Origin of the sequence: Sphingomonas sp. OTU376, assembly GCF_038440415.1 — a bacterium.
Lineage (GTDB): Bacteria > Pseudomonadota > Alphaproteobacteria > Sphingomonadales > Sphingomonadaceae > Sphingomonas > Sphingomonas kyeonggiensis_A.
This window is the reverse complement of sequence record NZ_JASATQ010000028.1, coordinates 1-54,412: the sequence shown is the minus strand read 5'-3', so window position 1 is coordinate 54,412 and position 54,412 is coordinate 1. Positions and strand designations below refer to the sequence as shown.

The window sequence follows — 54,412 nt, the reverse complement described above, 5'->3', positions numbered from 1 at the left end:
CGCCCACTTCGAACGTCCAGTCGCCCGATCTGTGCGTGTACATCCGCCCGCCGGTGCGGTTGCGCCCCTCATAGAGGAACGCATCGACGCCCGCCTCGCGCAGGTGATGCAGCGCGGTCAGGCCCGCGATGCCGCCGCCGATGATCGCCACCCGGCCGGCAGGGCGCGCCATGGCCGGGCGGGGCAGGGCAGTGGCGACGCCGCCAGCGGCCATTGCCTGCAGCACCGCGCGCCGTGTCGCGCCGCTCGCGCCCTTGATCGGCATGGCCTCGCCCGCCGCTTCCAGATTCCGTCGTCGCGCCGCTTCCAGTGCGCGCCAGACGATGCCGTTCCCCCGCATTGCCCCTCCTCGGCTCCTGCTTAACCATGAAGCCCTAGCGCCGGACCCTTGCCATCCGGTAACCATTCCGCCAAGCCGCGCGACCATGACCGCACCCGTTCCCAAGCCCTGGATCATGGAAATCGCCCCCTATGTGCCGGGGCGCTCCACCACCGATGACGGCCGCAAGGTGACCAAGCTCTCGTCCAACGAGAATCCGCTCGGCACTTCGCAAAAGGCGCGGGAGGCTTTCCTCACCGCCGCGACCAGCCTCGAGCGCTATCCCGACGCCAGCGCCGTCGAGCTGCGCGAGACGATCGCGGCCAAATATGGCCTCGATCCCGCGCGGATCATCTACGGCAACGGCTCGGACGAAGTGCTCCACCTCGCCGCCGGTGCGTTCGCCGGTCCGGGCGACGAGATCATCTACGTCCATTACGGCTTCACCGTGTACCCGATCGCGACTCGCCGCGTCGGTGCGATCCCGGTGGTGGCACCCGACAAGGATTACGCGACCGATGTCGACGCGATCCTCGCCTCGGTGACCGACAAGACCAAGGTCGTCTTCGTCGCCAATCCCAACAACCCGACCGGCACCTATGCGCCGCGCTCGGAGATCCTGCGCCTGCACGCCGGCCTGCCGAGCACCGTGCTGCTCGTGCTCGACCATGCCTATGCCGAATATATCGAAGGCGACGACGATGATGGCGGCATGGAGCTGGCCCGCAGCGCGCCGAACGTGCTGGTGACGCGCACCTTCTCCAAGATGTACGGCCTTGCCGCCGAGCGGATCGGCTGGGGCTATGCCTCGGCGCCGATCATCGAGGCGATGCACCGCATCCGCCTGCCCTTCTCGATCACCATCGCGGGCACCGCGGCGGCGGTCGCGGCGCTGGGCGATACCGATTTCGTCGATCACACCAAGGCGCATAATGCGCAGTGGCGCCGCTGGTTCTCCGCCGAGATCGCCAAGCTGGGCAACAAGGGCCTGCGCGCCGTGCCGAGCCAGGCGAATTTCGTGCTGGTGCTGTTCGAAGGCCAGCTCACCGCCGAGGCGGCGTACAAGGGCCTGATGGAAGACGGCTATATCGTCCGCTGGCTGCCCGGCCAGGGCCTGCCGCATGGCCTGCGCATCACCATCGGCACCGAGGATGAGACGCGCGGCGTGATGGCCTCGCTCCGCAAGATGGCTGGCGAGGACTGATGCTGCCCTTCGCGCGCATCACCATCATCGGGCTGGGCCTGATCGGCTCGTCGATCGCGCGCGGCATCCGCCAGCACATGCCAAGCGTGCGCGTGACCGGCTATGATGCCGATCCGGCGGTGCGCGAGACGGCGGTGCGCATCGACCTGTGCGACGATATCGCGGACACCGCCGGCACCTCGGTGATCGACGCGGACCTCGTCATCCTCTGCGTCCCGGTCGGCGCGATGGGCGCGGCGGCGGCGGAGATCGCGGTGGACCTGCCCGCGGACGCGATCGTCAGCGATGTCGGCTCGTGCAAGGAAAGCGTGGTCGAGGCGGTGCATGCCGCATTGCCCGGCGCAGTGTTCGTGCCGGCGCACCCGGTGGCGGGCACCGAGAATAGCGGGCCCGAAGCCGGCTTCGCCTCGCTGTTCCAGGGCCGCTGGTGCATCATCACGCCGGTCGAGGGCACCGCGCCCTTCGCCGTCGAGCGCGTGCTGGAGTTCTGGCGCCGCCTGGGGGCCCAGGTCGAGACGATGGCGCCCGATCATCACGACCGCGTTCTCGCCGTCACCAGCCACCTGCCCCACCTGATCGCCTATACGATCGTCGGCACCGCATCGGACATGGAGGAAGTCACCCAGTCCGAGGTGATCAAATATTCGGCCGGCGGCTTTCGCGACTTCACTCGCATCGCCGCCTCGGACCCGACCATGTGGCGCGACGTGTTCCTGGCCAACAAGGAAGCGGTGCTCGACATGCTCCAGCGCTTCTCCGAGGACCTGACCGCGCTCCAGCGCGCGATCCGCTGGGGCAAGGGCGACGAGCTGTTCGAGTTGTTCAGCCGCACCCGCACGATCCGCCGCTCGATCATCGAGCAGGGCCAGGACGATGCCGCCCCGGACTTCGGCCGCGCGCACAAATAGCGCGTCGCCCTCCCGCGATATCTGCACCCCGGCTTTCGCCGGGGAACAGTTCACGACTGAGACCTCCAACGGGCTTGCAATGTAGGATTTCGCCTGCTTGCCTCGGGCGGTCGGCTTTGCGGCCGGTCGCGCCTTGAATCCGTTGGGAAAATAGGATCACGCCCGAGCAAGATCGTTGCGGGATGCGGCGCGTTGCCGGAGAAGATGGGGAAAATAGCGCCGACAAAAACCCGTTCTTGGCCTGTACTTCGTGTACTTTGGCGAGTCGCCGCGCAGGCCCTGCTGGAGCGCGCTCAGCCGTTCAGCGCATTGATCCCGGCATGGACCTTCGCCTCGGCCTCCGCGCGGGGCAGGCCCGGCGCGATCGGGTCGAGGAAGCGGAAGGTGATGACGCCCGGCTTCTTGATGCCGTGCTTGGGCCAGACATGGCCGCTCTTCACCGCGATCGGCACCACCGGCAGCTCGAGCATCCGGTAGAGCCCGGCAAAGCCCGATCGCAGCTCGGGCGCCTCGCCCGGCTTCACGCGCGTGCCTTCGGGGAAGATGAGCACCGAGCGGCCCTGCGCCAGCGCGGCCTTGGCGTCCTTCATCATCGAACGCAGCGCCGCGGCATTGGCGGTGCGGTTGACGATGATCACGCCGTAGCGCCGCGCCGCCCAGCCCCAGAGCGGGATCTGGGCCAGCTCGCGCTTCATCACCGTGGCAGGGGAGCCGAGCAGCCGGCTCAGCTCCAGCGCCTCGAACAGCGATTCATGCTTGCCGGCGAACAGCACCGGGCCTTTCGGGATCTCGCCCTCGATCTTCACCCTTATGCCCAGGATCCAGCGGGCGGACCAGGTCATCAGCGCCACCCAGGCCATCGCATAGGTGCGCAGCGCATCGCCGCCGAGCAGCGCGACCAGCGGCACCAGCAGCACCAGGAGGATCGACAGGCCGTAGAAGAAGATCGAGAAGATCAGCGTGCGCAGCAGGTTCATCAATTGGCGCCCATCAGCAGCGCGATCCGCCGCACCAGATATTTGTGATATTCGCGGAACAGCATGGCGAAGCCGGGCTGGCTGCGCACCGGATCGCCGACCAGCTCGACGCCCTTCAGCGCATGCGAAAGCTCGAGCCGCGCCCGCGGCATGTGCCAGTCGGAAGTGACGAGGCGCACGGTCTTGTAGCCATGCTCCTTCACCCATTCCGCCGTCTCTTCGGCGTTCGAGCGGGTATCGACCGCCTGCCAGCCCAGGTCGACGCAGCAGCGCATCAGCTTGCGATCGATCTTGTACTCCGCCGCGAACTCGCCCGGACGCACATCGGGGTCGACCCCGCTGACCAGCAGCCGTTCCGCATCGCCGGCGCGCAGCACGGCAAGCGCGCGGTCGATCCGCTTCGGCCCGCCGGTCAGCACCACGATCGCATCGGTCTTGCGGCCCTCGAGCGGATGGCCGAGCGAGAGCATGAACGCGGCGAAGCCGAGCAGCCAGGCGATCACGACCAGGGCAATCAGCCGCAGGATCACAGCGTGCGGCCCAGCGCGCGCAGCACGGTCTTGCGTGCGGCGAAGGTGGCGAGCAGCGCGAAGCCGAGCGGCAGCAGCAGGAGCAGGAACCAGTCGCGCTGCTGCAACGCCACACCGCTCAGCATCTCCGAGCCGACCAGCGCCATGCGCGACTGGAGGAACCAGACGAGCCCCAGCGCCGCCAGCGTGCCGATCAGGCCGCCAAGCAGCGTGTCGAACGCGATCCGCCGCTGGAACAGGCGGGCGATCTGGACATCGGTGGAGCCGAGCATGTGGAGCACATCGATGGTGTCACGGTGCGTGTCCAGCCCCGAACGCGCGGCAAGCAGCACCACCGCGGCGGTGGCGGTGGCGATCAGCAGCATCAGCCCGACGGCGAGCCAGCTCATCGTGGTCATGAAGCTGCGCACGGGCGAGAGCCACTGGGCGTGCCGGTCGATCCGGGCGTTCGGCGCGATCGCCCTGGCGGTCTGCTCGACGGCGGCGCTGTTGCCGCCGCGCGTCTCCACATCGATCATCGCCGGCATCGGCAGGTCGGGATCGAGCCCGGTATCGCCCAGCCAGGGCTTGAGCAGTTCGGCCAGCCGCTGCCGATCGACTTCGGCGACACGGGTTACGCCGGCCACGCGGGGCAGGGCGGCGCGCAGTGCCTTCACTTCGCTGTCACGGGTGGCGGCATTGGGCTCGACGACCTGGATCGTCATCCGGCCGGCCAGCTGGCGATCGAGCTGCGCCGTCGCGGCGAACATGCCCAGCCCCAACGCGCCGGCCAGCACGGTGAGGAACAGCATGATCGCCATGATCCAGGTCATGGCGCGCGTCCGCCGGCTCTCGTCGAGCAGGCGGCGGTCGGGCGCATTGGGATTGAGGCTCAGCTTCATGCGCGCCCCGGCGGCGGGTTGCGCAGCGCGCCGGTGGGGTCGTTCAGCCGGCCTTTTTCCAGCCGCATCATATGCGCGTTGGGGATGCGGTTGAGCAGGTGGAAGTCGTGCGTCGCCACCACCACGGTGGTGCCGAGGCGGTTGAGGCTGTCGAACAGGTGCAGCAGCCGCTCGGCCATGTCGGGGTCGACATTGCCGGTCGGCTCGTCGGCGACGAGCAGCTCGGGGCGGCCGATCACGGCGCGGGCAATGGCGATGCGCTGCTGCTCGCCGCCCGAAAGTGTCGGCGGCTTGGCACGGCCGCGGTCGGTGAGGCCGACCCAGGCGAGCATCTCGCGTACCGGCGCCTCGATATCGCTCTCGGACACGCCGGCGACGCGCAGGGGGAGCGCGATATTGTCATAGGCCGAGAGGTGCGGGACCAGCCGGAAGTCCTGGAACACCACGCCGATCCGCCGGCGGAAGCCGGGAAGCCGGGTGCGGGGCAGCGCGCCGGCATCCTCGCCGAACAGCCGCACCGTGCCGCGGCTCGGCCGCTGGGCGAGGTAGAGCAATTTGAGCAGCGAGGTCTTGCCCGCACCGGACGGGCCGGTGAGGAAATAGAAACTGCCGGTGTTCAGCGAAAAGCTGACATCCGAGAGAGTCTCGTCGCCCGAACCATAGCGCAGGCCGACATTCTCGAATTGAACGATGCTGGCCATCAGGCTCCCGGCGCTTCCCTTGCACCTGCCATCGCACAGAGACCCGCCCCGCTCAAGAAGCTGGGGATACTCGGGACGGGGACTCTTGTGGCCGCGAATCGATGGGTCTAGAATCATGACAATCGGGCGACAGGCCCCCGTGTCGTGAGCCGCGCGCAATGATCCTCGAATGCAGCCAGTGCCGAACCCGCTATCTGGTGCCCGACAGCGCCATTGGCGCCGACGGCCGCACCGTGCGCTGCGCGAGCTGCAAGCATAGCTGGTTCCAGGCCCCGGTCGCGCTCGACCTGACCACCCGTGCCACGGCGTCGGACGGTCCGGTCACCCAGGCGCCCAAGCGCGAGGCCGAGGTACCGAAGCGGGAAGCGCCCGCCGCGCCGCGCGTGTTCGACGATGCCTCGATCATGGCCGCTGCCGGCGCCACGCCCGATTATGATCCCTTCGCGCCGCAGCCGCCGTTCAAGCCCCGCCGGAATCCGGCCCGGCGCTGGACTGCCGCGGCGTTCGTCGCGGGCTTCTCGATGCTGCTCGGCACCGGTGCGATCCTCTATTCGGGCGCGCCCGGCCTTGCCGCCCAGCTCGGGATCGGTCTTGGCCTGGGCGGCGAAGTCGAGACGCCGCTGGTGTTCACCGAGAAGAATGTCGAGCTGCGCACCCAGACCAACGGGAGCGAGCTGTTCATCATCTCGGGCAAGGTGGCCAATCCCACGGCCGACAAGCAGCATGTGCCCGATATCCGCATCGAGCTGAAGGACGAGCAGAACCGGCTGGTCTATAGCTGGAGGGTCACCCCGCAGGTGCGCGAGCTTGGCCCCAAGCAGGTGATCGATTTCAACTCGGCCCAGGTCGATCCGCCGCGCAGCGCGCGCTCGGCCCGGCTGACCTTCGCTACCGAAATCGGCGGCTGACCCACCAGAGCCGGGTGCCGTGCAAGGTCGCGGCGACCACCATGCCCATGCCCGATGCCAGCGCCAATCCGGTCGCGCCCAGATCCAGCGTGCGGACGAGCAGCAGGCCTGCGCCGCCCGTGACGAGGAAGAAGGCGATCACCGAGTTGATCCCGGCCACCACCTGGTCGCCGAGCGAGCGCAGCGCATAGACGAATACCACTTGCACCCCGTCGAACAGGATGAAGGGGGCCCAGACCGGCAGCATCATTAGTGCGAGCGTCCGCACCTCGGCCACCGCCGGGAACAGCGCGACAAAGGGGTGGGGCGCCAGTACCAGCAGCACGGCGAGCAGCCCCGTCGCCAGCGCGGCCAGCGCAGCGGCGATCGCCGCACGCCGAGCCGCGGCCTGGGGGGCGCCTTCGCCCACCGCATTGCCTACGCGTACCCCCGCCGCCGATCCCAGCCCCAGCGCGACCGAGAAAGTGACGTTGTGGATCGAGAAGACGATCTGGAAGGCGTGGGTGGTCACGTCGCCCAGTTCGGTCGAAAGCGCGATCAGGATCGAGAAGCCTACCAGCTCGAGGCCCGAGGCGATGGCGGGCACCAGCCCGAACTTGGCGAGGCCAAGCGCGCCGGTCAGCGAATCGCGGCTGAACAGATGCGCCAGGTCCTGTACGCCGCGCTGGCGGGCGCGGGGCAGCGTCCAGGCCGCGCCGACCATTCCGGCCGCGCCGAGGGCAGAGGCAATCGCAGTAGCCAGCGCCGCACCGGTCGCGCCCATCGCGGGCAGGCCGAGATGCCCGGCAGACAATGCCCAGGCGAGCAGCGCGTTGATCGGCAGGATCGCCAGGTTGACCACCGTGACGCGTTGCGGACGGCTCACGCCTTCGAGGAAGAAGCTCGCGGCGATGATCAGCAGCTGGAAGGGATAGGCGAGCGCCATCACCCGCACGACATCGGCGGCAAGCGGCGCGACTTCCCTCGCCACACCGATGCCGAGCAGCATCGGCTCGGCAAAGGCGAAGAGCAGCAAGGCGCTGAGCAGGCCAAGGACGATCGCGAGCAGCAGCCCCTGGTGCAGCGCGCGGCCGGTGCCGGGCAGGTCCCTGGCGCCGTCGGCGCGCGAGACATGGACGAGCACGCCGGTCAGCGCCCCGAGCCCCATCACGATGCCCGGGAAGGTCAGCGCGCGGCTCGCGCCCAGCGCCGCGACCTGCTCGGTGCCGGTGAAGCCGACCACGACGACATCGGTGACGTGGAGGATCGTCCAGTTGAGGCTGGTCAGCGCCACCGGCCATGCCAGCGACAGGATTCGGCGCATCTCGGCGGAAAGATCGGGGGAGAGGCGCATGGGAGGGCGCGCTTAGCGGATTTCGCTTCGTTTGGAAAAGCGTGGCGGAACCGCTTGCAATGTCCGAAACGCATTGCTAGGGGCCGCTGCCTTACCAGCCGTTGGTATCCCAACCAGCGGATTTCACGTGCGGTCGTGGCGGAACTGGTAGACGCGCAACGTTGAGGTCGTTGTGGCCGAAAGGCCGTGGAAGTTCGAGTCTTCTCGACCGCACCAGTGAAAAATGCAGGCACCCGGCGACATCGCCGCGGTGCCGCAATTTTTTCGAGAACCGGGCAAACTTCTGCGACAAGTCGCGCTTAGCCACGCCTTGTTCATGCGAGCGGTGTCACTGCACTGCCGGGGTTTTCGAAAAGGGTGGGGAATTCATGCGTTCTACGTTGATGCTTGGGTCTGCTATTGCGGGGTTGCTTGTCGGCGCCATGCCGGGAGCCGCACTGGCCCAGGCGCAGCAGCAGCCCACACCCACGCCCGCGCAGGACCGTCCGCAGCAGCCGGCCCGGCCGGCGGCGTCGCAGGACAGCGGCAGCGACGAGATGGGGGATGAAGGCGCGATCGTCGTCAACGGCGTGCTTCCGGGTGCGGTGAAGACCGATGTGAAGCCGGAGGTGCAGCTCAACCCCGCCGATATCCGTGCCTATGGCGCCTCGAACGTGTCGGAGCTGATCACGGCGCTCCAGGCGCAGCTCGGCAGCGGTTCGGGCCGCGGCGACGAGCAGCCGGTGATCCTGATCAGCGGTCGCCGCTCGAGCATGAATGAAGTCCGCGACCTGCCGACCGAGGCGATCGAGCGGATCGACATCCTGCCCGAGGAAGTCGCGCTGCAATATGGCTATGCGGCCACGCAGAAGGTGATCAACTTCGTGCTGCGCCGGCGCTTTCAGGCGCTCACCACCGTGCTGGAAGGGCAGATGCCCACCGCCGGCGGCAACTTCACCGGCAGCGGCAACGTCAACATCCTCAAGCTCAACCGCGACGGGCGGGTGACGCTGGATGTGAAGTACAACCAGAATTCCGCGCTCCTCGAGAGCGAGCGCGGGGTAACCCGCGCGGGCAATTCGCTGTTCGACACCACCGGCAACATCACCGGCATCGGCGGTGCGCAGATCGATCCGGCGCTGAGCGCGCTGGTCGGGTCGTCCGTCACCGTCGCCGGCGTGCCGGCGAACGCAGCCAATGGCCTGCTGCCGCTTTCGGCCTATGCGGCCAATGCCAACGATCCCAACGTCACCGATCTCACGCCCTATCGCACCCTGATCGGCCCGGCGAAGACGCTGAACGTCAGCGGCATCTACAATCGTGCGCTTTCGCCCAAGGTGAGCGCGACCGCGACGATCAATCTCGACGTTACCGAGAATGAATCCTGGCTCGGCCTGCCCAGCGCGACGCTGACCCTGCCGGCGGGCAATCGCTGGTCGCCATTCAGCCAGAACGTCCAGCTGCTGCGCTATTACGACAATCTCAACCCGCTCACCCGCTCGGGCGGCAGCCAGGCGCTGCGCGGCGAAGTGACGATCAACGGCGATTCGGCACCCTGGATCAAGAGCTGGCGCTGGTCACTCAACGCCAATTACCAGCAGACGGGCAGCGATTCGACCACGACCCGCGGCATCGATCCCTCGCAGATGCAGGCGCTGCTCAACGCCAATGACGCGAGCTTCAACCCGTTCGGCGAACTGCCCTACAGCGCGCTCGTCATCCGGCCGAACGACTGGACCGAATCGACCACGAAGGTCGGCAATGTCGAGTTCCTCACCAACGGCGCGCTGTTCAAGCTGCCGGCGGGCGACGTCACCACCAGCATCCGCGTGGCCGGGCGCACCAACGATCTTTCGGGCCGCTCCTTCCGCTCGGGGGTGTTCAGCAACAGCGACATCTCGCGCGACACCGGCAGCATCCGCGGCAACATCAGCGTGCCGATCGCCAGCCGCCGCCGCGCGGTGCTCGATGCGATCGGCGACTTCTCGATCAACGCCAATATCGAAGTCGAGCAGCTCTCGGACTTCGGCCGGCTGACCACCACCGGCTATGGCTTCAACTGGTCGCCGATCACCCAGGTCCAGGCGATCGTCAGCGTCATCGACGACAGCAACGCGCCGACGCCGGGCCAGCTCGGCAATCCGGTGATCACCACGCCCAATGTGACCGTCTATGACTTCGTGCGCGGCGAAAGCGTCAACATCAGCCAGATCACCGGCGGCAACGCGCTGCTGAGCGCCGACAGCCGGCACGTGTTCCGCGCCGGGCTCAACATCCGGCCGCTCACCGAGACCAATCTCGGCATCGTGGTGAACTACACCAATTCGCGCTTCCGCAACGCGATCCAGAGCTTCCCCGGCGCTTCGGCCGAAGTCGAGGCGGCGTTCCCCGATCGCTTTGTCCGCGACGGCGCCGGCCGGCTGCTCAGCATCGATTCGCGCCCGGTGAACTATGACCGGACCGAGCATTCGGAACTGCGCTGGGGCTTCAACCTGTTCCTGCCGATCGCCTCGCCGCAGCAGAAGCGGATGCAGGCGCGGCGCGAGGCCTTCCAGAAGGCCCGCGAGGAATCGCGCCGCACCGGCCAGCCCATGCCGGCCGAGATGACCGCGATGTTCGAGCAGTTCCGCCGCTTCGGCCAGCAATCGAGCCTGTTCGGCGGCACGATGAGCCAGCAGTTCCGCGGCCCGCGCCCTGAAGGGCAGCAGGGCCAGAACCAGCCGCAGCCCCAGGGGCAGGAGCAGGGCCAGGGCCGGGTTCAGACCGATGCGCCGGGCCAGGGGCCGGGTGCCGGTGGCGGCGGTCAGGGCGGCGGTCCGCGCTTTGGTGGCGGTCCGGGCGGCGGCCGTGGCGGCTTTGGCGGCGGGGGTGGCGGCAACCGCCTGATCTTCAGCGCCTATCACACCTGGGTGCTCAAGGATGAGATCCAGATCCGTCCAGGCCTGCCCGTGATCGACCGGCTGAGCGGTGACAGCGCCCAATCGATTGCCGCGCACCGCATCGACATCACCGCGGGCGTGAAGCGCGACGCGATGCTCGTCCAGCTCAACGGCAACTGGACCAGCGGCACGCATACCAGCACCGGCAGCGCGGCGATCCCGGGCAGCATCAGCGAGCTCAACTTCGGCAGCCTCGCCAAGCTGAACCTGCTCGCCGAGTACAACCCGGGCCAGGACATCGATTTCCTGCTCAAGCATCCCTGGTTCCGGGGCTCGCGGATCCAGCTGCGCGTCGATAACATCTTCAATGCCCGCCAGCGGGTGACCGACCAGAATGGCCTGACGCCGGCGGCCTATGCGCCGAACCTGCGCGATCCTCTCGGCCGCACGGTCAAGCTGACCTTCCGCAAGCAGTTCTTCTGAGGAAACGCGCCGGCGCGTTTCGGCGCGCTGGTTTAATGCTCCAGCGGCGCGCCGGCTTCGCGGCTGGCGCGCAGGCCGGGACGGAAGCGGCCCTGCTGATCCTGGTCCATGATCCGGCGATAGAGCAGGGTGATCGAGACGCGGCGGTTGCGCGGGTCGGCGGGATTCTCGACGATCAGCGGCTCACGGTCGGCCACGCCCTCGATCCGCTCGAAGCGCGTTTCGGTAACGCTGCCTGACAGCAGGCGCCGGCGCGTGGCTTCGGCGCGGCCGCTGGAGAGCATCCAGTTGTTCATCGCCAGCGGATCGCCATAGCCGAGACTGTCGGTATGGCCGCGGATCATGATCGGGTTTTCCATGCCCTTGATCGATTCGGCGATCGTGCTGATCAGCGCGCTCGCCTCCGGCACCAGCGCAGTCGTGCCCAGGTTGAACATCGAATAGTTCGCATCGTCGAGCAGGTCGATCCGCATGCCGTCGCGCGTCGGCACGAAGCGGACATGGTTGGCGAGCTTCGAAAGCGCCGGAGTCATCCGCATGCGCTGGCGGATGCGCTTGGCGGTTTCCTCGAAATTCTTCTGGTCCTGCTGAGTCAGCGCGCGCTGGTCCTTGAGCGTACCCTTGCTGCCGGTGCCGACATCCTTGCCGCCGGCGCCGCCCACCGGCACGGTCAGCGACTTGGTGCCGGTCTGCGATGCCTTGCCGGGATAATTGTCGCGCTGGTTGATCGCCTCGCCGCCGAACAGGCCGTTCGAGCCGGCGCTGTTCTGCTTGAGCTCGACAAGGGTCGGCGCGAAATAGTCGGCAAGCGCCTTGCGCTGCTTCTCGGTGGTGGCGCCGAGGATCCACAGCAGCAGGAAGAACGCCATCATCGCGGTCACGAAGTCGGCATAGGCCACCTTCCAGGCACCGCCGTGATGGCCGCCATGCCCCTCGACGATGATCTTCTTGACGATGATCTTCGGCTGGAGCTGGTTTCCATGGGGTGCGCGCTGCGCGGCCACTTACCGGCCCCTCAGCCCGTCGAACACTTCGCCGAAGCCCGGCTGGTTGGCGTGCGCGATGCTGGAACGCGCCGCTTCGATCACCAGCGGCTGCGGATGGCCGTGGAGCGAAGCGATGATGATCTGCTTCACGACGTGATAGATCGCCGCATCGGCATCGATCACCTGCTGCAGGCGGCCGGCCAGCGGCGCGACGATGCCGTACGCCAGCAGCACGCCCATGAAGGTGCCGACCAGCGCCGAACCGATCATCGCGCCGAGGATGCTCGGCGGCTTGTCGATCGAGCCCATCGTCTTCACCACGCCGAGCACGGCGGCGACGATGCCGAGTGCCGGCAGTGCGTCGCCGAGCGACTGGAGCGTGGTCTGCGGGCCCTGCACTTCGTGATGATGGGTCTTGATCGAGTTATCCATCACTTCCTCGACCGCATGCACGTCGAGCGTGCCGGACGAGACGACGACGAGGCGCAGCGTGTCCGTGATCAGGTTGATCAGCGTGTGATCGGCGAGCAGGCGCGGATATTCGGCGAAGATCGCACTGGACTTGGGATCCTCGACATGTGGCTCGAGCGCGATCGGGCCTTCGGTCCGCAGCATCTTCATCAGCTTCGAGACCAGGAAGATCGTGTCGAGATAGTCCTGCTTCTTGTATTTCGGGCCCTTGAGCACCTTGGCCAGGCCGCCGCCGAGCGCCTTCAGCTCCTTGGTGGAGTTGCCGATGACGAGCGCGCCGGCGGCGGCGCCGCCGATGATCAGCATCTCGTGCGGGATGGCTTCGAGCACGGGGCCGAGCGCGCCGCCGGTGATCGCGAAACCACCGAAGACCATTGCCAGCAGGATGACGAGGCCGATTGCCGGAAACATGTGCGCGAAACCCCCGATTTGTCGTCTCGGTTAACGACCGTTTCGCCGTGATATTCAGCGGAAAAACATGGTTAATTCGTTACCGGCGCCAATTATTTCGCGCTTTCGCTTTGGATTTGCGCGCGGGCCGTCTAGCGGCCGGAAAATCGCGTCTTCCCGGTAGTTTACTTGAGGTAGTCGAACAGCGAGACGCTGGTCAGCTTGGTAAAGCTAGCCTGGGTCGCCTGCAGCACGGTCAGCGTCTTCTGCAGATTGGCGACCGCGGTCGGGATATCGGTGTCCTCGATTCCCGATCGGGTGCTCTCGCGCGTCTCGGCGACGGCGGTCAGCCGGTCAGCCTCGAGATCGAGCCGCGCCGCCCGTGCGCCCACCGAAGCGCGCGCCAGCGTCACCTGGTCGAGCGAAGCGTTGATGCCGGCCAGCGCGGTGTCGCCGGCGGCATGGACATTGGTGCCTGATTTGAGCGCATCGGCCAGGTCGCCGATCGTCTTGAACATATCGACATCGCCGGTGGTGAACACACGCGCGCCGCTGATCGTCGGCTGGATGCTCTCGCCATCGGCCACCGGGATGCCCGAAGGATCGCCGGTGCCGGCGAAGCTGATCGAGCCGTCGGCGTTCTTCACATAGGCGGTATCGCCGGCCGCGCCGCCGAACAGCGGCTGGCCGCGGATGTCGTCCTTGGTGTTGGCCAGGCCGTAGAGCGTGTCGCGGATCGCGCTCAGCTCTTCGCCGATCGCGGCACGGTCCGAATCCGACAGCGTGTCGTTGGCGGCGCGGGTGGCAAGCTCGAGCGCGCGCTGGAGCTGCGTCTCGACGCTGTCGAGCGTCTGGTCGGTCTGGGCGATCACGCCCTGTGCGACGTTGATGTTGGCCTTGTAGGTCGAATCGCCCGTGGTGGCGCGCTGGATCTGCTGCAGCTTCACATAGGCGGCCGCGTCCGAGACCGCTGTCACGCCCAGCTTGGTCGTGGCGATCTGGGTCTGGGTCTTGTCGGCCTCGGCGGTGAGCTGGGTCATCAGCGACACCGGGCGGCTGTACATCTGCGAAGTGGAGATGCGCATGATCGTTTACCTGATATCGAGGATCGACTGGAGCGTTTCGCGCGCGACCTGGATCACGCGGGTAGACGCCTGATAGGCCTGCTGGAAGCGCATCAGATCGACGGCCTCCTCGTCGATGTTCACCCCGCTGATCGAATCGCGCGCCGAAACGGCGGCGTCCCGGATCGACGACTGGGCATCGGCGACGCTGTTGCGGCCCGCGAGCGCCGCGCCGTTGGCGGCGGTGAGATCGGTGACGCCCTGCTCGAAATTGCGGCTGGTGCGCAGCGCTTCGAGCCCGGCGAGATTGCTGTTGTCGCGGGTGCCGCCACCGGCCGCAGCGGCCGCGATACCGCGCGGATCGCTCATCACCGCGGTCAGCTGATAGGCGGGATCGCCGACCGCGAAGATCGGCTGGCCGGCATTGCCCTGCAGGTCGCTGCCCGCCGCCTGGACGGCGTTGACGCCCTCGGCGAAATCCTGCGCCATCTGGCTGATCTGGTCGCGCGCCGTCGCGATGCGGCTGCCGCTCTCGGCAATGCCGGCCATCGCGCCGCCGTTCGGGGACATGATCTGCACTTCGCCGGTCGGCTGGCGTACCGAAAAGGCAAAGGCGCCTTCGTCGTTGCTGGTCTGCGAAACGATCGCTGCCTGCGCGCCGTCGACGAGCGCCGGGCCCGAGCTGCCACCGGCGCGCACCGAAGCGCGGCCATAGGCATCGAAGCTGACGTTCACATCGGTGAGCGCGCTCATCTGCTCGAGCATCTGGTCGCGCTGGTCGAGCAGCGCGGCCTGGCCGGCAGTGCCGTCGGTCGCGCGGGCAAGCCCGGCATTCACCTTGGCGAGGCTCGCGGAAAGATTGTTGAGCTGGGTCACCGCCGTGTCGGCCGAGGCCTTGAGGTCGGTCATCGCGCCGTCGAGCGCCTTGCCGGTCGCGCCGAAGGCGGCGGCGACGCTGGCCGCGTTCTCGAGCAGGGTCGCGCGCGCCGGCAGCGCGGTCGGATCCGCGGCCACAGCCTTTGCCGAAGTGAAGAAGGCAGTCAGCTGGCCGCCGAGATTGTTCTGCGTCAGGCCCGTATCGATGCGGCCCAGCCAGGTCGCGCCGGCGAGCGTACGGGCAAGGTCGGAACTGGCGCTGCGCACTTCGGTCGCCTTGAAGGCATCCGCCGCGCGAATAACGCCGCCGACATTGGCGCCCAGGCCCGAATTGATCGCGCTGGTGTTGCCGCCGGTGGCGACGACTTCGCGCACCGTGGCGACGCGGCGCGAATAGCCGGTGGTCGCCGCATTGGCGATATTGTCCGACGTGGTGGCGAGTGCCGACTGGTAGGCGCGTGCGCCGCTGGCGCCGATCGAAAGCAGGTCGGTCATTTGACGGTGCCTCCTTCTGTCGCGGTGGGCGCGGCGCCGGGTTCGGCTGCCGTCTCGGTCTTCATGCTCTTGGCAAGGAAGGCGGTCATCGCCTTGCCGATGCCGATCGGAGCGTGCACGGCCATGCTCTGGGCGAGCTGCTGGTCCTGCATGTCGCGGAACTGGTCCTCGCCCTTGCTGTCGAACAGCCCGTCGCCGAGCTTGGCCTGGCGCATCGACTTCAGCATCATGCCCGTGAAGACGGCCTCGAAGCGCTGGCCGGCGGCTTCGAGATTCTCCTTGTTCGCCAGGCGCGACGTGTCGGTCGACACGCCGCCCGACGGGCTGCCGATGGGGCCAAGCACGTTGCTCACAGGATGATCAGCTCCGCCTTGAGCGCGCCGGCTTCCTTGAGTGCCTCGAGGATGGCGACCAGGTCCGCCGGCGACGCGCCGATCGCGTTCACCGCCTTGACGACGTCCGAGAGCTTGGGGCCCGGGTCCATCAGGAACATGGGGTGCTTCTCCTCTTCGACGCCGACCGTGCTGTGCTGCTCGGTGCGCGTCTCGCCCTTGCTGAACGGCGCGGGCTGGCTGGTGCGCTGGTTCTCATCAATACGAACGGTCAGTTTACCATGTGTTACCGCAGCGGGGCTGACCCGGACGGCGGAGTTGATCACGACGGTGCCGGTGCGCGCGTTGACGATCACCCGGGCAGCGGCCTCGGCCGCCTCGACCTTGAGGTTCTCGACTTCGCTCATCAGCTCGGCGCGCACGTCGCGGCCCTCGGGGGCCTGGATGGCGATCGACACGCCGTCGATCGCGCGGGCGCGGCCGGGGCCGAAGCGAAGGTTGATCGCGTCCTGCACCCGCTGCGCCGTGGTGAAGTCGGCACGGGCGAGGTTGAAGGTGATGAAGGGCGACTTGTCGAAGCCGGTATCGACGCTGCGCTCGACGGTGGCACCTTCCGGGATGCGGCCGGAGCTCGGCGTGTTGACCACGATCTTCGAGCCGTCGGCACCCTCGGCGCCGAGCCCGCCCACGGCAAGGTTGCCCTGCGCCATCGCATAGATCTGGCCGTCGGCGCCCTGGAGCGGCGTGAGGATCAGCGTACCGCCGCGCAGCGACTTGGCCTTGCCCATCGACGAGACGGTGATGTCGAGCTTCTGGCCCGGCTTGGCGAAGGCGGGCAGCTCGGCGGTTATCATCACTACCGCCGCGTTCTTCAGGCCCGGCGCCACGCCCTGGGGCAGCTGCAGGCCGAAGCGCGAGGTGACGCCCTTCATCGACTGGACGGTATATTCCAGATTGTCGTCGCCCGTGCCGGGAAGGCCCACGACCACGCCATAGCCGGTCAGCTGGTTGGTACGGATGCCCTGGAACCCACCCAGGTCCTTCACGCGCTGGGCGTGTGCCGGGGCAGTTGCGAGAAGGGCGAGGGCGGCGAGCGCGAGGAAGCGGCGGATCATCGGTCTGCTCCGGCTTAGAAGGGGCTGATCACGGAGAAGAACCGGCTCAGCCAGCCCTGGCGGCTGGCGCGGGCGACATCGCCCTTGCCGGTATAGGCGATGCGGGCATCGGCGACGCGCGTGGAAAGCACGCGGTTGTTCGCGTCGATGTCCGCCACGCGCACGATACCCTTGATCTGGACGAACTCGTCGCCGCGGTTGAGCGTCACGCGCTTCTGGCCCTGCACCAGCATCGTGCCGTTCGGATAGACCGCGGCAACCGTGACGCTGATCTCGCCCGACAGCGCATTGGCCTGGTCGGCGGTGCCGGTGCCGTTGAAGTTGCGCTTGCCGCTCACGCTGGCGTCGCTTTCCTTGAACAGCGACAGCGCACCGGTGCTCGGCGGGGTCAGGCCGAAGCCGCCCGAGCTGTCGAGCTTGGTGCCGGCCGACTTGGACGCTGCGGTCTTCTCGACCAGCAGAATCGACAGCGGGTCACCCACGCGGCGCGCGCGCTGGCCTTCGTAGAGCGCGGCATAGCCGTCGTTCACCTGGAAGATGCCGCCATTGGCCGGCGCCGGCGTCGCGGGTGCGGCGCTGGGAAGCGTCACGGAGAAATCCTCCTTTGGCTTCTTCTTGCCGATCCCGAGGAACTGGGCCTGGGCCGGCGTCGCGGCGAAGGCGAGCCCGGCGGCGGTCAGTGCGGCGGCGGCGATGCGGGTGAGATGCGTCATGATCCGTCGCCTCAGATGTTCTGGTTGACGTATTTGAGCATCTCGTCGGTCGCCGAGATCATCTTCGAGTTCACCTCATAGGCGCGCTGGGTCTCGATCATATCGACCAGCTCCTCGACGACGTTGACGTTCGAGCCTTCGAGCATGCCCTGCCGGATCGTGCCGCGGCCATCGACGCCGGCATTGCCGAGCGCGACCGTGCCGCTTGCCGGCGTCTCGATCAGATAGTTGTCGCCCACCGCCTGCAGGCCCGCCGGATTGGGGAAGCTGGCGATCTGGATCTGGCCGATCTGGGTGAGGTCGGTCTGGTTCGGCATCTGCGCCGAGACGGTGCCGTCGGTGCCGACGGTGACCGAGATCGCGCCCTCGGGAATGGTGACGCCCGGCATCACCTGATAGCCCTCGGAGGTGACCAGCTGGCCTTCCGCCGAGCGCGAGAAATTGCCCGCGCGGGTATAGCCCAGGCCGCCGCCGGGCAGCTGGATCTGGAAATAGCCATTGCCGTCGATCGCCATGTCGAGGCCGTTGCCGGTCGTCTGCAGCGATCCCTGGGTCTCCAGCCGCTGCGTGCCCTGCACGCGCACGCCGGTGCCGAGGTTGAGGCCGGTCGCGTACTTGGTCTCAGCCGTCGAGGCGGCGCCAGGCGCCGTGACCACCTGATAGGCGAGCGTCTGGAAGCTGGCGCGGTCCTTCTTGAACGCGGTCGTGTTCACGTTCGCGAGGTTGTTCGAGATGACCCGCATGCGCGTATCCTGGGCGTCGAGACCCGTGCGCGCGATGTGCAATGCTGCCGAACCCATCGGTCTTACTCCCTATCAGGACGGCATCCGCATCAGCGATGCGGTGCTCTCGTCCATGTTCTTCGCTTCCTTGAGCAGGTTGGCCTGCACTTCGTAGGCGCGCTGGTTCTCGATCATGTCGACCAGCGCCTGTGTCAGATTGACGTTCGACTGCTCGAGCGAACCCGAGGTCACCTTGGCGTCCATGTCCTCGGGCAGCACGCCGCCGCCCTTCACATGGAGGAGATTGTCCAGCCCCTTGACGGTCTGCGAACCGTCGGTGCTGACCAGCTTGATCTTGTCGACCACCTGCGGCTGCGTCGGATCGCCGCCACGCGGCACGATCGAGACGGTGCCGTCCTCGGAGATCGAAACCTTGTCGGCGGGCGGCACGGTGATGGGGCCCCCCGACCCCATCACCGGGAAACCGTCGCCGGTTTCCAGCACGCCCGAGGGCGCGATCTTCAGATCGCCGCGCCTCGTATAGGCTTCGCTGCCGTCGGTCGCCTGGACGGTCATCCAGGCATCGCCGTTCACGGCAACATCGAGCGGGTTGCCGGTCTGGACGATCGTGCCCTTGGTGCGGTCGATGTCGTTGACTTCTTCCGCCGCCAGCTGGCGCGAATCCATGCCCGTACCCTGGAGGACCAGCCGGTCGAAGCTGACGCGCTCGGCGCGGAAGCCGATGGTCGAGGCGTTCGCGATGTTGTTCGCGATCGTCGCCTGCGACTGCATCTGGCTCCTGAGCCCAGACATCGCGGTATAGACAAGCCGGTCCATGGGTTGCTCCTCCTCAGCCGATCAGATCAGCTGCGGATGTTGAAGATGGTCTGGGACATCTGGCTGGCGGTATCGAGCGCCTTGGCATTCGCCTGGAAGTTGCGCTGCGCCGCGATCAGATTGACCAGCTCCTCGGTGATGTCGACGTTCGAGCGCTCGATCGCGCCCGACATCAGCCCGCCGAACCCGTTGGTGCCCGGCTCGCCAAGGCGCGCATCGCCCGAGAAGCCGGTGGCGGCCCAGGTCGAGTTGCCGAGCTGGCGCAGGCCCGCATTGTTGGTGAAGCTGGCCAGCACGACCTTGCCCAGTGCCTGGGTGTCGCCGTTCGAGAAGCTCGCGGTCACGGTGCCGTCGTCGCCGATGGTCACGCCTTCGATCTGGCCGACGGGCGAACCGTCCTGCTTGGTCGAGTTGAGGCTGAACGGCGAACTGACCTGGGTGGTGCCCTGGGTCAGGTCGAGCTTGAGTACCTGCTCCGAAGTCGCGCCCGGCGCCAGGAAGCCCATGAAGGTCACGGGGGTGGTGGGCTCGGAGAGCTTGCCGGTGCTGTCGAACTTCAGCTCGAACTGCGAGATCGTGTTGGGATCATCGCCGGCGTTCAGCTGCTGGTCGCCGACGAACGAATAGACCTTCCAGCTGCTGGTCGCGTCGGTGTCGCTCGGCTTGGTCTCGCGGACGAAATAGTTGGTCAGCGTCAGCGCGTTGCCGTTCGCGTCATAGACCGTGGTCTGGACCGACTGGTTGTAGGTCGTCGGGTCGAAGCGGTCGAACTTGTATTCGGTGCTGTCGAACTTGACGTTGTCAGCCGGGAGCGCCGAGCCGGCGTTGAGGTTGAGGCCGAGCTTGACGTTCTCGGTGGCCTGCGGCGTGCCGCTGGTCTGCGGCAGGCGCAGGCTGACGGTCGAGGAAAGACCGGTCGCGACCACCGCGCCCGAGCCGTCCACCGGATAGACCTGCAGCTTGTTGCCCTGGGCGTCGACCACATAGCGGTCGGCATCGACCTGGAAGCTGCCGTTGCGGGTGTACGCAACGCCGTTGCCGCTCTTCTCGTCGCCCTTGACGATGAAGAAGCCGTCACCCGAGATCGCGACGTCGAGCGCCGAGGACGACTGGGTGAAGCCACCCTGGCCGAACTGCTGGCGCACTGCCTTCACGACCACGCCCGAACCGACCATCTGGGTCGGGTTCATGTTGGCGGTCGACGCGATGACGTCGGCGAACTGGGTGGTGCTCTTCTTGAAGCCGTTGGTCTGCACGTTCGCGAGATTGTGCGAGATCGTCGACATGTCGGTCTGCGCTGCCTGCAGGCCGGAGAGCGAAGTGAAGAAGGACATTTTCCGTTACTCCTTGGAAAAACTGGTTCAGCCGACCTGCCAGACGGCGTCGGTGGAAACGTTGCCGATGCCCGGAAGCGTCAGGAGCGGCTTGCCGTCGGATCCCATCGAGACGGCGGTGACGGGCGCCCAGACCAGCGGATAGGCCTTGACGTTGCCGGTGCCGTCGGTGGCGGTGACGCTGACGGTGAACGGGCCGTTGCCGGCATCTTCGCCGGCATCGGTCTTGCCGTCCCAGTCCCAGGCGACCGCGCCCTTGGTCTCCTTGCCCATCTCGATCGTCTTGACCGCGTTGCCGTTGGCATCCTTGATCGACACCGTGACGTTGGTCGCGTCCTTCTCCAGCGCGACGGCGCCGGCGAGGCCGCCGGTGGTGCGCGGATAGGCGGTCGAGCCCTGGACCAGCACGGTCTTGCCGACATAGCCGATCGCGTCGTTGAGCGTGGAGGTGCTCAGCTGGCTGGAGATCGACTTCAGCGTCGAGCTCATCTCGGTGATGCCGGAGAGCGACGAGAACTGCGCCATCTGGGCGACCATCTGGCTGTTATCGACCGGCTCGAACGGATCCTGGTTCTTCAGCTGGGCCGTCATCAGCGCCAGGAAGTCGGATACGTCCATGTCGGTCTTGCCGAGGTTGGAGGTGTCCTTGGTGTCGAGCGTGGTGCCGCTCGTGGTGCTCGTGGTGTTGTACCGCGAGATGCCCAGTCCGGCGAGGGTAGTATCGAAATCACTCATGATCAGCGGCCCAGCTTGAGGGTGTCGATGATCAGCGACTTGGCGGTCTGCATCACCTCGACGTTGTTCTGGTAGTTCCGGGCGGTCTCCATCATGTCGACCAGCTCCCGGGTCTCATCCACGGCGGCTTCCCAGACATTGCCGTCCTTGTCGGCCATCGGGTTGCCGGGATCGTAGCGCTTGGTCGGCTCGGAGCCCGCGGTGACGACCTGCTCGACATCGACGGTCGACATCCCGCTCGCCTGGTCGAAGGCGGTGCGGAACACCGGCTTGATCGTGCGATAGGCGGCTTCGGCACTCGACGAGACCGTGCCGACATTGGCCAGGTTCGAAGCCGTGGTGTTCATCCGCACCAGCTGCGCGCTCATCGCGCGGCCGGAGACCTGGAAGATCGAAAGCGGCTGGTCGCCCATTTCTTATTCTCCCTTCAGCGCGCGCGTGATCTGGCCGATGCGGCCGTTCAGGAACGACAGCGTCGTCTGATAGGCGACGGCGTTTTCGGCGAAGGCGGTCTGCTCGGTGGTCAGCTCGACGGTATTGCCGTCGGCCGAGGGCTGGAGCGGCACGCGGTAGAGCGTGTTGGCGTCGATCGCGGTATCGATCGAGCCGGTACCGCTGGTCGCGCTGTTGAGCGCGGCGCGGAAGTCCACGTCCTTGGCCTTGTAGCCCGGCGTCGATGCATTCGCGATGTTCGATGCCAGCATGCCCATGCGCTGCGAGCGCACGGCGAGCGCTGTGCCATGTACGCCGAAGAGGTTGTCATTGGGCATTGCACGTCTCCCGCACAAAAGTTCGGTGGGGTCCTTGCAACCGTCGTGCCAAATTGCCCGGAAGGGCGAAAAAACCGCTATTCCCCTCAGGAACGGCAAGGGGCGGCAAGGTTTTGCCGGTGTGTCGGCACGGGGTTGCCGGTCGGGGCGGGGCAGGTTGCCGGGCTCTGAGGCGCACGCAATTGGCCCGCCTCTTGCACCCATGCGGGCATGGATATGAATGTGCTTCCCGAGCTCGGGACTTTCCTCGATCCGCTCGCGCTCGCCATTGTCGGCGGGGGCGTGGTGGCGGGCACCGTGCTGCGCAACGCGTCGGGCGATCTTGCCCGCGGTGTTGTCGCGCTGGGCCAGTTGCCGCGTCGCCGCTTCGATGTCGAGCCGCTGGTCGCCCAGGTCTCGGCGCTCGGCCGGATCGCGCGGCGCCACGGCGTGATCGCGCTCGATCGCTCGAAGATCGAGGATCCGGACATCGCCGTCGCGGTCGCCGCGATCGTCGATGGCGCGAGTGCCAAGGACGTCGAGACCCTGCTCGAGCAGCGCCGCTGCGCCCGGTTCGAGCGGCATCGTGGCGGCTGGGAAGTCTGGTCGGGCGCTGCCGAGCTTGCGCCGGCGATGGGCATGGTCGGCACGCTGATCGGCCTGGTCGGCATGTTCGCCGCGATGAAGGACCCCCAGGCGATCGGCGGCGCGATGGCCGTGGCGCTGCTCGCGACGCTCTATGGCGCGCTGCTCGCGAATCTTGCACTGCTGCCCGTCGCAACGCGGCTCAAGCGCCGTGCCCGGCATGAGGCGCAGGAGCGGCTCCGCCTCCAGCCGGCACTGGCCACGCTTGCCGGGATCGAGCCGGGCAGCGGTACGCTCAAGGAGATCGCGGCGTGACCGTGTTCGACGACGAGGAGCCCACGCGCGCGCCCTGGCTGGTCACCCTGGCCGATCTGTCGCTGCTGCTCGTCGGCTTCTTCGTCTTCCTCCAGGCCAGCCAGGTCGATCCGATGAAGCTCGCCGCGGGCATCCGTTCGGGCTTCGGCGCGAGTGAAAGCGTGGCAGTGCCGGCGCCGATGCCGGTCGATATCGCCACTGCAACCGGCTTCGCACCGGGCTCGGCCGTGCCGGTCGATACGGCCTCAGCGCTCGAATGGGCACGCAGTGCTGCGCGCGATCCGCGTACCCGCCTGCGCATCACCGGCGAAGTCGATGGGTCGGCGCAGGACGTCGATCCGGCCACCGGCAGCGGGCCGATCCTGGCTGCCGATCGTGCCCGTGCGGTCGCCGCGCTGCTCATCCGCGAGCATGCGATCGATCCGTCGCGCATCGTGATTTCCACCGGGCGCGGCCAGCGCCGCGCCGTCCTCGCCCTCGGCTTTGAAGGGGGGCGGCAATGATTTGCCGTCCGGCAATTGCCGCCCCTTGCCGCTCTTTCCACAAGGAGAAGAAGATGCTCCTCGCCATTGCCATGATCGCCGCCGCGCCCGCCGGCGCGCAGGATTTCCAGTCGACTGCGGTGCTCGATACCGTCGTCGCGCAGTTTACCGGCAAGTCGGTCGGCGAGCAGGGTGGGGCGATCGCGCCGATCGATGCGCGCCTGAAGCTCACCCGCTGCGCCGCGCCGCAGCTCGAATGGCGCAGCGAGGGTCATGACGCGGTCGTGGTCCGCTGCATGGCGCCGGCCTGGAAGATCTTCGTTCCGGTCGCGGCCGTGCCCCGGCCCAAGGCTGCCCTGCCCGCGCCGATGCCCGCCAATATCGTCGTCCGCCCGCCGGTGGCGGTGAAGGCCGAGCCGGTGATCAAGCGCGGCGATGCCGTCACGGTCGAGGCGGGGTCGGAGGGCTTCTCGATCTCGCGCCAGGGCGTCGCGGTGAACGACGCGCCCGCCGGCGGCCGGATCAGTGTGAAGGTCGACGACAAGCAGCCGCCGATCCAGGCGATCGCGATCGAGCCCGGCCGCGCGCGCCTGCCGGGCTATGCCGAGGGTGGCTGAAATTTTTCGGTAAAGTTTCGCGTGCGGCGGCCGTTTGAAGGGCTGCAGGCATAGCGAGGATTGCAGGCAATGGTGGAATCAATCGGCACGAAGGCAGGCGCGGTTACCGACCGTCGCACTGTGCCCGTTGAACCCGCTGCCCGGGTCGCTTCGGTGCGTCCGGTGGCAAGCGACACGCCGGCGGTGCAGAGCGCCGCGGCGGATATAGCGAGCAGCGAGGCGGCCCAGCCGCCGGTCGATGCCGAGCGCGTCGCCCGGATCCGCAAGGCGATCCAGGAGAAGCGCTTCCCGCTCTATCCGGCCGAGATCGCCGACCGCCTGCTCGCGTACAAGCTCGAATGGAAGCCGAACCAATGACCCGGCGCGACGCGCTCATCCAGGTGATCGAATGCCTCCATGCCGAGATTGCGGCGCTGAAGGCGAGCGATGTCGCCGGATTGGAAAAGGCCACCCAGGCCAAGCTTGCCGCGATCGACACGGTGGCACTCTATGACGGCGAGGCTCCGGGCCCCGAGATCCGCGAGCTGGCGGCGGAAGCGCACAAGCTCAACGAGACCTGCCGCATCTATGTGAACCTGATGGCGGCAAATGTTCGCCGCCGCCTGCAAATCCTTTCCGGTCAGCAGGCGCCTTCCTACAAGGCCGGCGGCTACGCCCTCGCCTGAGCGGGCGTCCCTAACCCGCATTAACCAGAACTGGCACGGTACTTGCTCCGATAGCCCCGAATAAGGGCAATCCGGATCAGGACCAGATGAGCGTCACTTCGGTCAATACCAGGGCAAGCGTCCAGACGGCGATCGCCGCGGCGAGCCGCAAGACCGGCATCGACTTCAACTATCTGCTCGGCCAGGCACAGGTCGAGAGCGGGTTGAAGGCGGACGCGCGCGCCGGCACCTCCTCGGCGACCGGCCTCTACCAGTTCATCGAGCAGAGCTGGCTCGGCGTGGTCAAGCAGCACGGCGCCGAGCACGGCCTGTCCTGGGCCGCCGACAGCATCAAGCAGACCAGCACCGGGCGCTATGTGGTGAGTGATCCCGCCGCCCGCAGCGCGATCCTCAACCTGCGCAGCGATCCGCAGACCGCCTCGCTGATGGCCGCCGAGCATGCCGCCGACAACAAGGCGTCGCTCGAGGACAGCCTTGGCCGCCCGGCCACCGGCACCGACCTTTATATGGCGCACTTTCTGGGCCTGGGCGGCGCCGACAAGTTCCTGAGCGCGATGGCGGAGAGCCCGGGCCGCACCGGCGCCAGCATGTTCCCCGCCGCCGCACGCGCCAATCGCAGCGTGTTCTACGCTTCGAACGGCCAGCCGCGCACGCTTTCGGAGATCTACAGCCGCTTCGCCGGCAAGCTCGACCAGGGCGCTGCCGCAGGCGGTGCCAGCGGCCTCGCCTCGGACGGCCTGGATGGCAGTTTCAGCGCCGCCGCCCGCGCCTGGAGCGATGGCGACAATGAAGTCGTACTCGGCAACGGCGCTGTCGATAGCGACCGGCACTGGGTGCAGAACACACTCGCCCAGCTCAATGTCTCGCAGGGCGCCAATGCCAGCGATCCGCTCGGCCGCCGCATCGATCCGCTGCGCCCGACGCCGGAAAACGCCCGCCTCGCCTATCTCATGCTCGCGAACCTGGGAGCGTAACCCCTAGTGTCTGCCATGTCGCTTCCCGCAGGCGCAGTGCCCGCCGCCAAGAGCTTCGCGCTGCCCGGCGCGATCCTGTTGCTCGTCGCGCTGATGGTGGTGCCGATCCCGGCCTTCCTGCTCGACGCCTTCTTCATCCTCAACATCATGATCAGCCTCGCGGTGCTGATGGTGGCGCTGAACGCGCAGAAGCCGCTCGACTTCTCCGCCTTCCCCACCGTGCTGCTGTTCGCCACGCTGTTCCGCCTCGGTCTCAACGTTGCCTCGACCCGCGTCGTGCTGGTCCATGGCCATGAGGGCGAAAGCGCCGCCGGCCATGTGATCGAGGCGTTCGGCACCTTCATGATCGGCGGCGACTATGTCGTCGGTCTGGTCGTGTTCGCCGTCATCGTCATCATCAACATGATCGTGGTGACCAAGGGCGCCGGCCGCGTCTCCGAAGTGTCGGCCCGCTTCACCCTCGATGCCCTGCCCGGCAAGCAGATGGCGATCGACGCCGATCTCAATGCCGGCCTGATCACTCCCGACGATGCCCGCGCCAAGCGCCTCGAAGTCTCGACCGAAGCCGATTTCTACGGCGCGATGGACGGTTCGTCCAAGTTCGTGAAGGGCGATGCGATCGCCGGCCTGCTGATCCTCGCGATCAACGTGGTCGGCGGCCTGATCCTCGGCGTCGCCAGCCACCAGATGGCGGTGGGCGAGGCAGCCTCGACCTATGTCCTGCTCGCCATCGGTGACGCGCTGGTCGCCCAGGTTCCGGCGCTGCTGCTCTCGATCGCGGCCGCCGCCATCGTCACCCGCGTCAAGTCGAGCGACGATCTCGCTGGCCAGATCGGCAGCCAGTTCGCCAGCCACAAGACCTGGACCCCGGTCGCGGTCATCCTCGGCCTGCTCGGCGTCTTCCCGGGCATGCCGCATTTCCTGATGCTGCCGGCCGCCGCGGGCGCGGGCTTCGCCGCCTGGCACCTCCGCAAGGTTTCGCTCCGTCCGAAGATTGTCGCCGCGCCCCCGGCCGAGCCGACCGACCTGTCGAAGATCGGCTGGGACGAAGTCACCGACAACATGCAGGTGATGCTCGACATCGGCTACGGCCTGGTGCCGCTGGTCGACGAGCGTCGCGGCGGCCCGCTGATGGGCCGGATCACCGGGGTGCGCCGCCAGCTCTCCAAGGAGCTCGGCTTCGTCGTCCCGCAGGTGCGCGTGCGCGACGACATCAACCTCGCGCCCTTCACCTATCGCATCGTCATCGGCGGCGTCGTCATGGCCGAGGACAATGTCTCGCCCGACGAGGTGCTGGCGATCGACACCGGCCAGGCCGCCGGCCGCCTCCAGGGCAAGCAGGTCAAGGACCCGACCTTCGGGCTCGACGCGATGTGGATCGCCCAAGGCGATTCGGATGCTGCGATCGGCCTTGGCTATCTCGTCGTCGATCCGGGCACGGTGATCGCCACGCACCTCAACCAGTGCCTGATCCAGAACGCGTCCGATCTGCTCGGCGCCGATGAGGTCCAGTCGCTGCTCGAAGGGCTCAAGGAGCGCTCGCCCCAGCTGGTCGCGGCGCTCACCCCGGCGCCGGTGCCGCTCACCACGCTCACCCAGATCCTGCGCGGCCTGCTCGCCGAGAGCATCCCGCTCAAGGAATTCCGTCGCATCGCCGCCGCCATCGCAGTCGCCGCCCAGCGCACGCTCGATGCCGAGGAGCTGATCGAGCTGATCCGTCCCGAGCTCGGCCCGCTGATCATCCAGCGCCTGTGCGGCGTGCGCGAGCCGCTGCGGGTGATGACACTCGAAGGCCAGCTCGAAGCGCTGCTCGGCCAGGCGGTTCGTTCCGATCCGTCGCGCCGCCACACGATCGAGCCCGATCTCGGCCGCCGCATCGCCGATGCGCTCCAGCGCGCCGCCCAGCCGCTAATCGCCGAGGCCAAGCCCTTCGCACTTGTCGTCCAGCCTTCGATCCGCATCGCGATCCGCAAGCTCGTCCGCAACGTCCTGCCCGACACGCCGGTGATGAGCTTCTTCGAAGTGCCCGAGGACAAGGCCGTCGAAGTCATCGCCGTGATCGGTGCGCCGGAGGCGCTGCCCGCATGAATGCTTTCACCCCAGGGAAACTTGACGCCATGGCATCACTGGCTCTCTCGCCCCTAGTCTATACGCCGACCACGCCGCATCGCGATCCGGAGGCGCTGGTGCGCAAGCACCTGCCGCTGGTCCGCCGCATCGCCTGGCACATCCATGGTTCGATGAGCTCGCTGGTCGAGGTCGAGGACCTGATCCAGGTCGGGCTGGTCGCGCTGATCGAGGCGGCGGGGAGCTTCGAGGATCGCGGGCAGGTGACCTTCGAGCAATATCTCGCCACCCGGCTGCGCGGCGCGATGATCGACGAGCTGCGCCGCCAGGCGACGACCACGCGCGGGGCGATGCGCCGGCGCAAGGCCTATCAGGAGGCGGTATCGGTGCTGACCCAGGAGCTGGGCCATGCGCCCGATGACGACCAGGTCGCGGCCAGGCTCGGCGTCACGACCGAGAAGCTGCGCACCGACTATGCCAATGCCGAGGCGGTGCGCTTCGATTCGATCGACGACACCTATTCGGACGAGAGCCCCTGGTTCATGTCCGACGAGCCCAATGCCTTCGACCAGCTCGCCGAAAGCGACCAGCGCCAGGCACTGATCGCTGCGATCACCGAACTCCCCGAGCGCGAGCAGCAGGTGATCCAGCTCTATTATGTCGAGGAACTGAACCTCGAGGAGATCGGCCAGGTGCTCGGCGTCGGCGCCGCGCGCATCTGCCAGATCAAGGCCTCGGCGCATGCGAAGCTGAAAAAGGGCCTCGCGCGAAGGCTGACATAATCCGTCATCCCGGCTTTCGCCGGGATAACTGTGCTGCGGCGCCAAATCGTAACTTTCGAAACTTTCCGCCCGCGCCCCGCTTGCGCGGCCCCGGCGCATGCCGCACACATCCGCCCCGAACAATTCGGGGGATTTCACGTGACCAAGCATCTGTTCCTGGCCGGCGCGCTGGCGTTCGCAATGACGGCCTCGCCGGCGCTCGCGCAGGACAAATGGACCGTCCGCCCCGAATGGGTCCGCGCGCATGAGAGCTTCCTTGCCAGCGATGCGTTGCAGGGCCGCGGCAGCGCCACCCGCGATGAGGCGATCGCCGCCGCTTATGTCGCCTCGCAGTTCGAAGGCTATGGGCTCAAGCCGGCGCCGGGCATGCCCGGTTATCTGCAGCCCGCGAAGATCATCCGCTATGCGGCCGGCGGCCCGGCGACGCTGACGATCGGCGGCAAGCCGGCGGCAGCGCCTACCGTGCTGGTCGGCTCGGTCGATCCGGTCTCGGGCACTTCGGCGGTGTTCGACGGCGAGGATCCCGCCAAGGTCCCGCATGTCGACGTGCTGTTCGTCACCGGCGGCAAGGGCTCGCCGATGGCGCTGGTTCGCGCCGCCACTGCCGTGGGCGTCAAGCTGGTCATCGTCCGCGAGAGCGAGATGACCCAGAACATGGTCAAGGGCCTGGGCGGCAAGCCGCGCCTGCCCGCCGGGCTCGAGGGCAAGGCGCCGCCGAGCTACGCCGCGCTCGCGACTTTGCCCTCGGCCGATTTCGACAAGGCGATCGCCCTGGCCGGCGCGCCCGTCAGCTTCGTGCTGCCGGTGGTGAAGGAAGAAGCGATCACCACCAATGCGATCGGCTGGCTGCCGGGCAGCGATCCCAAGGCGGGCGTGATCCTGGTCAGCGCGCATCTCGATCACCTCGGCGTGCGGCCCGACGGCACGATCATGCACGGCGCCAATGACGATGCCTCGGGAACCACTGCGGTGCTCGAGCTCGCCCGCGCCATGGCCGCGGCGAAGCAGACCAAGCGCGGTCTGCTGTTCGTCGCCTATGGCAGCGAGGAGATCGGCGGCTATGGCTCCAGCTATTTCGGCGATCACCCGCCGGTGCCACTCGACCAGATCGTCGCCAATATCGAGATCGAGATGATCGGCGCGCAGGATCCCAAGCTTCCCGCCGGCACGATGATGATGACCGGCTTCGAGCGCTCGACCCTGGGCGAGACGCTCAAGGCGCATGGCGCGCTGGTCACTTCCGATCCCTATCCGGACCAGCATTTCTTCGAGCGTTCGGACAATTATTCGCTCGCGGTGCGCGGGGTGGTGGCGCACACCATCTCGGGCTGGGCGGTCACGCCCAACTATCACACCGCGCAGGACACGCTGGAGAATCTCGACATCGCGTTCATGACCCGCGCGATCCAGTCGCTGGTTGCGCCGCTCCAGTCGCTGGCCAACAGCGCCGCCAAGCCTGAATGGAAACCGGGCGGCCGGCCGGAGAAGAAGTAAGCCCGGGCGTTCATCGGCTTTACGGTTCCCCAGCGCCCTATCGTCGGCGCTGGAACCTCTCGAACGACATTGCAACTGGGCCCCGGCCTTCGCCGGGAACCGGCCGATCCATCTCGACATTCCGGTCCGCGTGGAGCGCACGGGAACATGCGCAAAGAAAAACCCCGGTGGTACGCGACCACCGGGGTTCCCCATGCGCCCCCTTGGTATGGCAAGGGGTGACCGGCCGCGGCGCCTGTCAGGGGGGTGACACCCCGACCGGCACGCGCTTATCGGAGAAGCGAAAGAACCGTCTGCTGGCTCTGGTTCGCCTGGGCGAGCATCGCCGTCGAAGCCTGCGAGAGGATCTGTGCCTTGGCGAGCGCCGCGGTTTCGGTCGAGAAGTCGGTGTCCTCGATCCGGCTGCGGGCGTCGCTAAGGTTCGCCACGTTCGACTGCAGGTTGTTCACCACCGACTCGAGCTGGCTCTGGCCGGCGCCGAGGCTGGCGCGGGCGGTGTTCACGGTCTTCAGAGCGTCGTCGATCGTGGTCTGCGCGTCTTCCGCACCGTCCGCGTCCGAGATGTCGACCGCGACGGCGTCGTCGAGGTCGATGTCGCTGAAGTCCAGGGTCACCTTGTCGGCGGCGTTGGCGCCGGCCTGGATGGTGACCGAGCCCGAATCACCCGCAGTGCCGTCGAACAGGGCGACGCCGTTGAAGGTGGTGTTGCTCAGGATGTTGGTGATCTGCGTGGTGAGCGCGGTCACTTCGGTCTGCAGGTTGCTGCGGTCGTCGTCCGAATAGGTGCCCGAAGCCGACTGGACGGCCAGCTCGCGGATACGCTGCAGCATGTTGGTGACTTCGCTCAGAGCGCCTTCTGCGGTCTGCGCCATCGAGATGCCGTCATTGGCGTTGCGGATGCCCTGGTTCATGCCGCGGATCGACGCGGTCATGGTGTTGGCGATCGCCAGGCCGGCGGCGTCGTCCTTCGCGCTGTTGATGCGCTTGCCGGTCGACAGGCGCTCCATGGCAGTGCTCAGCGCCTTGTTGGCGCCGCTCGAAGCATTGGCGGCGCGCAGCGCCGCGGTGTTGGTCGCGATAACAGTCATGTTCGTTACTCCATGCTCGTCGGCTTCCCGCGTACCCCCCTGAACGGGAGCTCGGAGCCGCCAAGGCAAGGAACGGCCGGCTTTCGCCCGGCTTAAGCGAAAAATTTCGGCTCTACGTGCGCACGCGTAGACGCGCCCGGACCAAAGCGGTCTCGAAATGGGCAATTTTACGCGTCGTTAACCAGATTAGTCTCAAAAGGGGATGTGTCTCAGGGGGTAACAATGCGATCCATCCTTCCGTCGGCCGCCGTGCTTCGCCAGAAATATGCGCTCGTCTCGTCGCTGCGGGCCCAGGGCTTTGCGATCGGCGCGGGCGAGGACGGCCGCGCGAGCGCGCATGACCTGTTCCTGGTGGCGGAAGGCGAAGTGCCCCCGGCCGCCGCGCGCACGCTGATCCTCGGCGACGAAGGCCGCCAGGCGATCGCGTTCGGCGACGGCAACCCCGCCCGCCTTTCCTATACCTCGGACGACGCCGCGGTCGGTGCCGGCTTCGCGACCGCGCTGCTGCGCGGCCCGCACGAGCCCGTCGCCGCCGATCCCGAGAGCCTAGCGCTGCTCGCGCTGGCCGAGCGCGTCGCCGCATCCGACATCACCGTGCTGATCAACGGCCCGACGGGCACCGGCAAGGAAGTGCTGGCCCGCGCGATCCACCACAACTCCGCCCGCAAGGACGGGCCGTTCGTGGCGATCAACTGCGCGGCGCTGCCCGAGACGATGCTCGAGGCGATGCTGTTCGGCCACCAGAAGGGCGCGTTCACCGGTGCCTCCTCGGGCGGCCAGGGCTTCTTCCGCGCCGCGCATGGCGGCACCCTGCTGCTCGACGAGATCGCCGAGATGCCGCTTAACCTTCAGGCCAAGCTGCTCCGCGTGCTGCAGGAGCGCGAAGTCGTGCCGATCGGCGGGACCATGCCGGAGAAGGTCGACGTCCGCGTCATCGCCTGCGCCAACCGCGATCTGCAGGGCGAAGTCACCGCCGGCCGCTTCCGCGCCGACTTGTACTATCGCCTCTCGGTCTTCCCGCTCGCCACCCGCGCGCTCGCCGATCGCCCCGGCGACATCGCCGCGCTGTCGGCCGCGATGGTCGTGCGCCACGCCGGCGGCCGCGGCGCGATGCCGTGGATCTCGAACGCCGCGCTCGACGCGCTTCTTGGCCATGACTGGCCCGGCAATGTCCGCGAGCTCGAGAATGTCATCCAGCGCGCGCTGCTGCTCTGCGGCGGCCGCACCATCGATCCCGAGCACCTGATCTTCGACCGCCCCGTGGCGCGCCGTATCGAGGTCGAGACTGCGGGCACGCTGTCGAACATCGTCCAGATCCACGAATTCGCGGCGATCCGCGACGTGCTCGCCGAATGCGGCGGCAGCCGGATCGAGACGGCGAAGCGGCTCGGCATCTCCGAGCGCACCCTGCGCTACCGCCTCGCCAAGGCGCGCGAGCAGGGCGAGAGCATCGACTTCGGTAAGGCGAGGGCTTCGGCATGAGCGGCGTTGACGGTATCGGCGGCGGCGCGATGAGCGTCGATCGGGTCATGGCGCTCCGCGCCCAGATCCTCGAGCGCAACGCCGCGCTCGCCAAGGCCAACGAGACGCCCGCCGGCACGATCACCGGCGCCTCGGGCACCAAGTCGACCAGCTTCACCTCGTCGATGGAAGAGGCGTTCAAGCAGGTCAACCAGTCCCAGGCTCAGGCCGGTGCACTGTCCGAGGCCTATGAACGCGGCGAGACCGTGGACATCGCCAAGGTGATGCTCGCCCGCCAGCAAGCCTCGGTCGGCTTCGAGGCGACCCTGCAGGTCCGCAACAAACTCCTGTCCGCTTACAAGGACATCATGAGCATGCCGGTGTAATCCATGAGCAACGCCCTCACCTCCACCGATGCGCCCCTCCTGCCTGCCTCCGCGGGCCGTTTCGGCGCGCCGCTCGCCCAGATGCGCGGCATCCTCGCCCAGCCCGCCGTGAAGCGCGCGATGCCGCTGATCTTCCTGATCGGCCTGGTCGCCGCCGGCTTCCTCGCCTGGTCGCTGGTCTCGACCCCGCCGCAGCGGATTCTGTTCGCCAACGTGACCGATGCCGACAAGGCGGCGATCACCACTGCGCTCGACGGCGCCAGCATCAAGTCGAGCATCGACAGCTCGGGTTCGATCACCGTCGCCGAGGATGATTTCCACAAGGCCCGGATGCTGCTCGCCAGCCAGAACCTGCCCAAGGCAGCGCCTGGCGGCTACCAGATCCTCGACCAGCTCCCGATGGGCGTTTCCCGCGCCGTCGAGGGCGAGCGCCTGCGCCAGGCCCGCGAGACCGAGCTCGCCCGCTCGATCGAGGAGATCGATTCGGTCGCCGAGGCCCGCGTCCACCTCGCCACCCCCGAGGCCAGCGTCTTCGTGCGCGACAAGGCGCAGCCCACCGCTTCGGTGATCCTCAAGCTCCAACCCGGCCGCGCGCTCGGCGACGCGCAGACCCGCGCGATCGTCAACCTCGTCGCCTCGTCGGTCCCCGGCATGGCGCCGGAGGGTGTCACCATCGTCGACCAGATGGGTGCCCTGCTCTCGAAGAAGGGCGGCGACGCCAATTCGGCCAGCGACGCCCGCATCGACTATCAGCGCCGCATTGAGGACAAGTATCGCGAGCAGCTCGTCCAGCTGCTGACCCCGCTGGTCGGCGCAGGCAACTTCACCGCCGAAGTCCAGGCGGATGTCGACCTGGACGAGAACCAGGCGACCCGCGAAAGCTATGACAAGGAAGGCGCCGTCCTCGCCGCCGAGCAGGGCGCCTGGACCGGCTCCAAGGATGGCCAGGCTCCCGGCGGCATTCCCGGCGCGCTCTCCAACACGCCGCCGCCCGCCAGCACGATCACCGCGCCCAACGCCCAGCCGACGCCCGGCGCCGCTGCCGCGCCCGGTGCCACCACTGCCACCGGCGCCAGCCAGGCGACGCCGCAGAAGCAGAGCGATAGCTTCACCCGCACCTATGAGACCGGCAAGCAGGTCTCGGTCACCCGCCAGGCCCCGGGCGGCATCAAGCGCCTCTCGGTCGCTGTGCTGCTGCGCGAGGAATCGGGCAAGCCGCGCTCGCAGGTCGAGATCCAGCAGGTCACCCAGCTGGTCCAGGCTGCGGTCGGCTATAATCAGGGCCGCGCCGATCAGGTCACCGTGATCAGCCGCAAGTTCACCACCACTGCCGATGCCGCCGACAAGGGGCCGGCCTGGTATGACGCGCCCTGGGTTCCGCTCGCCGCGCGCAACGCCACTGCGCTGGTAATCGCGCTGCTCGTCCTCTTCCTCGGCGTCCGCCCGCTCACCAAGGCGTTGCTCAAGAAGCGCGAGGAGCCTGCCGGCGCCGGCAACCGTCCGGCGCTGTCGATGAGCGGTCCGTCCGGCGAGGAAGCCGGCCCGGGCGCCCCGCCGGTCTCGATCGACATGCTCGAAAGCGCCGGCAACAGCTATGACGAGCGCGTCGGCCTGGTCCGCGGCTTCACGCGCGACAATCCGGCCCGCGCCGCTCTGGCGGTGCGCGACATGATCAAGGCAGACGCGCAATGAACGCCATCCGCAGCTTCAACGGTGTCGAGCGCGCCGCGGTCCTGATGATGCTGGTCGGCGAGGAGGAGGCTGCGGCCATCCTCCAGAAGCTGGACCCGGAAGAGGTGCGTTCGCTCGGCAAGGCGATGTTCAACGTCGCCGATGTCAGCGAAGCCGAGGTCGAGATCGTCCTCGACGATTTCGTGTTCAAGGCACGCGAGCGCACCGGCGTCACCTTCGATCCTGCGCCCCGGATCGAGAGCATCATGAACAAGGCGCTCGGCCCCGAGCGTGCCTCGGGCGTGCTCGCCCGCGTCATGCCAGCCAGCCAGGCGGCCTCGATCGAATGGCTCGACTGGTTCGAGCCCGAGGAGATCGCCGGGATGATCGAGAACGAGCATCCGCAGATCGCCGCGGTGCTGCTCGCCAATCTCGATCCCGATATCGCCGCCAAGGTGTTCGAGCATCTGCCCGAAGCCGCGCAGCCGCAGATCCTGCGCCGCATCGCGAAGCTCGGCCCGATCCCGCCCGAGGCGATCGAGACCCTCAAGACGATGCTCCAGGGCCGTGCCGGCATGGGCGGCCGCAAGTCGAGCGGCGGACTCCAGCTCGGCGGCACGCGCGAAGCGGCCAAGATCCTGTCCGGCGCCCGCAAGATCACCGAGCAGCGCGTCATGCCCAAGCTCGCCAAGATCGACCGCGAGGTCGCCCGTGCGATCGAGGAGGCGATGTTCGTCTTCGACAACCTGCTCGAGCTGGACGACAAGAACCTGTCGACGCTCATCCGCAACATCGACACCACGATCCTGGTCAAGTCGCTCAAGGGCGTCGAGGAAGAGGTGCGCGAACGCTTCCTGGGCTGCATGTCGAGCCGTGCCGCCGATGGCATCCGCGACGAGATGGAATCGCTTGGGCCCATGAAGATGGCCGATGTCCTCGATGCGCAGAAGGCGATGATCGCCATCGCGCGCGGCCTGGTAAAGGACGGCACGCTGCAAATGCCGTCAAAGGGCGGGGACGACGACTATGTCTGAGTTCGCACCGGGCTTTTCCGGGCGGATACGCGCCGCCGAACATGTCCTGGCCCGCGCCTTTGGCGACGGGGTCGGCTTCGCGCCGTCGGAGGTCGACCGGATCGGCCGCCGTGTGTTCGAGGAAGCGCCGGCCCAGCCGCGCCACTTCGCGCCCGCCAATCCCCAGGCCAATCCCACCGAAGGCTGGGATCCCTTCGCCGCCGACACGCAGCACCATGTCGAGCCGGGCCCGTTCATCGATCCGATCGCCGCCGCGCATGATGCCGGTTTCGCGGAAGGCCATGCCGCCGCACTGGTAGAGGCCGATGCCGTCCGCGCGCGCGAGACGGCCTTGCTCGATCAGGTCTCGGCCGCGCTCGCCAGCGGTGCCCATTTCGATCGCGATCGCATGGCCGGCCAGCTCCGCCAGACCGTGCTCCACCTGGTCACCAGGCTGGTCGGCGAAGTCGGCGTCGCGCCCGATGTCCTCGCCACCCGGATCAACGCCGCGGTCGACCTGCTCGCCGACAGCGCCGAATCCGCGCTGCTTCGCCTGAATCCCGACGATGTCGCCTTCGTCCAGGGCAAGCTGCCCGCCAGCGTCTTCCCGGTCGGCGATCCGCATGTCCAGCGCGGCGGCTTCGTCATCGAAAGCGCCTCGACCATCGTCGAGGACGGCCCCGATCTGTGGCTCGAACAGCTCGCCCAGGCGATCGACCGCGTGCCGATTCCGCCCGCATGCTGAACCTGTTCGCCGAAGACTATCTGCAGGGGTTGGGCGGCAGCGATTTCGCCCCGCGCCCGCGCATCTCCGGACGCCTGTCCTCCTATGACGGGCTGCTGATGGAGGCGGTCGGCCTCCAGCTTCCCGTCGGCACGGTCTGCGCGATCGGCGATGGCGACAGTCGGGTCGAAGCCGAGGTGATCGGCTTCCGCGCCGGCAAGACCTTGCTGATGAACCTTGGTGGCCCCGCCGCCCTGCTCCCCAACGCCCCGGTCCGCCCGATCGGCGCGCCGGGCGAAGCGGAAGTCGGTGCGGCGATGCTCGGTCGTGTCGTCGATGGCTCGGGCAAGCCGATCGACGGGCTCGGCCCGATCCGCGGCGCGGGTAGCTGGCCGCTCGCCGGCAAGCTCCAGTCGCCCCTGGACCGTGGCCGCGTGCTCCAGCCGCTCGATGTCGGGGTGCGCGCGATCAACGGGCTGCTCACCATCGGCCAGGGCCAGCGCGTCGGCATCATGGCCGGCTCGGGCGTCGGCAAGTCGGTGCTGCTCGGCATGATGGTCCGCGCCGCCCAGGCCGACGTGATCGTCATCGGCCTGATCGGCGAGCGTAGCCGTGAAGTCGCCGATTTCCTCGAGACCAAGGTCGCCGGCGCCGCCCGTGCGCGCTCGGTGGTCGTCGCGGTGCCCGCCAATCATTCGCCGGTGCTCCGCATTCGCGGTGCCTTGCGCGCCACTGCCATTGCCGAGGCGTTCCGCGCCGAGGGCAAGAAGGTGCTGCTTATCATGGATTCGCTCACCCGCGTCGCCCATGCCGGCCGCGAGATCGGCCTGGCGCTGGGCGAGCCGGCATCCGCGCGCGGCTATCCGCCCTCGGCCATCGCGATGCTGCCCAGCCTGATCGAGCGCGCCGGCACCGACGTCCATACCGGCGGATCGATCACTGCGATCTACACGGTGCTGGCGGATGGTGATGACGGCAATGATCCGGTGGTCGATTCGGCCCGCTCGATCCTCGACGGCCATATCGTGCTCAGCCGCGCGCTTGCCGAACGCGGCGTCTATCCCGCGATCGATCTCGGCCCCTCGGTCAGCCGCGTGATGACCGATATCGTGCCCAGAGATCATGTCGCCGCCGCCCGCGTGCTGCGCCGCCATCTCGCGACCTATGAAGAGAATCGCGACCTCGTCCTGATGGGTGCCTATCGCGCCGGCGCCGATCCCGAGATCGACGCGGCGATCGCCTGCCACCCGGCGGTGATGGAATATATCCGCCAGGCATCCGACGAGATCGTCTCGCTGCCCGATGCCGTGACCGAGCTGGTCGGCGTCTTCGGTCATGGCTAGGTCGGTCAAGAAGCTCGACCGGTTGCTCCGCGTCCGTACGCTCCAGCTCGATCTGGTGCGCGCCGACGAGGTTCGTGCGCTCGCCAAGGTCGATCAGGAAGCGAAGCTTCGCGAGCGTATCGCTAACCTCGCCGCGAACGTCGCGCCCGCGCCCAGCGCTTCCGAATCGGCGTCGAGCCTCGCCGCCGCTGCGCATTTCCGCGACCGTCTCCACCAGTCCGCCTTTGCCGCCGACAAGCGGGTCGAAGTCGCCGAGCAGAGCCTGGAAATGGCCCGTGCCGCCACGCGTGAGGCGCGGCGCGACCAGAACGCCATCGAGAAGCTGATTACCCGTGCCGAAGCCGATGCCGCGCTCAAGGCATTGCGCGAGCTCGAGCAGCTTCCGCCCATGGGCAAAAATCGGCACGATATTTGCTGAGTACTCCGTGAACCAGTTTCACGGGGACCAGAAGTTGATCCAGCTCGCCACCGCGCTTCCCACTGTAACCGTAGGGCCCGTCAAGCCGAATGCCGCGATTTCCGCGGATGTGAGCGGCTTTGCGCTGGCCCTGGGAGCGCTGATGCCCAAGATCGCCGCGCCTGTCGCCGCTCCCCAGGGCAAGCCGGGCGAAGCGGCGGTCCTGGTGCCCGGCCGGCAGGATGTTGCCGAGTGCGGCAAGGAATTGCCGGATGCCGTGCTGGGCCTGGAGGGGCGCAGCGAGGAGCAGGCTGGCGCCGAGGCCGATGGCGGCGACAAGGATGCGAGCGCCGAGGACGCGCCACCCCCGCCTTTCGCCTGGTTCGCCACCGCAGCCACGCCGGCAGTCGAACCCGAGGCGCAGGCCGAGGTCGCGTCGGCGGTCACCGTCGAGGGAGGCGGCAAGCGCCATGCCCGGGCCGAGGTTGCGCTGCCGGAAATGCCGGCCGTCGATGCGCCGACAAAGGCGACCAGTGCCGAGGCGGCCGCCCCGCAGGTCGCCGCGCCGGCGGTGCCGCAAGCGAAGCCGGTGGCCGAAGCGGGTCCCGCCGTGCCTGCGCCGCGCCAGCCCGTAGCCGACGCTGTCGTCGCTTCAGGGCCCTCACCTGCTACGGGTCCCGCCGTGCAAGCCGCGCGCGCCGTGCCGGTCGATCCCGCCGTCGAAGCTGCCATGGCCACTGCCGTGACGACCACGATTGCGGACGCGGCCGCCGATGCCGGGCCGGTATCCCAGGCTCCGCTGCCCCAGGCCCCGCGCGAGCTGCGCCAGGCCGCGGCAGAGGCGCCGGTAGTGCGGATCACGCTCGACAAGCCGGCGGTGCCGCAGAAGCTGTCGATCGCCGATGTCACACCGGCTGAGGCGCAAGGCGCTGCTATCGCGTCGCCGTCGGTCGCGGATCAGATCTTCGCCGCCTTCGATCGCCCGCGCACGCAGGGCAGTGCGACCGTCGCAGGCGATCCGCAATCCGCGCTTTCCACGCTCGCCGCGCCGACGACCGGTACCCAGACCACTTTCGCCGTTGCAGCCGCCGGTCAGGCACAGGATGCGCCGCTCGACACGCAGCATCAGGAATGGACCGCGAAGATGCTCGATCGGATCGAGGCGCTGCGCGATGCCGCGCCCGTCCGCGAGACCAAGATCAGCCTGATGCCCGAAGGGCTCGGCAAGGTCGATATCGCGATCCGCCAGGACGATGCCGGGCTGCATGTCCAGTTCAGCACCGATACCCAGTCGGCGCGCCAGCTGATCGCCGACGCCCAGCCCAAGCTTGCCGAGATCGCGCAGGAGCGCGGCATCCGTATCGGCTCGACCAGCGTCGATACCAATGCGGCCGGCTCCAATGGCGGCGGCACCGGTACGAACACCGCCAGCTCGCAGATGAATCAGGGCCAGCGCCAGGATGCGCAGCCCCAGCGCAACCAGCCTTCGGCGCCGCTGCCCGGTCAGCGGCGCGAGGCGTCCTCTTCCACCAGTCAGGATGAACGGGTCGCCTGAGGCCCGCGGAGATAGATGATGGCCGATATCAAGGATGCGGGCGCCACCGAGGCGCCGAAGAAGAAAAAGAAGAACCTGCTGCTGCTCGTCGGCCTGCCGGTCGTGCTGCTCGGCGGCGGCGGTGGCGCGGCCTTCTACGGCATGCAGGCGGGCTGGTTCAGCGCTGCGGCGCACGCCGAGGAGAAGGACGAGCCGCATCTCGTGCCCAAGAGCGACGAGAAGCGCGCCTCGATGAAGGAAGGCGGCGAGGGCGGCCATGGCGGTGAAGAGGGCGGCGAGGCCCCTGGCCATGGCGGCAAGCCGACGCCCAAGGGCGAAGGCGGCGACAAATACGCGTCGAGCTATTATCCGATGGAGAAGGAGTTCACCTCCAACCTCCAGGACAGCGTCCATTTCGTCCAGGTCGGCATCGCGGTGTCGACGCCCTATGACGAGCGCGTCCTCGAGAACATCAAGACGCATGAGATCGCGATTCGCTCGGCGGTGCTGATGGCGCTGGGCGAGACGACCGAGGACGAGGTGTTCACGGCCGAGGGCAAGCGCCACATCCAGGACCGGCTGGCCAAGGCAATCAACGGCGTTTTGAAGGAAAAGGAAGGTTTTGGCGGGGTTAGTAACGTCTACTTTACCAATTTCATCGTTCAGTGAACGGGCATGGTTAACAGCCCTTCACCAGACGGCTCGGCCGATCGGCGGGAACGCCCCCGGACCAGCGCGGAACACGCGCCGGTGCTGGGGACGGCCAACCTGAATCCGTTCGGCGACCTGGTCACGCTGCAGCATCTCAGCGCGCGCCTGGCCAAGTCCCTGAAGGGCAGTTTCGAAGGGCTGCTGCGCAAGGACCTGCGTGCCTGGGCAGAGCCGCTCTCCGTCCAGCGCTTTGCCGACTATAAGGCCGAGCGGGGCGGAATGCTTTCCGCCTGGCAGCCGATGGTGATGGGCAATGCCCGTGCCCGCGCCCAGTTCGTGCTCGAGGCCGGGCTGGTCTTCGAGATGCTCGATGCATTCTTCGGCGGCGACGGTGAAGCACCCAATCCGCTGCCGAATGAGTTCACGCCCGCGGCTGAAGCCCTGGTTGCCCGGCTCGCCCAGTCCAGCGCGCTGCTGCTCGACAAGGCCTGGGAGCCGCTGTCGCGCATCGCCTTCCGGGCCGAGGGCGCATCCAATCTCGCCGCCGCGCCCGATCTCGGCGCCGACGACCCGGTGGTGGTCACGCGCTTCGGCCTCGCGGCCGGCGAGGACCGCCCGCATTTCTTCGACATTCTCTATCCCGTCGCCGCTTTGAAGCCGCATGGCGCCGCGCTGATGGTCAAGGTCCACGGCAACAAGGACGAGGTGGAGCCCGAATGGCGTTCCGGCCTCACCCGCGCGGTGATGGCGGTGACGCTGCCCGTGCGCTCGGTCCTTGCCGAACCGATCATGCCGCTCGGCCGCCTGCTCGAGCTCAAGGAAGGCGACGTCATCCCGATCGATTTCGGCCCCGAGGTTCCGGTGATGGTGGCGAAGCGCCGCCTCGGCACCGGCCTTGTCGGCACCGCCAACGGCCGCGCCGCGGTCCGCCTCACTTCGCTCGAACCGCTCAACGCAGAGGACTTCCAATGAACGACATGACGGCCTCCCTTCAGGTCGATACTGCCGTCGCCGCCAATTTCCGGCTGCTGCAGGATGTCGACGTCAAGCTCACCGTCGAGATCGGTTCGACCCGGCTGACCCTGCGCGAGCTGCTCGCGCTCGGCGAAAGCAGCGTGATCGAGCTCGATCGCGAAGCCAATGAGCTGCTCGACGTGTTCGTCAACGGTACGTTGATCGGCCGCGGCGAAGTGGTCACGGTCGGCGAGAAGTTCGGCGTGCGGATGACCGAGCTGGTCAGCCCGGACAAGCGCGCGGCGCGTTGATCCCATGACCTGGTACATCATCAAGCTGATCGTGCTGCTGCCGCTCGTCTGCGGTCTGCTGGTCGGTTGCCTCTATGCCTGGCGCAAGCTCGAATCGCGCCTGCCCAAGAACCAGACGACCCGGATGGTGCAGCTCAAGGAGACGATGATGCTCTCCCCGGGCCTGCGCCTCGCCGTCATCGAGTTCGAAGGCCAGAAGCTGCTCGTCTCGGTGAGCCGCAGCGGCGTCACCCTGGTGGACAAGCAGCAATGACCCGCGCGATCGTCCATGCCCCCCGCACGATGGGCGGGCGCGCCGCGCTGTTCATCGGCATCCTCGCCTTCCTGGTGCTGTTCGCCTTCCCGGCCTTCGCGCAGGGCGCGGCGCCGGCCGTGCCGACGCCGGTGGCGACTCCGGGCGTGGGCGATGCGGTCGATCGCGCGCTGGGCGATCTGGGTGGCGGCAATGCCCCGCTCAGCCTGTCGCTGCAGGTCCTCATCATCATGGGCCTGCTCACGGTGCTGCCGGGCATCCTGCTGATGATGACCAGCTTCACCCGGATCATCATCGTGCTGGCGCTCCTGCGTCAGGCTCTGGGCCTCCAGCAGACTCCGCCCAACCAGGTGCTGATCGGCCTGGCGATGTTCCTCAGCTTCTTCGTGATGGCGCCGACGCTCAACACGATGAACACGACTGCCATCCAGCCCTATTCCGCCGGCAAGATCGGCGCGACCGAGATGATCTCCAAGTCGGGCGAGGCGCTGCATGGCTTCATGATCAAGCAGACCCGCACCAAGGACGTCACCCTGTTCGCCGGGCTCGCCAAGAGCGGTCCCTATGCCAAGCCGCAGGACGTGCCCTTCTCGGTGCTGCTGCCGGCCTTCGTCACCTCGGAGCTCAAGACTGCCTTCCAGATCGGTTTCCTGATCTTCCTGCCCTTCATCGTCATCGATCTCGTCGTCGCCACCGTGCTGATGGCGCTCGGCATGATGATGATGTCGCCGACGATCATCTCGCTGCCCTTCAAGCTGCTGCTCTTCGTCCTGGTCGACGGCTGGGCGCTGACGATGGGCTCGCTCGCCTCCAGCTTCGTGAGTTAGCACGATGGACGCCGATTACTTCCTCACCATCGGGCGCGAGGCGATGTGGGTGCTGGCGCTCGCCGCCACCCCGATCCTGGTGCCCGCGCTGCTCGCCGGCCTCGTCCTCGGCATGGTCCAGGCCGCAACGTCGATCCAGGAGCAGACGCTCACCTTCGTGCCCAAGCTGATCGTGGTCGGCATCAGCCTGATCATCTTCGGCTCGATGATCCTCGGGCTGCTCGGCGATTTCACCGTCAGCATCTTCGAGCGCATTCCGGATCTGGTGAAGTAACGCCGCCATGCTGATGGGCTTCGGCCTCTCTATCGAGCCGCAGCTCTGGGCCCTGCTGTTCGCCATGGTGCGGATCGGCGCGGCCTTCATCGCGGCGCCGGTGTTCAGCGCAATGGCGATCCCGCTGCCCGCGCGCATCGCGCTCACCGGCGCGATCGGCGTGCTCGTGCTCAACGTCGCGCACGTCACCCCGCCGGCCGAGATCTTCTCGCTCACCACTTTCCTCGCGATCGCCGCCGAAGCGCTGACCGGGCTCGCGATGGGCTTTGTCCTGCAGGTCGCATTCTCCGCGCCGATGGTGGCCAGCGAAGTCATCTCCATGTCGATGGGCCTGGGCTTCGCCAACACGGTCGATCCCAATAGCGGCCACGCTACCCCGGCGATCGGCACCTTCCTGTCGCTGATGCTCACCCTGATCTTCCTGTCGCTGGACGGGCACCTCGTCCTCGTCGAGCTGGTGGTGCGCAGCTATGACGTCATGCCCCCCGGCGCCTGGATCGCACCCGATCGGCTGCTCGGCATCGCGATGTTCGGCGGCTACACCTTCCTCGCCGGGCTGCTGCTCTCGCTGCCGATCGGCTTCCTGCTGCTCTGCCTCAACCTGATCGTCGGCATGCTCAGCCGCGCCGCGCCGGCGCTCAACCTGTTCGCGGTGGGGCTGCCCGCCAGCCTGCTCTTCGGCGTCGTCGCGATGCTGCTCGCGCTCCCTGCCATGGGGGACTACCTCGTCGTCATCGTCCGCGAATCGCTCACGATGATGCCGCAGCTGGTGCTCGGCTGATGTCGGAGTCCGGCGGCGAAAAGACAGAAGCCCCAACAGCCAAGCGCAAGCGCAAGGCGATAGACGACGGGCAAATACTCAGCTCGAAGGATTTCGGCACCGCGCTGATCGTGCTGCTCGGCTGCAGCTGGATGATGTTCTTCGGCCCCTCGCTGGTACGCGCCTGCAAGGAAGTGATGGTCGGCAGCTTCACCTTCGGGGTTGCCGACGTCGAGGATTTCGAGCCCTGGCGTCCGATCGCCGAGGCGGGCTGGAAGCTCGCCACCCCGATGCTCGCGCTGCTGCTGCTCGCGGTGATCGGCGCGATCCTCAGCCATGCCGGGCTGGCCGGCATCCGCTGGAACTCCAAGCTGTTCGCGCCCAAGGCCTCGCGGATCAACCCGGCTTCCGGCCTTGCGCGGATCTTCGGTCCCAATGGCTGGATCGAGCTCGGCAAGGGCCTGCTCAAGGTCGTGCTGCTCGGCAGCATCGGCACCTGGCTGCTCTGGTCGATGACGCGCCGCTCGCTCGGCCTGGTCGAGGCGGACCTGCACGGCGCGATCGGGGCGATGGGCGGCGAGTTCCTCACCCTGCTCTTCGTCATGGCCGGTGGACTGCTGCTGATCGCCGGCGTCGACCTGCCGATCCAGATCCTGCGCCACATGGCCAAGCTGCGCATGACCAAGCAGGAAGTCCGCGACGAGCACAAGGAGAGCGAAGGCTCGCCCGAGGCCAAGGCGGCCCAGCGCCAGCGCCAGCGCCAGATCCTCAAGGGCGGCTTCCGCAAGGCAGTGGCCACCGCAAACGTGGTCATCACCAACCCGACCCATTTCGCGGTGGCCTTGCGCTACGAACAGGGCAAGGACCAGGTGCCGGTGCTCGTCGCCAAGGGCCGCGGCGCTACCGCGCTGGCTATCCGCGAGCTCGCCGGCGAGCTCGACGTGCCGATCCTCGAAATCCCGCAGCTCGCCCGCGCCGTCTATTACACCAGCAAGGAAAACCAGGAGATCCGCGACGATCTCTACATGGCGGTCGCCACCGTGCTCGCCTTCGTCTTCCAGCTCAGCAAGCGGGCCAATGCGGTGATGGCGCCGGTCACCGTGCCCGACACCGCACTTTTCGACGAAAACGGCCGCAAACAGGCACGCGCGCACTAAAATCGGCGCGGCACCGGCCGTTTACCGGGGAGAGGTAGACATGACCACGACAACGGCCACCACTGCGACTCCGACGCCTTCGATCGCCACCACCCTTGGTACGGGATCGGGGATCGACATCACCGCGCTGGTCAATTCGCTGGTCACCAACGCGTTCACCAACAAGAACGCGATGCTCACCCAGAAGAATGACGCGCTGACCGCGCAGATTTCGCAGATCAGCACGATCAAGAGCAATATAAGCGACTTCTCGGCGGCGCTCACTTCGCTGACCGGCTCGGGCTCGCTGTCGACCCAGCCGACCAGCTCGAACACCGGCATCCTCAACATCACCCGGCTGCCCGGCGCCGACCTGTCGGGGCTCAGCGCCACCGTCGAGGTACGCCAGCTCGCCCAGGGCCAGGTGACCAGCTCGCAGCTCTTCTCGGGCGGCAGCGCGACGGCGATCGGCACCGGCACGCTCACGCTCAGCTTCGGCACCGCCACCGTCACCGACGGCGCGATGACCGATTTCACCCAGGGTCCCGCTGCCTCGATCGACATCACGGTCGGCTCGGGCAATTCGACGCTCAAGGGCATCGCCGACGCGATCAACGCCAAGAAGGCGGGTGTCACCGCCTCGATCCTCAGCGACAACAATGGCGCGCGGCTGGTGCTGAAGAGCGCGACCGGCGCGTCGCAGGCCTTCACGCTGAGCGGCACCGGCGACCTGTCGGCGCTCAATGTCGGCGTCGGCGCGAGTTCGTCGGTCAATCAGGTCGCGCAGGACGCTCGCGTCGCGATGGACGGCGTCGAGGCGAAATACCCGACCAACAGCATCTCGGGCCTGATCCCCGGCGCGCGGCTCGATCTCGTCGCGGCGCAGGTCGGCACCAAGGTGGCGATCGGCGCCGCCACGCCCACCGCGGCGATCAGCCAGGCGGTCACCAACTTCGTCGACACCTATAACCAGGTGCTGAAGTCGGTGCAGGACGCCACCGATCCGATCACCGGCCCCTTGCGCACCGATCCGGCGGCGAAGGACCTGCTGCGCCAGCTCAAGAGCCTGTCGCTCGCCGAGCTGGTGCCGGGCGCCACCGACGATGTGCCGCACAAGCTCGCCGATATCGGCGTGAAGACCAATCGCGACGGCACGCTCTCGGTCGACAGCGCGCGCCTGTCCAAGGTGCTGTCCACCTATCCCGACGATGTCGAGGCGATCTTCGCGGAAGGCGCGGGGATCAGCAAGGCGCTGTCCAGCCTGGTCGCCACCGCGATCGGCAGCAGCACGCCGGGCAAGGAGACGGGGCTCACGTCGAGCAACAAGACCTACACCAAGCAGATGGACAAGCTCTCCGAGCAACAGGACAAGGTCGTCACCGACACCGCCAACATGCGCGATCGGATGACGCAGCAATTCGCCGCGATGGATGCCAAGGTCGCTGCCTACAAGTCGACCCAGAGCTTCCTGACGCAGCAGATCGCCGCCTGGAACAGCAGCGGCAGCTGATGCGCTACGCCTCGGCCCTCGCCGCCAACCCCGCGGAAACCTATCGCCAGATCGACATCGTCGGCCGTGCCGCCGGTGGCGATCCGCACGCGCTGGTCGGCCTGCTCTACGAGGAAGGCGTCGCCGCGCTGCGCACCGCCGCCTGGGCGGTCGAGCGTGGCAATTATGCCGTGCGCGGCGAGCGGGTCGCGCGGGCGACGGCGATCCTGTTCGCGCTCGAGGCCGGGCTCGATTTCGAGAAGGGCGGCGATGTCTCGAAGACGCTCGCCACCTTCTATCACGGCCTGCGCGGCCAGATCCTGCAGGCCGCCGTCGGCACCGATCCCGCACCGTTCCGCGACGCGGCGAACAGCCTCGACGAGATCGCCCGCGCCTGGAGCAGCCTGAAGACCGGCCCGGCGGCCTAGGGGCTCCGATACGCAACCCTTTCAGTTCCCCGGCGAACGCCGGGGAACCGCCAGCCTAACCGCAGAATCCTGAATGCGGGCCGTCCTAGGCCGCCCCCCAGCGCGCCAGCACATCCTCCACGCTTTCGTCCACCGGCGGCAGTGCCTCGGCGGGCGTCACCGAGAAGCGCGGCGTCGGCACGGGCTGCACGCCGCCGTCCCGCGCCGCGAAGGTGCCGCGCGCGCGGTTCTGCGGATGGAGCGGTGCCTCGGTCAGCGACAGCACCGGTGTCACGCAGCCATCGCCGCTCTCGAACAGCGCCGCCCATTCGTCGCGCCCCCGCGAAGCAAAGGCGGCGGCGAGGACTTCGGTCAGCGCCGGCCAGGCGGCGCGGTCATATGGGTCGAACCGGTCCGCCGCGATCCCCAGCCCGGCGCACAACGCGCGAAAGGCCTGGGGCTCGAGCGCACCGACCGCGACATGGCGGCCATCGGCACAGGCATAGCAGCGATAATAGGGCGCGCCGCCATCGACCATGTTGGCGGTGCGGGCATCGACCCAGCGGCCCGAGGCGTGGAGCGCATAATAGAGCGACATCATCGATGCCACGCCGTCGATCTGCGATGCCTCGATCACCTGGCCGCGCCCGGTGGCCTGGGCGGCGAGGATGCCGGAGACCAGCCCGAGCGCGAGATACAGCGCGCCGCCGGCATATTCGCCGATCAGGTTGAGCGGCGGCACCGGCGCGGCGGCCGGGCCGATCGCATGGAGCGCGCCGGACAAGGCAAGGTGGTTGATGTCGTTGCCGGGCGTGCCGGCAAGCGGTCCCTCGCGGCCCCAGCCGCTGGTGCGGGCATAGACCAGCCGGGGATTGAGCGCGAGGCAGCGCGCCGGATCGAGCCCGATCTGCTCGGCGACGCCCGGCCGATAGCCTTCGATCACCCCGTCCGCCTCGGCGATCAGCGACAGCGCCTGCTCGCGCCCGGCCGCCTGGCTGAGGTCGAGCAGCACCTGCGAGCGCCCGCGATAGAGCGGCGCCGCCACCGCGCTGCCTTCGCTGCCCGGCCGGCGGATCCGGATCACGTCGCAGCCCAGGTCGGCAAGCAGCATGCCGGCGAACAGCACCGTGCCCGGCATATCGAGTTCGACGATGCGCAGCCCCGCCAGCGGACCGTGCGTTGCTGCGACCATTTGGCTCCCCCATGCGCGATTCTGCCGATGCATAGCCGCAGCCCGCACCTCAGGTCCACGCTGGCGCTTGCCGAGCCTTTGGGCTAGCGGGAAGCCATGTCGGCACCTCATATCGTCGCATTGGGCGGCACCCTGCGACCCGAATCCGCCACCGGACGCCTGCTCGCGGCCACGCTCGCCAAGGCCGAGGCGCGCGGCGCCCGCACCACCTTGCTCACCGGCGAGGCGATCGCCTTTCCGCATTACGAGCCGGGCAATGTCGAGGGCAATCCGGCGGTGATGCGCTATCTCGAGGCGCTGCGCTCGGCCGATGCGGTGATCGTCGGCTCGCCCGGCTATCACGGCACGCTTTCGGGCCTGGTCAAGACCGCGCTCGATTATGTCGAGGCGATGAGCAAGGACGATCGCCCCTATTTCGACGGGCTGCCGGTCGGCCTGATCGCCACCGCGGCAGGCTGGCAGGCGGCGGTCTCGACGCTGCAGGCGCTCCGCACCATCACCCATGCGCTGCGTGGCTGGCCGACGCCGATGGGCCTGGCGATCAACACGATCGAGCCGGGCGACGCGCTCGACAAGTGCAGCGGCCCGATGGACGTGATGGTCGGCCAGATCTTCAGCTTCCTCGATCGCTGATCGGGCTGGTTGCGCGCCGCTTAACTGTTTCGTGATTGTTGCAGCGCTATGCTGCCGGCCATGGACGAGGCTTCGGCACAGGAAGGCATTGGCAATCGCCGACGTGCCACGCGCACCATTCTGGCGGTCGACGACAGCCGGACCAACCTGCATGTCCTCGCGCATCGGCTCGGCCAGCTCGGCTATCTCGTCGTGCTGGCGGACAGCGGCACCCAGGCGCTCGAGCTGATCTCGGCACGCGGTTTCGACATGGTGCTGGTCGATCGGGTGATGCCCGAAGTCTCCGGCCTGCACGTCCTGCAGGAGATCCGCGGCACGCGTGACACGTCGGACCTGCCGGTGATCGTCGTCACCAGCCAGGACGATCCCGCCGGCGCGGTCGAGGCGCTGCAGGCCGGCGCCGACGATTATCTCGCCAAGCCCTACAGCTTCGAGGAGCTGGCCGCCCGTATCGAGCGCACGATGGCGCGTTCGGACCGGATGGAAGAGCTCAAGCGGTCGAACCTGGCGCTCGATGCCCGCATCGCCGCGCGCGCGATCGAACTGGGCGAGGCACGCGGCGAGCTTGCCGCCGCCCGCGCAGAGCTGGATCGCCTCCAGCGCGCCTGAGCGCCTAGCGTTCGAACCAGTGCCGGCGGAGGAAATAGCCGGTGATCAGCACCGCGACCGCCACGCACAGCGCCACCACGCCCCAGAACGCCCAAGGCTCATGCGCCCAGGGAATGCCGGCCACGTTCATGCCGAGCAGGCCGGTGATGAAGGTGAGCGGCAGGAACACCATCGCCACTACCGCGATCATCAGCGAGCGCTGGTCGATCAGTTCCGAACGCAGGTCGGTCAGCGTCTCGTGCGTCAGCGCGGCGCGCTCGCGGATGCTCTCCAGCTCTTCCGCCATGCGCGCGGCCCGGTCGGCGGCGGCGGCGAGGTGGAGCCGGTCGTCCTCGGCCAGCCATTCCACCGGCAGGCCCGCGAGCTTCTCCAGCGCGGCGCGCTGCGGATAGAGAAAGCGGCGCAGCCCGATCGCCTTCACCCGGGTCTCGTTGACCAGCCGGCGCAGGTCGAAGGCGCGGTGGCGGGAGATCTGCTCCTCGCAATCGTCGAGCGAATCGCCCAGCTCGGCGACCATCGGGTCCAGCTCCTCGGTGATCGCCTGGGCGATCGCGGCGATCAGGTCGCCCGGATCGAGGACCTTGCCGTCCTCGACCAGCTTGCGCACCGGCTGGACCGCGTTGAGCTGCTTGCGCGAGACCGAGAAGACGCAGCCGCCATGCGCGTACATCCGGATCGAGGCGAGCGGATCGGAGGTGTCGAGCGCGTCGGAGGACATGCCGCGCAGGTTGATCAGCGCCGCCGGGCCGAACAGGTCGCAGCGCGGGCGCGTCTCCATCGCGGTCAGCGCTTCGATCACCGGCTGGGCGAGCTTGGCCTCGCCGCTCAGCCAGAGCTGGGCGCGCTCGTCATTGGTATTGAGATGGATCCAGCTCAGCGCGGCATCCTTGCCCAGCGCTTCCTTCAGGATGGGCTGCTCCACCTTCCCGTCATGGACGATATAGGCAAAGCCGCTCATGCGCCGGGCTCCAGCCAGATCGAGAGCCCGGGGCCGGGCACTTCGGGTGGGGTGGAGCAGGCGATGCGCGGCGCATCGGCGCGGGCGCGGTTCAGGATGGCAGTCGGCACGCCGGGAAAATGGTACACCCGCTCGGCCTGCGCAAGCGCGCGCGCCTGGCGCAATGTCAGATCGTCGGGGTCGTCCGAGGCAAGCGTGATGCGCACCAGCCGGGCATCTTCCGGCGCCCGCATGCGCGCAACCACGTCGCTGCCGAGTCCTTCCGCCAGCGCCGCGCCGATCGCGCGGCGGCGGTCGGCGATGTCGGGAAAGCGTGCGCGCAGCTCCGTGCGCGCCGCATGGAGCGCCTTTGCGGTCTCGCCCAGGTCGGCGGGAAGCTCGGCCTCCAGCTTCTGGCGCAGCGCCGCGGCGAGCCCGGCCGAGACGCCGCCGGTGCCGATCGCCACCAGCACCGGATCGCGTTCGACGATCGCGGGCAGGGTGAAGTCGCACAGGTCCGGGCGGTCGACGGTGTTCACGAGCACGCCGCGAGAACGCAGCCGCGCGACAATCGGTTCGGGCTCGTCCGTCGCGACGATCGCCAGCGAGGCCTGCGCCGCCTTGTCGACGATCTCGGCGCCCGCGCGTTCGAGCAGCCGGCGCTTGGCCTCCGCCGCCTCGCCGCTGCCGATCAGGATCACCGGCCGCCCTGCCAGCTTCACGAAGATCGGCAGGGCGGTCAGCGTCATCTTACTTCAGCCAGTCCGGAACCTGTTCTTCGCCCATGATCGTCTCGGCGGTGATCCGCCCCGCGACCAGTTCGAATCGCTCCCCCGACACCAGCACCTCGGGCACCAGCGCGCGGCTGTTGTAGGTGCTCGCCATGGTCGCGCCATAGGCGCCGGCGCTCTGCAGCACCGCCAGGTCGCCGCTCTTCAGGGCGTCGATCTCGCGATTCTTCAGGAACACGTCGCTGCTCTCGCACACCGGGCCGCAGACATTGGCGACCATGGTCTCGCCGCTCGGCGTCACCGAGGCAAAGCCATGATAGGCGTCGTACAGCGCGACGCGCTGCAGGTCGTTCATCGCCGCGTCGACCACCACCCAGGGATTGGTCACGCCCGGCTTCACCCACAGCACTTCGGTGAGCAGCACGCCGGCATTGGCCGAGATGTGGCGGCCGGGCTCGAACATCAGCTCGACATCCCAGTCCTTCGTCACCCGCGCGACCATCTCGCCGAACGCTGCCGAGGTCGGCGGCACGTCCTCCGGCTTGTAGGCCACGCCCAGGCCGCCGCCCAGGTCGACATGGGTGATCGTGTGGCCGGCGGCGCGCAGCTCGGCGATGAGCTTGCCGACGCGCTCGAACGCGGCTTCCAGCGGCGCCAGGCTGAGCAGCTGGCTGCCGATATGCACGGCGACGCCGCGCAGGTTGATGCCTTCCAGCTTGGCCAGACGGTCGAAGATCGCCGGGGCCTGGTCGATCGGCAGGCCGAACTTGTTCTCGGCCTTGCCGGTCGAGATCTTCTCGTGCGTGCCGGCATCGACGTCCGGGTTCACGCGCAGCGCCGCCGGCGCGACCATGCCCTTGGCATGCGCGATCTCGGCAAGGACGACGCCTTCTTCCTCGAGTTCGAGGTTGAACTGGCCGATCCCGGCGTCGAGCGCCTGGTGGAGCTCCTTGCGGGTCTTGCCGACGCCGGAGAACACCACGTCCTTCGCCGGGATGCCGGCCGCGAGCGCACGCGACAGCTCGCCGCCCGAGACGACATCGGCGCCGAAGCCCTCATTGGCGAGCAGGCGCAGCACCGCGAGGTTCGGATTGGCCTTCACCGCGAAGGCGACATGGTGCCGACCGACCGGCTCCAGCCCCTTGCGGAAGGCGCGGGCGGCCTCGCGAAAGGCCTCGGTCGAATAGACATAGACGGGGGTGCCGATTGCTTCGGCGATGCGGGCGAGCGGAACATTCTCGGCGTGCAGGGTGCCGCCGATCACTTCGAAATGAGACACGGGAAAACTTCCTATTGGGCTTAGCGCGGCGGCAGGTCGTAGGCGTCGCTGCGCCGCTGGTCCGAACTCTGGATAAGGTCGTCGCTACGTGCCGGGCGCGTCTGGACGGGCGGGTTAAGCAGGTCTCCGGGCGACGGCGTCGCAGTCGCGCCATAGGGCGCTGCCGGCAGCCACGCCGTCGCCGCGGGTTTGAGCGCCGAACGGTTGCCGCAGCTCGCCAGGGCAAGTCCGCCCACCAGGGCCAGGGTCAGCAGCACCAGTCGCTTCATCACGCTTCCTCCTCGCGGCTCTTGCGCGCCGCCGCGATGGCTTCCCGTACGCGCTTCGGCGAAGTGCCGCCAAAGCTCGTCCGGCTCGATACCGAGGCATCGACGCTCAGAACGTCATATACGCGTTCATCGATCCGTGCGTCGATTTCCTTGAGTTGGGTGATCGATAGCTGATCGAGACGGATGCTTGCCGCTTCCGCTGCCGCCACCGTGCGTCCGGTGATGTGGTGTGCCTCGCGGAATGGGATGCCGCCTTCGCGCACCAGCCAGTCGGCCAGGTCGGTGGCGGTCGAGAAACCGGCCTCGGCGGCGGCGCGCATCCGGTCGAGCCGGAAAGTCGCACTTTCCACCATGCCGGTCATCGCCGCGATGCTGAGGCCGAGCAGGTCATGCGCCTCGAACACCGGCGGCTTGTCGTCCTGCATGTCCTTCGAATAGGCGAGCGGCAGGCCCTTCATCGTGATCATCAGCGAGACGAGCGCGCCGGTGATTCGGCCGCTGTGCCCGCGCACCAGTTCGGCGGCGTCGGGATTGCGCTTCTGCGGCATGATCGAGCTGCCGGTCGACCATTGATCGCTCAGCGACACGAAGCCGAAGGGCTGGCTTGCCCAGATCACGAACTCCTCGGCCAGGCGGCTGAGATGCAGCGCTGCCTGTGACGCGGCAGTGAGATACTCGATCGCGAAGTCGCGGTCGGAAACCGAATCGAGCGAATTGCGCGTCGGCCCGTCAAAGCCGAGCGCCTTTGCCGTCGCTTCGCGGTCGAGGTTGAAGCCGGTGCCGGCCAGCGCCGCCGAGCCGAGCGGGCAGAGATTGAGGCGCGCACGGGCATCGCGAAGCCGCGAGCGGTCGCGCGCGAACATCTCGAAATAGGCCATCAGATGATGGCCGAGCGTCACCGGCTGGGCGACCTGGAGATGGGTGAAGCCCGGCATCACGCTGTCGGCATGTTCCTCCGCACGCGCCAGCAGCGCATCCTGCAGCGCGCCCAGTGCCGCCTCGGCCTGGTCGACCGCGTCGCGCACCCACAGGCGGAAATCGGTCGCCACCTGGTCGTTGCGCGAGCGGGCGGTGTGCAGGCGGCCCGCGGTCGGGCCGATCTTCTGCGCCAGCCGCGATTCGGCGAGCATGTGGATGTCTTCGAGCGCCAGGTCCTCGGGCACGCCCCCGGCTTCGAAATCGGCCGCGACTTCGCTCAGGCCCGCGTGGATCGCCGCTGCGTCCTCGGCCGCGACGATTCCCTGCGCACCCAGCATGGTCACATGAGCCTGGCTCCCGCGCAGATCCTGGCGCCACATCCGCTTGTCGAAGGGAATGGATGCGTTAATCTCGCGCATGACTGCAGACGGGCCTTCGGCGAAGCGCCCACCCCACATGGCATTGGAGCTGTCCTTGCGCTCGGCTATCTCACTTCTCCTGCTCGGCACCCTGATGATCGCGGGGTGCGATAAGCGCTCCGGGCCCGGAAGCCAAGCAAACGAAACTATCTCCGCGGCTAATGCGGCATCGGATGCGGCGCCGGCCGCTGCCGTCGCCGACAAGGGGCAGCTCGATCGCAGCCACAAGGGCGAGGCCGCGCCGGACTTCGCGTTCGTCGATCCGGCGGGCAAGAAGGTCACGCTGGCCGCGTTCAAGGGCAAGCCGGTGCTCGTCAACCTCTGGGCGACCTGGTGCATTCCCTGCCGCGCCGAGATGCCGACGCTCGACACGCTCGCCGGGCAAAAGGGCGATGCGCTGCCGGTGATCACCTTGAGCCAGGACATGAAGGGCCGCGAGTTGGTCGATCCCTATTTCGCCAAGGCGGGGTTCAAGAACCTCAAGCCCTGGACCGATCCGGACATGGCGTTCAGCCTCGGCATGAACGCCAACCTGCCTACCACCATCCTCTATGATTCGGCCGGCAAGGAAGTCTGGCGCCTGTCGGGCGAGATGGACTGGGCGGGTGCCAAGGCGGCGGCCCTGCTCGCCGAGGCGCGCTAGGATTGCCCCTCCCCGCTTCCCCCGGGGGGGGGGGGGGGGGGCGGGGGGGGGGGGGGGGGGGGGTTGGTTTTGGTGGGGGGGGGGGGGGGGGGGCGGGGGGGGCCGGCCGCGGGGGGGGGGGTTTGTCCGCGGCCGGGCCCCGCCGGGCGACGACCACGCGGGGGGCGATGCGCCGGCGCAAGGCCTATCAGGAGGCGGTAT

60 protein-coding genes and 1 tRNA gene (1 of these 61 cut by a window edge) are annotated in these 54,412 nt (G+C 67.9%); 35 read left to right on the top strand and 26 right to left on the bottom strand.

Going from position 1 to position 54,412, the window contains the following annotated elements:
• A protein-coding gene (locus AAHM44_RS13490; protein WP_342250284.1) for a flavin monoamine oxidase family protein crosses the window boundary here: on the bottom strand, window positions 1-340 show its 5' portion. It extends 1,208 nt beyond the left edge of the window; the window shows 340 of its 1,548 coding nt (coding positions 1-340); its start codon is at window positions 338-340; the stop codon falls past the left edge of the window.
• 85 nt (window positions 341-425) lie between these two features.
• On the opposite strand from AAHM44_RS13490, the gene hisC reads away from it, so the two are divergent.
• Together hisC and AAHM44_RS13480 are read left to right on the top strand one after the other, a co-directional pair.
• Window positions 426-1,523 (top strand): histidinol-phosphate transaminase, encoded by a 1,098-nt coding sequence (gene hisC, locus AAHM44_RS13485; RefSeq protein WP_342250283.1) that lies wholly within the window; start codon window positions 426-428, stop codon window positions 1,521-1,523.
• On the top strand, window positions 1,523-2,431 hold the full coding sequence (locus tag AAHM44_RS13480) for a prephenate/arogenate dehydrogenase family protein (protein ID WP_269573387.1): 909 nt from the start codon (window positions 1,523-1,525) through the stop codon (window positions 2,429-2,431). Before hisC ends, AAHM44_RS13480 begins: the two co-directional genes overlap by 1 nt.
• 293 nt (window positions 2,432-2,724) lie before the next feature.
• Here the strand turns inward: AAHM44_RS13480 and AAHM44_RS13475 are convergent, their stop codons facing one another.
• The 4 genes from AAHM44_RS13475 to ftsE are packed head-to-tail and all read right to left on the bottom strand — an operon-like array spanning window position 2,725 to window position 5,520.
• A complete protein-coding gene (locus tag AAHM44_RS13475) occupies window positions 2,725-3,408 on the bottom strand; it encodes a lysophospholipid acyltransferase family protein (protein ID WP_342250282.1) in 684 nt (227 codons plus the stop codon).
• Entirely contained in the window at window positions 3,408-3,938 is a 531-nt protein-coding gene (locus AAHM44_RS13470; protein ID WP_342250281.1) for a YdcF family protein, read from the bottom strand. The genes AAHM44_RS13475 and AAHM44_RS13470 overlap by 1 nt, the downstream gene beginning before the upstream one ends.
• Window positions 3,935-4,819 carry a cell division protein FtsX gene (locus AAHM44_RS13465; protein ID WP_184163131.1) on the bottom strand — a complete coding sequence of 295 codons (885 nt, stop codon included), beginning with the start codon at window positions 4,817-4,819 and terminating at the stop codon, window positions 3,935-3,937. Before AAHM44_RS13465 ends, AAHM44_RS13470 begins: the two co-directional genes overlap by 4 nt.
• A complete protein-coding gene (gene ftsE, locus AAHM44_RS13460; protein WP_184163127.1) occupies window positions 4,816-5,520 on the bottom strand; it encodes a cell division ATP-binding protein FtsE in 705 nt (234 codons plus the stop codon). The genes AAHM44_RS13465 and ftsE overlap by 4 nt, the downstream gene beginning before the upstream one ends.
• Before the next feature lie 158 nt (window positions 5,521-5,678).
• On the opposite strand from ftsE, the gene AAHM44_RS13455 reads away from it, so the two are divergent.
• Window positions 5,679-6,428: an MJ0042-type zinc finger domain-containing protein gene (locus AAHM44_RS13455; RefSeq protein WP_342250280.1), complete on the top strand. Its 750-nt coding sequence runs from the start codon at window positions 5,679-5,681 to the stop codon at window positions 6,426-6,428.
• Here AAHM44_RS13455 and AAHM44_RS13450 read toward each other — a convergent pair.
• The gene (locus AAHM44_RS13450; RefSeq protein WP_342250279.1) at window positions 6,409-7,761 is read right to left on the bottom strand and encodes an MATE family efflux transporter; all 1,353 of its coding nucleotides are present in this window, start codon (window positions 7,759-7,761) and stop codon (window positions 6,409-6,411) included. The two genes, AAHM44_RS13455 and AAHM44_RS13450, sit on opposite strands and share 20 nt — an antisense overlap.
• Window positions 7,762-7,890: 129 nt before the next feature.
• Here AAHM44_RS13450 and AAHM44_RS13445 point away from each other — a divergent pair.
• Both AAHM44_RS13445 and AAHM44_RS13440 read left to right on the top strand, forming a co-directional pair.
• A tRNA-Leu gene (locus AAHM44_RS13445) sits at window positions 7,891-7,977 on the top strand.
• A 206-nt stretch (window positions 7,978-8,183) separates the two neighbouring features.
• Window positions 8,184-11,102 (top strand): TonB-dependent receptor, encoded by a 2,919-nt coding sequence (locus AAHM44_RS13440; protein ID WP_342250278.1) that lies wholly within the window; start codon window positions 8,184-8,186, stop codon window positions 11,100-11,102.
• 32 nt (window positions 11,103-11,134) lie between these two features.
• On the opposite strand, the gene AAHM44_RS13435 is transcribed toward AAHM44_RS13440, so the two are convergent.
• From AAHM44_RS13435 to flgB, 13 genes are all read right to left on the bottom strand, one after another.
• Complete coding sequence (locus AAHM44_RS13435) at window positions 11,135-12,106, bottom strand: flagellar motor protein MotB (RefSeq protein WP_342250277.1); 972 nt, start codon at window positions 12,104-12,106, stop codon at window positions 11,135-11,137.
• Window positions 12,107-12,970 (bottom strand): flagellar motor stator protein MotA, encoded by an 864-nt coding sequence (motA, locus tag AAHM44_RS13430; protein WP_184163112.1) that lies wholly within the window; start codon window positions 12,968-12,970, stop codon window positions 12,107-12,109. It abuts the gene before it with no gap.
• A 164-nt stretch (window positions 12,971-13,134) separates the two neighbouring features.
• On the bottom strand, window positions 13,135-14,034 hold the full coding sequence (locus AAHM44_RS13425; protein ID WP_269573393.1) for a flagellin N-terminal helical domain-containing protein: 900 nt from the start codon (window positions 14,032-14,034) through the stop codon (window positions 13,135-13,137).
• A 6-nt stretch (window positions 14,035-14,040) separates the two neighbouring features.
• The gene (gene flgK, locus AAHM44_RS13420; protein ID WP_342250276.1) at window positions 14,041-15,384 is read right to left on the bottom strand and encodes a flagellar hook-associated protein FlgK; all 1,344 of its coding nucleotides are present in this window, start codon (window positions 15,382-15,384) and stop codon (window positions 14,041-14,043) included.
• Window positions 15,381-15,737 (bottom strand): rod-binding protein, encoded by a 357-nt coding sequence (locus AAHM44_RS13415; protein WP_184163101.1) that lies wholly within the window; start codon window positions 15,735-15,737, stop codon window positions 15,381-15,383. The genes flgK and AAHM44_RS13415 overlap by 4 nt, the downstream gene beginning before the upstream one ends.
• Window positions 15,734-16,831, bottom strand: a complete 1,098-nt coding sequence (locus AAHM44_RS13410; protein WP_269573396.1) for a flagellar basal body P-ring protein FlgI — start codon at window positions 16,829-16,831, stop codon at window positions 15,734-15,736. The genes AAHM44_RS13415 and AAHM44_RS13410 overlap by 4 nt, the downstream gene beginning before the upstream one ends.
• A 14-nt stretch (window positions 16,832-16,845) precedes the next feature.
• The gene (locus AAHM44_RS13405; RefSeq protein WP_269573397.1) at window positions 16,846-17,544 is read right to left on the bottom strand and encodes a flagellar basal body L-ring protein FlgH; all 699 of its coding nucleotides are present in this window, start codon (window positions 17,542-17,544) and stop codon (window positions 16,846-16,848) included.
• An 11-nt stretch (window positions 17,545-17,555) separates the two neighbouring features.
• Window positions 17,556-18,344 (bottom strand): flagellar basal-body rod protein FlgG, encoded by a 789-nt coding sequence (gene flgG / locus AAHM44_RS13400; RefSeq protein ID WP_184163091.1) that lies wholly within the window; start codon window positions 18,342-18,344, stop codon window positions 17,556-17,558.
• A gap of 15 nt (window positions 18,345-18,359) precedes the next feature.
• A complete protein-coding gene (flgF, locus tag AAHM44_RS13395) occupies window positions 18,360-19,103 on the bottom strand; it encodes a flagellar basal-body rod protein FlgF (RefSeq protein WP_184163088.1) in 744 nt (247 codons plus the stop codon).
• A 26-nt stretch (window positions 19,104-19,129) separates the two neighbouring features.
• The gene (locus AAHM44_RS13390; RefSeq protein ID WP_269573398.1) at window positions 19,130-20,437 is read right to left on the bottom strand and encodes a flagellar hook protein FlgE; all 1,308 of its coding nucleotides are present in this window, start codon (window positions 20,435-20,437) and stop codon (window positions 19,130-19,132) included.
• Between the two features lie 27 nt (window positions 20,438-20,464).
• A complete protein-coding gene (locus AAHM44_RS13385; protein WP_342250275.1) occupies window positions 20,465-21,172 on the bottom strand; it encodes a flagellar hook assembly protein FlgD in 708 nt (235 codons plus the stop codon).
• A gap of 2 nt (window positions 21,173-21,174) precedes the next feature.
• Window positions 21,175-21,585 (bottom strand): flagellar basal body rod protein FlgC, encoded by a 411-nt coding sequence (flgC, locus tag AAHM44_RS13380; RefSeq protein ID WP_269573400.1) that lies wholly within the window; start codon window positions 21,583-21,585, stop codon window positions 21,175-21,177.
• Window positions 21,586-21,588: 3 nt separating this feature from the next.
• Entirely contained in the window at window positions 21,589-21,942 is a 354-nt protein-coding gene (gene flgB / locus AAHM44_RS13375) for a flagellar basal body rod protein FlgB (protein WP_269573401.1), read from the bottom strand.
• A 210-nt stretch (window positions 21,943-22,152) separates the two neighbouring features.
• Between flgB and AAHM44_RS13370 the strand changes: the two genes are divergently transcribed.
• The 9 genes from AAHM44_RS13370 (at window position 22,153) to AAHM44_RS13330 (ending at window position 29,902) form a co-directional block, all read left to right on the top strand.
• A complete protein-coding gene (locus AAHM44_RS13370; protein WP_446745988.1) occupies window positions 22,153-22,821 on the top strand; it encodes a motility protein A in 669 nt (222 codons plus the stop codon).
• Window positions 22,818-23,324: a flagellar motor protein MotB gene (locus tag AAHM44_RS13365; protein ID WP_342250274.1), complete on the top strand. Its 507-nt coding sequence runs from the start codon at window positions 22,818-22,820 to the stop codon at window positions 23,322-23,324. Before AAHM44_RS13370 ends, AAHM44_RS13365 begins: the two co-directional genes overlap by 4 nt.
• Window positions 23,325-23,377: 53 nt before the next feature.
• The gene (locus tag AAHM44_RS13360) at window positions 23,378-23,920 is read left to right on the top strand and encodes a flagella basal body P-ring formation protein FlgA (protein ID WP_342250273.1); all 543 of its coding nucleotides are present in this window, start codon (window positions 23,378-23,380) and stop codon (window positions 23,918-23,920) included.
• 69 nt (window positions 23,921-23,989) lie between these two features.
• Window positions 23,990-24,277, top strand: a complete 288-nt coding sequence (gene flgM / locus AAHM44_RS13355; protein WP_342250272.1) for a flagellar biosynthesis anti-sigma factor FlgM — start codon at window positions 23,990-23,992, stop codon at window positions 24,275-24,277.
• Entirely contained in the window at window positions 24,274-24,585 is a 312-nt protein-coding gene (locus AAHM44_RS13350; protein ID WP_269573406.1) for a flagellar protein FlgN, read from the top strand. Before flgM ends, AAHM44_RS13350 begins: the two co-directional genes overlap by 4 nt.
• Before the next feature lie 86 nt (window positions 24,586-24,671).
• On the top strand, window positions 24,672-25,559 hold the full coding sequence (locus tag AAHM44_RS13345) for a lytic transglycosylase domain-containing protein (protein WP_269573407.1): 888 nt from the start codon (window positions 24,672-24,674) through the stop codon (window positions 25,557-25,559).
• A gap of 15 nt (window positions 25,560-25,574) precedes the next feature.
• Complete coding sequence (gene flhA / locus AAHM44_RS13340; RefSeq protein ID WP_269573408.1) at window positions 25,575-27,647, top strand: flagellar biosynthesis protein FlhA; 2,073 nt, start codon at window positions 25,575-25,577, stop codon at window positions 27,645-27,647.
• Window positions 27,648-27,676: 29 nt separating this feature from the next.
• Window positions 27,677-28,408: a sigma-70 family RNA polymerase sigma factor gene (locus AAHM44_RS13335; protein WP_269573409.1), complete on the top strand. Its 732-nt coding sequence runs from the start codon at window positions 27,677-27,679 to the stop codon at window positions 28,406-28,408.
• A gap of 138 nt (window positions 28,409-28,546) precedes the next feature.
• Window positions 28,547-29,902 (top strand): M28 family metallopeptidase, encoded by a 1,356-nt coding sequence (locus AAHM44_RS13330; RefSeq protein WP_342250271.1) that lies wholly within the window; start codon window positions 28,547-28,549, stop codon window positions 29,900-29,902.
• Between the two features lie 269 nt (window positions 29,903-30,171).
• Here AAHM44_RS13330 and AAHM44_RS13325 read toward each other — a convergent pair whose 3' ends face one another.
• On the bottom strand, window positions 30,172-30,990 hold the full coding sequence (locus AAHM44_RS13325) for a flagellin N-terminal helical domain-containing protein (RefSeq protein ID WP_269573411.1): 819 nt from the start codon (window positions 30,988-30,990) through the stop codon (window positions 30,172-30,174).
• Between the two features lie 222 nt (window positions 30,991-31,212).
• Between AAHM44_RS13325 and AAHM44_RS13320 the strand changes: the two genes are divergently transcribed.
• From AAHM44_RS13320 to AAHM44_RS13235, 18 genes are all read left to right on the top strand, one after another.
• Window positions 31,213-32,472 (top strand): sigma-54 interaction domain-containing protein, encoded by a 1,260-nt coding sequence (locus AAHM44_RS13320; RefSeq protein ID WP_269573412.1) that lies wholly within the window; start codon window positions 31,213-31,215, stop codon window positions 32,470-32,472.
• Window positions 32,469-32,837, top strand: a complete 369-nt coding sequence (gene fliE / locus AAHM44_RS13315) for a flagellar hook-basal body complex protein FliE (RefSeq protein WP_184163048.1) — start codon at window positions 32,469-32,471, stop codon at window positions 32,835-32,837. Before AAHM44_RS13320 ends, fliE begins: the two co-directional genes overlap by 4 nt.
• Window positions 32,838-32,840: 3 nt before the next feature.
• A complete protein-coding gene (gene fliF, locus AAHM44_RS13310) occupies window positions 32,841-34,529 on the top strand; it encodes a flagellar basal-body MS-ring/collar protein FliF (protein ID WP_342250270.1) in 1,689 nt (562 codons plus the stop codon).
• Window positions 34,526-35,542, top strand: coding sequence for a flagellar motor switch protein FliG (gene fliG, locus AAHM44_RS13305; protein ID WP_184163042.1), 1,017 nt, complete (start codon window positions 34,526-34,528; stop codon window positions 35,540-35,542). Before fliF ends, fliG begins: the two co-directional genes overlap by 4 nt.
• The gene (locus tag AAHM44_RS13300) at window positions 35,535-36,266 is read left to right on the top strand and encodes a FliH/SctL family protein (RefSeq protein ID WP_269573414.1); all 732 of its coding nucleotides are present in this window, start codon (window positions 35,535-35,537) and stop codon (window positions 36,264-36,266) included. The genes fliG and AAHM44_RS13300 overlap by 8 nt, the downstream gene beginning before the upstream one ends.
• Window positions 36,260-37,588 (top strand): FliI/YscN family ATPase, encoded by a 1,329-nt coding sequence (locus AAHM44_RS13295; RefSeq protein ID WP_269573415.1) that lies wholly within the window; start codon window positions 36,260-36,262, stop codon window positions 37,586-37,588. Before AAHM44_RS13300 ends, AAHM44_RS13295 begins: the two co-directional genes overlap by 7 nt.
• Window positions 37,581-38,006, top strand: a complete 426-nt coding sequence (locus AAHM44_RS13290) for a hypothetical protein (RefSeq protein ID WP_269573416.1) — start codon at window positions 37,581-37,583, stop codon at window positions 38,004-38,006. The genes AAHM44_RS13295 and AAHM44_RS13290 overlap by 8 nt, the downstream gene beginning before the upstream one ends.
• A 7-nt stretch (window positions 38,007-38,013) precedes the next feature.
• Window positions 38,014-39,540 (top strand): flagellar hook-length control protein FliK, encoded by a 1,527-nt coding sequence (locus AAHM44_RS13285; RefSeq protein WP_342250269.1) that lies wholly within the window; start codon window positions 38,014-38,016, stop codon window positions 39,538-39,540.
• Window positions 39,541-39,558: 18 nt separating this feature from the next.
• Window positions 39,559-40,188: a flagellar basal body-associated FliL family protein gene (locus AAHM44_RS13280; RefSeq protein WP_269573418.1), complete on the top strand. Its 630-nt coding sequence runs from the start codon at window positions 39,559-39,561 to the stop codon at window positions 40,186-40,188.
• Between the two features lie 81 nt (window positions 40,189-40,269).
• On the top strand, window positions 40,270-41,142 hold the full coding sequence (locus AAHM44_RS13275) for a flagellar motor switch protein FliM (protein ID WP_269573419.1): 873 nt from the start codon (window positions 40,270-40,272) through the stop codon (window positions 41,140-41,142).
• Complete coding sequence (fliN, locus tag AAHM44_RS13270; RefSeq protein ID WP_184163020.1) at window positions 41,139-41,435, top strand: flagellar motor switch protein FliN; 297 nt, start codon at window positions 41,139-41,141, stop codon at window positions 41,433-41,435. The genes AAHM44_RS13275 and fliN overlap by 4 nt, the downstream gene beginning before the upstream one ends.
• A gap of 4 nt (window positions 41,436-41,439) precedes the next feature.
• On the top strand, window positions 41,440-41,688 hold the full coding sequence (locus AAHM44_RS13265) for a flagellar biosynthetic protein FliO (RefSeq protein ID WP_184163017.1): 249 nt from the start codon (window positions 41,440-41,442) through the stop codon (window positions 41,686-41,688).
• The gene (gene fliP / locus AAHM44_RS13260; RefSeq protein ID WP_446745987.1) at window positions 41,685-42,515 is read left to right on the top strand and encodes a flagellar type III secretion system pore protein FliP; all 831 of its coding nucleotides are present in this window, start codon (window positions 41,685-41,687) and stop codon (window positions 42,513-42,515) included. Before AAHM44_RS13265 ends, fliP begins: the two co-directional genes overlap by 4 nt.
• A 4-nt stretch (window positions 42,516-42,519) precedes the next feature.
• Window positions 42,520-42,789: a flagellar biosynthesis protein FliQ gene (fliQ, locus tag AAHM44_RS13255; RefSeq protein WP_269573420.1), complete on the top strand. Its 270-nt coding sequence runs from the start codon at window positions 42,520-42,522 to the stop codon at window positions 42,787-42,789.
• A gap of 7 nt (window positions 42,790-42,796) precedes the next feature.
• Window positions 42,797-43,570, top strand: coding sequence for a flagellar biosynthetic protein FliR (gene fliR, locus AAHM44_RS13250; RefSeq protein ID WP_342250268.1), 774 nt, complete (start codon window positions 42,797-42,799; stop codon window positions 43,568-43,570).
• On the top strand, window positions 43,570-44,706 hold the full coding sequence (flhB, locus tag AAHM44_RS13245) for a flagellar type III secretion system protein FlhB (protein ID WP_342250267.1): 1,137 nt from the start codon (window positions 43,570-43,572) through the stop codon (window positions 44,704-44,706). The genes fliR and flhB overlap by 1 nt, the downstream gene beginning before the upstream one ends.
• A gap of 40 nt (window positions 44,707-44,746) precedes the next feature.
• Window positions 44,747-46,195 (top strand): flagellar filament capping protein FliD, encoded by a 1,449-nt coding sequence (fliD, locus tag AAHM44_RS13240; RefSeq protein WP_269573422.1) that lies wholly within the window; start codon window positions 44,747-44,749, stop codon window positions 46,193-46,195.
• Window positions 46,195-46,602: a flagellar export chaperone FliS gene (locus tag AAHM44_RS13235; RefSeq protein WP_269576538.1), complete on the top strand. Its 408-nt coding sequence runs from the start codon at window positions 46,195-46,197 to the stop codon at window positions 46,600-46,602. The genes fliD and AAHM44_RS13235 overlap by 1 nt, the downstream gene beginning before the upstream one ends.
• An 85-nt stretch (window positions 46,603-46,687) precedes the next feature.
• On the opposite strand, the gene AAHM44_RS13230 is transcribed toward AAHM44_RS13235, so the two are convergent.
• Window positions 46,688-47,773, bottom strand: a complete 1,086-nt coding sequence (locus AAHM44_RS13230) for a CaiB/BaiF CoA transferase family protein (protein WP_342250266.1) — start codon at window positions 47,771-47,773, stop codon at window positions 46,688-46,690.
• Window positions 47,774-47,869: 96 nt separating this feature from the next.
• On the opposite strand from AAHM44_RS13230, the gene AAHM44_RS13225 reads away from it, so the two are divergent.
• Both AAHM44_RS13225 and AAHM44_RS13220 read left to right on the top strand, forming a co-directional pair.
• Complete coding sequence (locus AAHM44_RS13225; RefSeq protein WP_342250265.1) at window positions 47,870-48,406, top strand: NADPH-dependent FMN reductase; 537 nt, start codon at window positions 47,870-47,872, stop codon at window positions 48,404-48,406.
• A 48-nt stretch (window positions 48,407-48,454) separates the two neighbouring features.
• Window positions 48,455-49,015 carry a response regulator transcription factor gene (locus tag AAHM44_RS13220; RefSeq protein ID WP_342250264.1) on the top strand — a complete coding sequence of 187 codons (561 nt, stop codon included), beginning with the start codon at window positions 48,455-48,457 and terminating at the stop codon, window positions 49,013-49,015.
• Window positions 49,016-49,019: 4 nt separating this feature from the next.
• Here the strand turns inward: AAHM44_RS13220 and AAHM44_RS13215 are convergent, their stop codons facing one another.
• Genes AAHM44_RS13215 through argH form a run of 5 tightly spaced genes read right to left on the bottom strand, consistent with a single transcriptional unit; the run spans window position 49,020 to window position 53,607 of the window.
• On the bottom strand, window positions 49,020-49,973 hold the full coding sequence (locus AAHM44_RS13215; RefSeq protein WP_184162991.1) for a CorA family divalent cation transporter: 954 nt from the start codon (window positions 49,971-49,973) through the stop codon (window positions 49,020-49,022).
• On the bottom strand, window positions 49,970-50,701 hold the full coding sequence (locus tag AAHM44_RS13210; protein ID WP_342250263.1) for a precorrin-2 dehydrogenase/sirohydrochlorin ferrochelatase family protein: 732 nt from the start codon (window positions 50,699-50,701) through the stop codon (window positions 49,970-49,972). Before AAHM44_RS13210 ends, AAHM44_RS13215 begins: the two co-directional genes overlap by 4 nt.
• Before the next feature lies 1 nt (window position 50,702).
• On the bottom strand, window positions 50,703-51,962 hold the full coding sequence (lysA, locus tag AAHM44_RS13205) for a diaminopimelate decarboxylase (RefSeq protein ID WP_342250262.1): 1,260 nt from the start codon (window positions 51,960-51,962) through the stop codon (window positions 50,703-50,705).
• Window positions 51,963-51,982: 20 nt separating this feature from the next.
• Complete coding sequence (locus AAHM44_RS13200; RefSeq protein ID WP_342250261.1) at window positions 51,983-52,231, bottom strand: hypothetical protein; 249 nt, start codon at window positions 52,229-52,231, stop codon at window positions 51,983-51,985.
• On the bottom strand, window positions 52,231-53,607 hold the full coding sequence (gene argH / locus AAHM44_RS13195; RefSeq protein WP_342250260.1) for an argininosuccinate lyase: 1,377 nt from the start codon (window positions 53,605-53,607) through the stop codon (window positions 52,231-52,233). Before argH ends, AAHM44_RS13200 begins: the two co-directional genes overlap by 1 nt.
• Before the next feature lie 16 nt (window positions 53,608-53,623).
• Between argH and AAHM44_RS13190 the strand changes: the two genes are divergently transcribed.
• Window positions 53,624-54,211: a TlpA family protein disulfide reductase gene (locus AAHM44_RS13190; RefSeq protein ID WP_342250259.1), complete on the top strand. Its 588-nt coding sequence runs from the start codon at window positions 53,624-53,626 to the stop codon at window positions 54,209-54,211.
• Window positions 54,212-54,412 lie beyond the last annotated feature (201 nt).

Coding starts and splice junctions, on each gene's coding strand:
- hisC (WP_342250283.1), top strand. CDS start 426: ATGACCGCACCCGTTCCCAAGCCCTGGATCATGGAAATCGCCCCCTAT.
- AAHM44_RS13480 (WP_269573387.1), top strand. CDS start 1,523: ATGCTGCCCTTCGCGCGCATCACCATCATCGGGCTGGGCCTGATCGGC.
- AAHM44_RS13475 (WP_342250282.1), bottom strand. CDS start 3,408: ATGAACCTGCTGCGCACGCTGATCTTCTCGATCTTCTTCTACGGCCTG.
- AAHM44_RS13465 (WP_184163131.1), bottom strand. CDS start 4,819: ATGAAGCTGAGCCTCAATCCCAATGCGCCCGACCGCCGCCTGCTCGAC.
- ftsE (WP_184163127.1), bottom strand. CDS start 5,520: ATGGCCAGCATCGTTCAATTCGAGAATGTCGGCCTGCGCTATGGTTCG.
- AAHM44_RS13455 (WP_342250280.1), top strand. CDS start 5,679: ATGATCCTCGAATGCAGCCAGTGCCGAACCCGCTATCTGGTGCCCGAC.
- AAHM44_RS13450 (WP_342250279.1), bottom strand. CDS start 7,761: ATGCGCCTCTCCCCCGATCTTTCCGCCGAGATGCGCCGAATCCTGTCG.
- AAHM44_RS13440 (WP_342250278.1), top strand. CDS start 8,184: ATGCCGGGAGCCGCACTGGCCCAGGCGCAGCAGCAGCCCACACCCACG.
- motA (WP_184163112.1), bottom strand. CDS start 12,970: ATGTTTCCGGCAATCGGCCTCGTCATCCTGCTGGCAATGGTCTTCGGT.
- AAHM44_RS13425 (WP_269573393.1), bottom strand. CDS start 14,034: ATGCGCATCTCCACTTCGCAGATGTACAGCCGCCCGGTGTCGCTGATG.
- flgK (WP_342250276.1), bottom strand. CDS start 15,384: ATGACCGACCTGCTTTCGATCGGCGCCAGCGGCGCACGCGCCTACCAG.
- AAHM44_RS13410 (WP_269573396.1), bottom strand. CDS start 16,831: ATGATCCGCCGCTTCCTCGCGCTCGCCGCCCTCGCCCTTCTCGCAACT.
- AAHM44_RS13405 (WP_269573397.1), bottom strand. CDS start 17,544: ATGACGCATCTCACCCGCATCGCCGCCGCCGCACTGACCGCCGCCGGG.
- flgG (WP_184163091.1), bottom strand. CDS start 18,344: ATGGGTTCGGCAGCATTGCACATCGCGCGCACGGGTCTCGACGCCCAG.
- flgF (WP_184163088.1), bottom strand. CDS start 19,103: ATGGACCGGCTTGTCTATACCGCGATGTCTGGGCTCAGGAGCCAGATG.
- AAHM44_RS13390 (WP_269573398.1), bottom strand. CDS start 20,437: ATGTCCTTCTTCACTTCGCTCTCCGGCCTGCAGGCAGCGCAGACCGAC.
- AAHM44_RS13385 (WP_342250275.1), bottom strand. CDS start 21,172: ATGAGTGATTTCGATACTACCCTCGCCGGACTGGGCATCTCGCGGTAC.
- flgC (WP_269573400.1), bottom strand. CDS start 21,585: ATGGGCGACCAGCCGCTTTCGATCTTCCAGGTCTCCGGCCGCGCGATG.
- flgB (WP_269573401.1), bottom strand. CDS start 21,942: ATGCCCAATGACAACCTCTTCGGCGTACATGGCACAGCGCTCGCCGTG.
- AAHM44_RS13370 (WP_446745988.1), top strand. CDS start 22,153: ATGGATATGAATGTGCTTCCCGAGCTCGGGACTTTCCTCGATCCGCTC.
- AAHM44_RS13360 (WP_342250273.1), top strand. CDS start 23,378: ATGCTCCTCGCCATTGCCATGATCGCCGCCGCGCCCGCCGGCGCGCAG.
- flgM (WP_342250272.1), top strand. CDS start 23,990: ATGGTGGAATCAATCGGCACGAAGGCAGGCGCGGTTACCGACCGTCGC.
- AAHM44_RS13350 (WP_269573406.1), top strand. CDS start 24,274: ATGACCCGGCGCGACGCGCTCATCCAGGTGATCGAATGCCTCCATGCC.
- AAHM44_RS13345 (WP_269573407.1), top strand. CDS start 24,672: ATGAGCGTCACTTCGGTCAATACCAGGGCAAGCGTCCAGACGGCGATC.
- flhA (WP_269573408.1), top strand. CDS start 25,575: ATGTCGCTTCCCGCAGGCGCAGTGCCCGCCGCCAAGAGCTTCGCGCTG.
- AAHM44_RS13335 (WP_269573409.1), top strand. CDS start 27,677: ATGGCATCACTGGCTCTCTCGCCCCTAGTCTATACGCCGACCACGCCG.
- AAHM44_RS13325 (WP_269573411.1), bottom strand. CDS start 30,990: ATGACTGTTATCGCGACCAACACCGCGGCGCTGCGCGCCGCCAATGCT.
- AAHM44_RS13320 (WP_269573412.1), top strand. CDS start 31,213: ATGCGATCCATCCTTCCGTCGGCCGCCGTGCTTCGCCAGAAATATGCG.
- fliE (WP_184163048.1), top strand. CDS start 32,469: ATGAGCGGCGTTGACGGTATCGGCGGCGGCGCGATGAGCGTCGATCGG.
- fliF (WP_342250270.1), top strand. CDS start 32,841: ATGAGCAACGCCCTCACCTCCACCGATGCGCCCCTCCTGCCTGCCTCC.
- fliG (WP_184163042.1), top strand. CDS start 34,526: ATGAACGCCATCCGCAGCTTCAACGGTGTCGAGCGCGCCGCGGTCCTG.
- AAHM44_RS13300 (WP_269573414.1), top strand. CDS start 35,535: ATGTCTGAGTTCGCACCGGGCTTTTCCGGGCGGATACGCGCCGCCGAA.
- AAHM44_RS13295 (WP_269573415.1), top strand. CDS start 36,260: ATGCTGAACCTGTTCGCCGAAGACTATCTGCAGGGGTTGGGCGGCAGC.
- AAHM44_RS13290 (WP_269573416.1), top strand. CDS start 37,581: ATGGCTAGGTCGGTCAAGAAGCTCGACCGGTTGCTCCGCGTCCGTACG.
- AAHM44_RS13280 (WP_269573418.1), top strand. CDS start 39,559: ATGGCCGATATCAAGGATGCGGGCGCCACCGAGGCGCCGAAGAAGAAA.
- fliN (WP_184163020.1), top strand. CDS start 41,139: ATGAACGACATGACGGCCTCCCTTCAGGTCGATACTGCCGTCGCCGCC.
- AAHM44_RS13265 (WP_184163017.1), top strand. CDS start 41,440: ATGACCTGGTACATCATCAAGCTGATCGTGCTGCTGCCGCTCGTCTGC.
- fliP (WP_446745987.1), top strand. CDS start 41,685: ATGACCCGCGCGATCGTCCATGCCCCCCGCACGATGGGCGGGCGCGCC.
- fliQ (WP_269573420.1), top strand. CDS start 42,520: ATGGACGCCGATTACTTCCTCACCATCGGGCGCGAGGCGATGTGGGTG.
- fliR (WP_342250268.1), top strand. CDS start 42,797: ATGCTGATGGGCTTCGGCCTCTCTATCGAGCCGCAGCTCTGGGCCCTG.
- flhB (WP_342250267.1), top strand. CDS start 43,570: ATGTCGGAGTCCGGCGGCGAAAAGACAGAAGCCCCAACAGCCAAGCGC.
- fliD (WP_269573422.1), top strand. CDS start 44,747: ATGACCACGACAACGGCCACCACTGCGACTCCGACGCCTTCGATCGCC.
- AAHM44_RS13235 (WP_269576538.1), top strand. CDS start 46,195: ATGCGCTACGCCTCGGCCCTCGCCGCCAACCCCGCGGAAACCTATCGC.
- AAHM44_RS13230 (WP_342250266.1), bottom strand. CDS start 47,773: ATGGTCGCAGCAACGCACGGTCCGCTGGCGGGGCTGCGCATCGTCGAA.
- AAHM44_RS13225 (WP_342250265.1), top strand. CDS start 47,870: ATGTCGGCACCTCATATCGTCGCATTGGGCGGCACCCTGCGACCCGAA.
- AAHM44_RS13220 (WP_342250264.1), top strand. CDS start 48,455: ATGCTGCCGGCCATGGACGAGGCTTCGGCACAGGAAGGCATTGGCAAT.
- AAHM44_RS13215 (WP_184162991.1), bottom strand. CDS start 49,973: ATGAGCGGCTTTGCCTATATCGTCCATGACGGGAAGGTGGAGCAGCCC.
- AAHM44_RS13210 (WP_342250263.1), bottom strand. CDS start 50,701: ATGACGCTGACCGCCCTGCCGATCTTCGTGAAGCTGGCAGGGCGGCCG.
- AAHM44_RS13200 (WP_342250261.1), bottom strand. CDS start 52,231: ATGAAGCGACTGGTGCTGCTGACCCTGGCCCTGGTGGGCGGACTTGCC.
- argH (WP_342250260.1), bottom strand. CDS start 53,607: ATGTGGGGTGGGCGCTTCGCCGAAGGCCCGTCTGCAGTCATGCGCGAG.